This is a genomic window from Streptococcus cuniculi, from assembly GCF_004570575.1.
In the GTDB taxonomy this organism is placed as follows: Bacteria; Bacillota; Bacilli; order Lactobacillales; family Streptococcaceae; genus Streptococcus; species Streptococcus cuniculi_A.
Genome location: NZ_SPPD01000019.1, coordinates 1 through 41,953, shown reverse-complemented (window position 1 = coordinate 41,953; position 41,953 = coordinate 1). Strand labels below are relative to the sequence as shown.

General features: G+C 42.5%; 28 protein-coding genes, 3 pseudogenes and 1 riboswitch. Of the genes and pseudogenes, 28 read left to right on the top strand and 3 right to left on the bottom strand.

Features of this window, described 5'->3' with window-relative positions; genetic code table 11:
- The first annotated feature begins 402 nt into the window (after positions 1-402).
- The 3 genes from gyrB to serB all read left to right on the top strand — a co-directional run bounded on the left by gyrB (position 403) and on the right by serB (position 4,862).
- A complete protein-coding gene (gyrB, locus tag E4T82_RS10215) occupies positions 403-2,355 on the top strand; it encodes a DNA topoisomerase (ATP-hydrolyzing) subunit B (protein ID WP_135182720.1) in 1,953 nt (650 codons plus the stop codon).
- An 88-nt stretch (positions 2,356-2,443) separates the two neighbouring features.
- Positions 2,444-4,168: a septation ring formation regulator EzrA gene (gene ezrA / locus E4T82_RS10210; protein WP_135182719.1), complete on the top strand. Its 1,725-nt coding sequence runs from the start codon at positions 2,444-2,446 to the stop codon at positions 4,166-4,168.
- On the top strand, positions 4,137-4,862 hold the full coding sequence (serB, locus tag E4T82_RS10205) for a phosphoserine phosphatase SerB (protein WP_265588331.1): 726 nt from the start codon (positions 4,137-4,139) through the stop codon (positions 4,860-4,862). Before ezrA ends, serB begins: the two co-directional genes overlap by 32 nt.
- Positions 4,863-4,895: 33 nt before the next feature.
- On the opposite strand, the gene E4T82_RS10200 is transcribed toward serB, so the two are convergent.
- Positions 4,896-5,357: a DUF1694 domain-containing protein gene (locus E4T82_RS10200; RefSeq protein WP_135182717.1), complete on the bottom strand. Its 462-nt coding sequence runs from the start codon at positions 5,355-5,357 to the stop codon at positions 4,896-4,898.
- Between the two features lie 114 nt (positions 5,358-5,471).
- Between E4T82_RS10200 and E4T82_RS10195 the strand changes: the two genes are divergently transcribed.
- The 16 genes and pseudogenes from E4T82_RS10195 to pcrA all read left to right on the top strand — a co-directional run bounded on the left by E4T82_RS10195 (position 5,472) and on the right by pcrA (position 24,153).
- Positions 5,472-6,482 (top strand): YeiH family protein, encoded by a 1,011-nt coding sequence (locus tag E4T82_RS10195; RefSeq protein ID WP_135182716.1) that lies wholly within the window; start codon positions 5,472-5,474, stop codon positions 6,480-6,482.
- Between the two features lie 124 nt (positions 6,483-6,606).
- The gene (gene eno / locus E4T82_RS10190) at positions 6,607-7,914 is read left to right on the top strand and encodes a surface-displayed alpha-enolase (protein ID WP_067085729.1); all 1,308 of its coding nucleotides are present in this window, start codon (positions 6,607-6,609) and stop codon (positions 7,912-7,914) included.
- 213 nt (positions 7,915-8,127) lie between these two features.
- The gene (gene relB, locus E4T82_RS10185; RefSeq protein ID WP_018380798.1) at positions 8,128-8,349 is read left to right on the top strand and encodes a type II toxin-antitoxin system RelB family antitoxin; all 222 of its coding nucleotides are present in this window, start codon (positions 8,128-8,130) and stop codon (positions 8,347-8,349) included.
- A 1-nt stretch (position 8,350) separates the two neighbouring features.
- On the top strand, positions 8,351-8,611 hold the full coding sequence (locus E4T82_RS10180; protein WP_135182715.1) for a type II toxin-antitoxin system RelE family toxin: 261 nt from the start codon (positions 8,351-8,353) through the stop codon (positions 8,609-8,611).
- A 427-nt stretch (positions 8,612-9,038) separates the two neighbouring features.
- Positions 9,039-9,171, top strand: a pseudogene (locus tag E4T82_RS12875) (helix-turn-helix domain-containing protein); the annotation flags it as partial.
- Positions 9,172-9,397: 226 nt separating this feature from the next.
- Positions 9,398-9,505: riboswitch (NiCo riboswitch) on the top strand.
- A 58-nt stretch (positions 9,506-9,563) separates the two neighbouring features.
- Positions 9,564-11,390 carry a heavy metal translocating P-type ATPase gene (locus tag E4T82_RS10175; protein ID WP_135182714.1) on the top strand — a complete coding sequence of 609 codons (1,827 nt, stop codon included), beginning with the start codon at positions 9,564-9,566 and terminating at the stop codon, positions 11,388-11,390.
- A 549-nt stretch (positions 11,391-11,939) separates the two neighbouring features.
- Positions 11,940-13,265, top strand: a complete 1,326-nt coding sequence (gene brnQ / locus E4T82_RS10170; RefSeq protein WP_135182713.1) for a branched-chain amino acid transport system II carrier protein — start codon at positions 11,940-11,942, stop codon at positions 13,263-13,265.
- Between the two features lie 133 nt (positions 13,266-13,398).
- Positions 13,399-14,106, top strand: coding sequence for a thiol-disulfide oxidoreductase-associated membrane protein CcdA2 (gene ccdA2, locus E4T82_RS10165; RefSeq protein WP_135182712.1), 708 nt, complete (start codon positions 13,399-13,401; stop codon positions 14,104-14,106).
- 32 nt (positions 14,107-14,138) lie between these two features.
- Positions 14,139-14,792, top strand: coding sequence for a redoxin family protein (locus tag E4T82_RS10160; RefSeq protein WP_135182711.1), 654 nt, complete (start codon positions 14,139-14,141; stop codon positions 14,790-14,792).
- A 10-nt stretch (positions 14,793-14,802) separates the two neighbouring features.
- Positions 14,803-15,912 carry a peptide-methionine (R)-S-oxide reductase MsrB gene (msrB, locus tag E4T82_RS10155; protein ID WP_135182710.1) on the top strand — a complete coding sequence of 370 codons (1,110 nt, stop codon included), beginning with the start codon at positions 14,803-14,805 and terminating at the stop codon, positions 15,910-15,912.
- Between the two features lie 235 nt (positions 15,913-16,147).
- On the top strand, positions 16,148-16,882 hold the full coding sequence (locus E4T82_RS10150) for a response regulator transcription factor (protein ID WP_135182709.1): 735 nt from the start codon (positions 16,148-16,150) through the stop codon (positions 16,880-16,882).
- Positions 16,879-18,573: a cache domain-containing sensor histidine kinase gene (locus E4T82_RS10145; RefSeq protein ID WP_135182708.1), complete on the top strand. Its 1,695-nt coding sequence runs from the start codon at positions 16,879-16,881 to the stop codon at positions 18,571-18,573. The genes E4T82_RS10150 and E4T82_RS10145 overlap by 4 nt, the downstream gene beginning before the upstream one ends.
- Positions 18,574-18,689: 116 nt before the next feature.
- On the top strand, positions 18,690-18,941 hold the full coding sequence (locus E4T82_RS10140) for a CsbD family protein (protein WP_135182707.1): 252 nt from the start codon (positions 18,690-18,692) through the stop codon (positions 18,939-18,941).
- 405 nt (positions 18,942-19,346) lie between these two features.
- Entirely contained in the window at positions 19,347-20,717 is a 1,371-nt protein-coding gene (gene nox, locus E4T82_RS10135) for a H2O-forming NADH oxidase (RefSeq protein WP_135182706.1), read from the top strand.
- A gap of 63 nt (positions 20,718-20,780) precedes the next feature.
- Positions 20,781-21,734 (top strand): hypothetical protein, encoded by a 954-nt coding sequence (locus E4T82_RS10130; protein ID WP_135182705.1) that lies wholly within the window; start codon positions 20,781-20,783, stop codon positions 21,732-21,734.
- A gap of 148 nt (positions 21,735-21,882) precedes the next feature.
- On the top strand, positions 21,883-24,153 hold the full coding sequence (gene pcrA, locus E4T82_RS10125) for a DNA helicase PcrA (RefSeq protein WP_135182704.1): 2,271 nt from the start codon (positions 21,883-21,885) through the stop codon (positions 24,151-24,153).
- Between the two features lie 398 nt (positions 24,154-24,551).
- Here the strand turns inward: pcrA and E4T82_RS10120 are convergent, their stop codons facing one another.
- Complete coding sequence (locus E4T82_RS10120; RefSeq protein ID WP_135182703.1) at positions 24,552-24,764, bottom strand: hypothetical protein; 213 nt, start codon at positions 24,762-24,764, stop codon at positions 24,552-24,554.
- Between the two features lie 543 nt (positions 24,765-25,307).
- On the opposite strand from E4T82_RS10120, the gene rexB reads away from it, so the two are divergent.
- The 4 genes and pseudogenes from rexB (at position 25,308) to E4T82_RS10100 (ending at position 34,340) form a co-directional block, all read left to right on the top strand.
- Positions 25,308-28,553, top strand: a complete 3,246-nt coding sequence (rexB, locus tag E4T82_RS10115) for an ATP-dependent nuclease subunit B (protein ID WP_135182702.1) — start codon at positions 25,308-25,310, stop codon at positions 28,551-28,553.
- Positions 28,543-32,148, top strand: coding sequence for a helicase-exonuclease AddAB subunit AddA (gene addA, locus E4T82_RS10110; RefSeq protein ID WP_135182701.1), 3,606 nt, complete (start codon positions 28,543-28,545; stop codon positions 32,146-32,148). The genes rexB and addA overlap by 11 nt, the downstream gene beginning before the upstream one ends.
- A gap of 152 nt (positions 32,149-32,300) precedes the next feature.
- Positions 32,301-32,798 (top strand): YkgJ family cysteine cluster protein, encoded by a 498-nt coding sequence (locus E4T82_RS10105; protein WP_135182700.1) that lies wholly within the window; start codon positions 32,301-32,303, stop codon positions 32,796-32,798.
- 326 nt (positions 32,799-33,124) lie between these two features.
- Positions 33,125-34,340, top strand: a pseudogene (locus E4T82_RS10100) (amidohydrolase).
- A gap of 76 nt (positions 34,341-34,416) precedes the next feature.
- Here the strand turns inward: E4T82_RS10100 and E4T82_RS10095 are convergent.
- Positions 34,417-36,339, bottom strand: coding sequence for a BglG family transcription antiterminator (locus tag E4T82_RS10095; RefSeq protein ID WP_135182699.1), 1,923 nt, complete (start codon positions 36,337-36,339; stop codon positions 34,417-34,419).
- Between the two features lie 197 nt (positions 36,340-36,536).
- Here E4T82_RS10095 and E4T82_RS10090 point away from each other — a divergent pair, with 197 nt between their 5' ends.
- From E4T82_RS10090 to E4T82_RS12870, 5 genes and pseudogenes are all read left to right on the top strand, one after another.
- Positions 36,537-36,992 (top strand): PTS sugar transporter subunit IIA, encoded by a 456-nt coding sequence (locus E4T82_RS10090; protein WP_135182698.1) that lies wholly within the window; start codon positions 36,537-36,539, stop codon positions 36,990-36,992.
- A gap of 1 nt (position 36,993) precedes the next feature.
- Positions 36,994-37,311 carry a PTS fructose transporter subunit IIB gene (locus E4T82_RS10085; protein ID WP_135182697.1) on the top strand — a complete coding sequence of 106 codons (318 nt, stop codon included), beginning with the start codon at positions 36,994-36,996 and terminating at the stop codon, positions 37,309-37,311.
- A gap of 23 nt (positions 37,312-37,334) precedes the next feature.
- A complete protein-coding gene (locus tag E4T82_RS10080; protein ID WP_135182696.1) occupies positions 37,335-38,429 on the top strand; it encodes a PTS fructose transporter subunit IIC in 1,095 nt (364 codons plus the stop codon).
- A 90-nt stretch (positions 38,430-38,519) separates the two neighbouring features.
- Positions 38,520-41,189, top strand: coding sequence for a mannosylglycerate hydrolase (gene mngB / locus E4T82_RS10075; RefSeq protein WP_135182695.1), 2,670 nt, complete (start codon positions 38,520-38,522; stop codon positions 41,187-41,189).
- A 73-nt stretch (positions 41,190-41,262) separates the two neighbouring features.
- Positions 41,263-41,615, top strand: a pseudogene (locus E4T82_RS12870) (enolase C-terminal domain-like protein); the annotation flags it as partial.
- Positions 41,616-41,953 lie beyond the last annotated feature (338 nt).

The following is a 41,953-nucleotide window of genomic DNA, read 5'->3' as shown; positions in this document are numbered from 1 at the left end:
TTAAGGATACGCTGTTTGACCTTACCATCTTTACGATAGCCTTCTACAAGGTAAACATGCGTCCTACCTTCTTTGTTTGTTGTTGTTTTAATAAAAGCCATAGTTCATTATACCATACATAACCATACACAACAAGATAAGACGTTGAAATTTATTAAAAAACCTTACTCTACCAAGGGGGGGAGCAAGGTGGGGGGAAAAAACAAGTGATAAAGTCGGGAAACAGGAGTGAAGAAAGTCTATTTCAGACAGTTCTTGCTCCTTTTTTTGTAGGAAATTTGTGAAAAATATGATATAATAAAGGGTAGTCGTTTGGCGAATATGCTTGCTTGTCAAACAGTAGAGATGTCTACGATATATATGTTTGAAAAGGCGACGTTACCAGAAAATAAAGGAAGAAGAATGACAGAAGAAATCAATAACTTACAGGAAAAAGCACAAGAATACGATGCCAGTCAGATTCAGGTCTTAGAAGGTCTTGAAGCGGTGCGGTTGCGTCCGGGGATGTATATCGGATCGACCTCTAAAGAGGGATTGCATCACTTGGTCTGGGAAATCGTTGACAACTCGATTGACGAAGCTTTGGCTGGTTTTGCGACCTGGATAGACCTCTATATCGAAGCAAATAATTCGATTACCGTCGTTGATAATGGCCGTGGAATCCCTGTGGATATTCAGGAAAAAACAGGACGTCCAGCGGTTGAGACCGTCTTTACGGTTTTACATGCCGGCGGAAAATTCGGCGGTGGCGGCTACAAGGTGTCAGGTGGTTTGCACGGGGTGGGTTCATCCGTTGTCAATGCCCTCTCAACGCAACTAGATGTGCGTGTTTACAAAAATGGCAACGTCTACTACCAAGAATACCGTCGTGGGGAAGTGGTGGCAGATCTTGAAATCATCGGTCAGACTGACAAGACAGGGACAACGGTTCATTTCACACCAGACCCAGAAATTTTTACTGAAACAACCGAATTTGACTTTGCCAAACTCAACAAGCGTGTTCAGGAACTGGCTTTCTTGAACCGTGGCTTGCATTTATCCATTACTGATAAGCGTGAGGGACTAGAGCAAAGTAAGGAATATCACTACGAAGGTGGGATTGCTTCCTACGTGGAATACCTCAATGAAAACAAGGATGTCATCTTTGAAACACCAATCTATACAGACGGTGAAATGGATGATATTACCGTTGAAGTGGCCATGCAGTATACGACAAGTTACCATGAGAATGTCGTCAGCTTTGCCAATAACATTCACACCCACGAGGGGGGGACGCATGAGCAAGGTTTCCGTACAGCCTTGACCCGTGTCATCAATGATTATGCCAAGAAAAATAAAATCCTTAAGGAGAACGAAGACAACTTGACAGGTGAAGATGTCCGCGAAGGCTTGACGGCTGTTATTTCTGTGAAACATCCCGGACCGCAATTTGAAGGGCAAACCAAGACCAAACTTGGAAATAGTGAGGTTGTGAAAATCACGAATCGCCTCTTCTCAGAAGCCTTCTCAGAATTCCTATTAGAGAATCCGCAAATTGCTCGCCGTATCGTAGAAAAAGGAATCTTAGCAAGTAAGGCTCGGATTGCGGCCAAGCGAGCACGGGAAGTGACCCGCAAGAAATCTGGACTAGAAATTTCAAACTTGCCTGGGAAACTAGCCGACTGTTCCTCAAACGATCCAGCCCAGACAGAACTTTTTATCGTAGAGGGAGATTCAGCGGGGGGATCAGCAAAATCAGGACGCAACCGTGAGTTTCAAGCGATCCTGCCAATCCGTGGGAAAATCCTCAATGTTGAAAAAGCGACCATGGATAAGATTCTTGCCAATGAAGAGATTCGTAGCCTCTTCACGGCTATGGGAACGGGCTTTGGAGCTGAATTTGATGTGACGAAGGCGCGCTACCAAAAGCTGGTCATCATGACCGATGCCGATGTCGATGGTGCCCATATCAGAACCTTGCTCTTAACGCTCTTTTACCGCTATATGCGCCCGATTGTGGAAGCAGGTTACGTCTATATTGCCCAACCACCGATTTATGGTGTAAAAGTGGGAAGCGATGTGAAAGAGTACATCCAACCGGGTGTTAATCAAGAGCAGGAATTACAGGAAGCGCTTGAGCGCCATAGCCAAGGACGTTCTAAGCCAACCATTCAGCGTTACAAGGGGCTTGGAGAAATGGATGATCACCAGTTATGGGAAACCACAATGAATCCAGAAAACCGCTTGATGGCGCGTGTTTCAGTTGATGATGCAGCAGAGGCAGACAAAATTTTTGATATGCTCATGGGAGATAAGGTGGAACCTCGTCGCGAATTTATCGAAGAAAATGCGGTTTATTCGACCCTCGATGTTTGATTTTCGAAAAAACAAGTGCATATCGCCAAAAAGTATGATATAATAAAGCGATATTTTCCAGTACAAATTATTATCTAAGGAGATTTACATGTCTAGAGGAACAATCATTTTAATCGTTGCGATTGTTGTTATCTTAATTATTGCCTATATTGTTTGCCTTATCGCCCGTAAACGAAATGATAATTTATTAAACGATTTAGAAGATCGAAAAGAAGAGTTATTCAATTTGCCTGTCAACGACGAGGTCGAAGCGGTGAAGAGCCTACATTTGATTGGCCAAAGTCAGGTATCTTTCCGAGAGTGGAATCAGAAATGGGTTGACTTATCTCTCAATTCTTTTGCAGATATTGAAAACCATATCTTTGAAGCCGAAGCCTTCAATAATTCTTTCCGATTTGTCCGTGCCAAGAATGCGATTGACAGCATTGAAAGCCAAATTGATTTGATTGAAGAAGATATTACAGCTATCCGTCAAGGATTAAAAGACTTAAAGGAACAAGAAGAAAGAAATTCGGGTCGTGTCAAACATGCCTTAGATCTCTTTGATAGCTTGCAAGAATCTGTCCGTGAAAAGGCAGAGCAATACGGAGAAACGTTGCCAGAATTGGAAAAACAACTCAAAAATATTGAAGTTGAATTTTCTGAATTTGTGATGCTGAACTCGTCTGGTGACCCGATTGAAGCCGCAGGCATTTTGGATAAGACGGAAGAGCATATGATTGCTCTCAATCAAATCATGGATCGCATTCCTGCTTTGATTGAAAAAGTTAACAAGTCCTTGCCAGATCAATTGGAAGACTTGGAAGCTGGTTACCGCAAATTAGTCGAAGAAGGCTACCTATTTACAGAAGGAAATATTGAGTCTTGTTTCCAAGAAATTCGAGTGGCCATTCGTGAAACAACTGCCCTCATCGTCTCATTTGATTTGGATGCTGCTGAGGCAGAAATTGGAGAAATCCAAGCCAAGATTGATTACCTATACCAAATCTTTACTCGTGAAATCGAAGCTCACAAGGGAGCTGTTAAGATTAGTAAAAATCTACCAAAATTCCTTGAACATGTTGTGCATAACACAGGTATCTTGACAGAAGAAGCAGAACGCCTCAATCATTCCTACATTTTGGTGGAAAGCAAGCTGTCTCGTATTTCAAAACTAGCTGCTAAATTATCATCGATGGAAACGGTTGTTCATGATAGTATTGCAGAATTAGAAACACCACAAGTGGCTTATTCTATTCTTGAGGAGCGCTTAGAACATGCTCTGACAACCCTCAAACAAATGGAAGAAGAGCAGCTTGTACTAGCGGATTATTTGAAATCTCAAGAAGCATCTGAGACCAATGCGCGTAAGAAAGCAACTCTTTATATCAATCAGTTGCATACCTTGAAACGCTATATGGAAAAACGTAGTTTACCAGGTATTCCAGAAGATTTCCTATCTGTCTTTTTCAGAACCAGTGGCCATGTGGAAGCCTTGTTGGCGGAGTTGGATTACAAACGAATCAATATTGAAATCGTCAATCGTTTGTTAGAAAATGCGACATTTGACATGAACGAATTGGAAGAAGTAGCCTATACCATTGTTCAAAATGCAGCTCTAACAGAGCAGTTGCTTCAATACTCTAACCGCTACCGTTCAGCTAATGCTTCAATTCAGCAGGCCTTTACTCGCGCATTGGCGATTTTTGAGAAGGACTACGACTACCAAGCGGCTTTCGAAGAAATTTCATTTGCCCTAGAAGCTGTTGAGCCAGGGGTGACAGAGCGTTTCGTCCGTTCCTATGAAAAGACGAGAGAAACCATTCGTTACTAAATATAAAAGGCCCTCGGGCTTTTTGTTTTATACAAATAAGGAGAAGAAAATGACAGTAAAAGGGTTATTAGTCATGGATGTGGATAGCACCTTGATTTTAGAAGAAGGGATTGACTTGCTTGGAGAAGAAGCAGGTGTCGGAAGTGAAGTTGCAGACATCACTGAGCGTGCCATGCGGGGAGAACTTAATTTTGAAGAGGCATTAGTTGCACGGGTCACCCTCTTGAAAGGTCTGCCCGTGAGCGTTTTTGACCGTATTTTGGACAAAATCCATTTTACACCAGGGGCTGAAAAGTTGGTAGCAGAATTGCATAGACGAGGCTACAAGGTGGCCGTGGTATCTGGTGGTTTTCATGAGACAGTTGATGTACTTGCAGAAAGATTAGGGATTGACTATGTCAAAGCCAACCGTATGGAAGTAGAGGAGGGGATTCTCACAGGTCGTGTGCTGGGCGATATTGTCACCAAAGATACCAAAAAAGCCTACTTGGAAAAGTGGGCGCTTGAAAATGGTGTAGAGTTGGCGCAGACCATTGCCGTAGGAGATGGAGCAAATGATCTTCCCATGATTCAGACAGCAGGTCTTGGAATCGCCTTTTGCGCCAAGCCTATTGTCCAAGAACAAGCTCCGTATCGCATCAATGAAAAAAATCTTGCCAAGGTTCTGGAATTATTGGATAGGAGGTGCGAATAGATATAAAAATAGGTGTGAACGAAGAGTCCATTCCTATTCTTTTCCCCACGAACCAAACCAGTTCTTCCAAAATGAGGACTTTTTCTCTGTTTTAGCAGGAGTGGGGTGGAGGATTTCTGCGAATTGAGTAGTTAGTTCTGGGTTTTCAATCTGGATCGGGCAATCCGTATGGATAACAAGTCCAAAGATAGCGGCGCAGTCTTCTGAGACAATGGTCGCCTCACATCCTAATTCTTGAGCCTTTTTCAGATAGAAAATCTGTTTTTGACTGTTGATAAAGGGCGAAATTTTGATTAAGACGGGCTTGTAGTCCTGAGTGATTCGTTGCAAGATTTCCTTGAAATGGCTTGCCAGATTCTGTGAGTTTGCCTCCTCAATACTGCACAAGCCAATCACTCGTTCTTCAAAGGTGTTTAAAAATTTGCGCTGCTCGTCGGGATTGAGTTTCAATCCGCCAGCAGCTTGTTGCATAATGATGTTGTTGATATCTTTCATGCTTCCAGTATATCATAAAAGAGGGCGTTGGAAAATAAGGGAATGTTCCCCTGACCCAGAAAAAGAGAGAAAACTATGGTACAATAAGGTCAAGTATGACAAAGGAGGTATAAAATGAAGATACGAATGCGAGAGATTTTACCGGGTTTCGTCCTATCCTTTTTGGTAGCTCTTGTGGCAAAAGGATTGGCAGTCTTTGTTCCGAGCATCGGTGCGGCTAGTTTAGCGATTTGTATCGGGATTGTTTTGGGAAATACGGTTTGCAGAAGCAAGCGCTTGGAAAAGGGGACCAAGTTTTCAGAAAGTAAATTGTTAGAGATTTCAGTAGCGCTACTGGGGCTAACGGTCACCTTTCAGACCATTGGGCACCTAGGTGTGTCTGGGCTCATCTACATCATCTGCATGATGACGGGTGTCATTCTCTTTACCTATTTTTTAGGGCGAAAATTAGGCTTTAAAGACGAAATGTCCCTCATGATTGCTGGGGGAAATGCGGTCTGTGGCTCGTCGGCTATCGGAGCCATTGCGCCCGCCATCAAGGCAGACAGTAAGGATAAGGGGCAGGCTATTGTCCTCATTAACCTCTTAGGAACCATTCTGATGTTTGTACTGCCCTTGATTGGGGTGCAGGTCTTAGGCTTTTCGGATTTGGCCAATAGTGCTCTGACAGGTGGGGTATTGCAGTCAGTAGGGCAAGTAGTGGCATCTGCCAGTCTCATCAACGACACCGTCACTCAATACGCAACATTATTTAAAATTACACGTATTCTCTTTTTAGTGGTCGTGGTCTTTGCCTTTGAACGCTTAATGGCGAAAAAGAATCAGGAAATTTCTGCCGAAAATACGTCTGCTAAATCGATTTTTGCCAGCATTCCGTGGTATATTCTCGCTTTTTTGCTTCTGTGTTGTGTAAACAGCAGCCTACCACTACCCAGCTTTTTAGGTGCCGGATCAAAGTGGTTTAGCACTTGGTTTGAAATTACAGCCCTTGCGGCCATTGGCCTACGATTAGACTTTAAGAAATTTTTGCAAGAAGGACCCAAATTCTTGATGTACATGGGGCTGATTGGTCTTGTGCAAATTGTATTAGCACTAATCTTGATTTTTATTTTAAGAATTGGATAGAAGTGGCAAGACGGAAACGTTATCATTGCAATATATGGGAAATTTATGAGTTTTTCCTTGAAAAAAATGCGATTTTAAGGTAACATGGTTTAGTAAATAAAATTAACTCAAAGGAGAGTAAAAAATGTCAATTATTACTGATGTTTACGCTCGCGAAGTCCTAGACTCACGCGGTAACCCAACACTTGAAGTAGAAGTTTACACTGAATCAGGCGCATTCGGTCGTGGTATGGTTCCTTCAGGAGCTTCTACTGGTGAGCACGAAGCAGTTGAGCTTCGTGATGGAGATAAATCTCGTTACCTTGGTCTTGGTACACAAAAAGCTGTTGATAACGTAAACAACGTTATTGCAGATGCTATCATCGGTTACGATGTACGCGACCAACAAGCTATCGACCGTGCAATGATCGCTCTTGACGGTACTCCAAACAAAGGTAAATTGGGTGCGAACGCAATCCTTGGTGTGTCTATCGCTGTAGCACGTGCTGCTGCTGACTACCTTGAAATCCCACTTTACAGCTACCTTGGTGGATTCAACACAAAAGTTCTTCCAACACCAATGATGAACATCGTTAACGGTGGTTCTCACTCAGATGCGCCAATCGCTTTCCAAGAATTCATGATCTTGCCAGTTGGTGCGCCAACTTTCAAAGAAGGTCTTCGTTGGGGTGCTGAAGTATTCCACGCTTTGAAGAAAATCCTTAAAGCTCGTGGTTTGGTAACAGCTGTTGGTGACGAAGGTGGATTCGCTCCTAAATTTGAAGGAACTGAAGACGGTGTTGAAACAATCATCGAAGCAATCGAAGCAGCTGGTTACGAAGCTGGCGAAAACGGAATCATGATCGGTTTCGACTGTGCATCATCTGAGTTCTACGACAAAGAGCGTAAAGTATACGACTACACTAAATTTGAAGGTGAAGGAGCTGCTGTACGTACTTCTGCAGAGCAAATTGACTACCTTGAAGAGTTGGTAAACAAATACCCAATCATCACTATCGAAGACGGTATGGATGAAAATGACTGGGATGGATGGAAAGCTCTTACTGAACGTCTTGGTAAACGTGTTCAATTGGTTGGTGACGACTTCTTCGTTACAAACACTGACTACCTAGCACGCGGTATCAAAGAAGGAGCTGCAAACTCAATCCTTATCAAAGTAAACCAAATCGGTACACTTACTGAAACATTTGAAGCGATTGAAATGGCGAAAGAAGCTGGTTACACTGCGGTTGTATCACACCGTTCAGGTGAAACTGAAGATTCAACAATCGCTGACATCGCGGTTGCAACAAACGCTGGTCAAATCAAGACAGGTTCATTGTCACGTACTGACCGTATTGCGAAATACAACCAATTGCTTCGTATCGAAGACCAACTTGGTGAAGTTGCAGTTTACAAAGGGTTGAACTCTTTCTACAACTTGAAAAAATAATCTCTTTACGAGATGAGGGCTGAAAAGCCTTGATATGAAGCACTTTGGGGTGTCATCCCAAGGTGCTTTTTTAGAATTTACTACCCTTTGTACTACTCCTAGTGAAAATAGGGTATAGTAAGAGGGCAACCCTTATAAACTTTTGTTATTGTTAGAATTGACAGACGCTCTAAAATGTGTTACAATGTAACACAAAGAGATGAGGTGAATTACATGAGTACAGTTACAATCAGATTAAACCAAGAAGAAGAAACATTTTTCAAAAGCTATGCTCAATTAACAGGGCAAAGCCTTTCTAGTCTATTCAAAAAAGCCTTAGAGCGTGATATTGAAGATGAATATGATTTAAAAATCTATCATCGAGCTTATGCAGAATATAAGGCAGACCCAGAGACAATTAGCCATGCTGATTTTAAGAAAGAGCTAGGCTTGTAATATGTACAGTATAGAGTATTCTAAAAAAGCTCAAAAGCAGATTAAGAAATTAGATAAGCAGATACAGCGGTTGTTATTTGTTTGGATTGATAAGCACTTAGAGGGGACAGATAACCCACGCGCCCACGGTAAAGGTTTAACAGGAAACCATGCTGACGAATGGCGTTATCGTATTGGTGATTATAGGCTTATATGCGATATTCAAGATGATAGGATGGTTATTTTAGCGCTTGAATTTGGGCACAGGAGAGATGTTTATTAGACATAAAAAATAGCACCCGTTAAGGTGCTGTTTTCTTGCCTGCTGAACTCATCAATTCAATACCTTTTTTACTACCCCTCTAATATCTTGTATTTGTTTATAATTTACACTATAGAATGAAAAAGGTAAAAAGTAGGTTAGTAATTTAGCGTATATTAGTGAACTGTTTGATATTTAGATAAGTAGTTACATGTAAAATAAGACGCGAGCGAAGCGAGCATTTAAAAGATATTTCCCGATATAGTGGTATCCTAGACAATAATGTTGTTATTGTCTAGGACGGGATTTTTGAGACCTTTGGCTGAAAAATGAGGGATGAAACTCCGTAGGAGGTTGAAATAGTTCGGGGAACTATTTCAATCGGGAAATATCAAAAGATACTAAATGTAAACGAAATGTATGAAAGGGAGATGAGCCGAGGAGAAATGAGATGAGTGGTGTGAACCAGCCAGCTATTGCTAGAATGGAAACAGGTAAGATAAGCCCTCAGTTTGCTATGGGATTAAAGGTTTCTTAGTCTTGGTAAGATGTTAGCAGTTGTACCATTGGAGCATGAATAAATATAAAAATAGCAGTGATGAAAATACTCAGTTCTCTTGCCTACTGAACAGATAAGTGACTATCCTTTTCTTGAAGAGGTGGTATATGGTAGAATGAGATGAAGTAAAAGAGGGGCAGTCCTCTAGTACCGCTGATTCAGCTGTTTCCTTTTCCAAGCATTTGTTGTGATGTTGTTTCTATTTCCTTGACAGGTCGAGGAATATTTGCTATACTGGTAGCATAAGTGAAATAGAATATGAACAAGCAGTAAATTTTTTTACGTAGCCGGGTCTACAAGTGTGTAGACAGCAGATTGGTTGAGCATCTAAAGCCGAGCATATCTGTGAGACAGTACAAACTGTCCACAGGTGTGCTCTTTTTTCTGTTTTTCATATCAAAAGGAGGAACTATTATGAATGCTATTGTGAAAACGACAAGAGGAATTTTCTTTCTCATCGGAACGCTCGGTCTGGGATTGGGGCTGGTATTGGAACATATTTTGAGTAGCTGGGCCATTGGTTGCTTCGTCTTAGCCATTCTATTGCTAGGAGGTCCGATTGGGAAAGACGTTTTCAAAGAGATGTTGGAAACAGGGGATTTTCAAGTAGATTTGTTGATGATCTTATCTGCACTAGGAGCAGTTTCTATCGGTTATGTTAGCGAGGCAGCAATCTTGCTCTTTATCTTTGCGGCCTCTGAAGTGTTGGAAGACTATGTGTATAGGAAGTCCATGAAAACAATGGAAACCTTGATGACACAAGTTCCTCAACAAGCAAGTGTCCTGATGGAGGATGGACAAGCGGAGCTACGATTGATTGATGATATTTGCATTGGGGACATTCTCATAGTAGCAAAGGGAGAACAAATAGCCCTCGATGGGGAAGCCCAAGAGCCGATGCAAGTAGATGAAAGTCTGTTGACAGGTGAGTGTCTTCCAGTCACAAAAGAAAGTGGAGATACAGTCTTTGCAGGAACGCTGAATGTGGGTGATACGGCTAGTTATCGGGTTGTTAAAGATAGTAGTGACAGTCGGTATGCGCAAATTGTCTCGCTGATTCAAGCAGCGAGCAGCAGCCAAAGTAAGCGTGATGAGCGGATTCATCAACTCCAAAAGAAGTACATGATACTGGTCTTAGTGGGGGTTCTTGTCTTTATTTTAGGTTTGATGTATGGGCAAGGGCAACCCTTTGTTGCGGCTTTCTATCGTGGTATGATTTTATTGACGGTTGCGAGTCCCTGTGCCTTGATTGCATCCATTACGCCTGCTATGTTGAGTGCGATGAGCTTTAGCGCTAAGCAGGGAATCTTGATCAAAAATGGCCAGGCCTTGGAAAATATGATGCACTTATCAGTACTCTGTACGGATAAAACAGGGACCGTCACAACAGGAGAATTTCGGGTCAGTGATTACCAGTTAGACAATCCAGAGCTTTTGCCGCTACTGTTATACATGGAAAGTAGGTCCTCTCATCCCTTAGCAACCTCTATCTTGAGTCATTTTAAGGACGTGGCCTATGGAGCACTAGCAGATACCAAGCCTGTTAAGGAATGTGTAGGACATGGGATACAGATGGGAGATGTGTTGATTGGAAATCAGCAGTTTGTCCAATCGTGTATCGATCCACATCATTATTTGGATAAAAAGAGTCATGGGACCTTATTGTTTGTAGCCCAAGCTGAACGAATCGTAGGCTATATTGAACTGGTGGATACTATCCGTGATGAGGCAGAAGGCTTGATCGCTTCTTTGAAAGAGGCAGGGGTAGACGTTGTCATGTTGACAGGAGATAGGGCGGAGACAGCGCAATTTGTCGCAGATGAATTGCAGATTGAGACTGTTCATGCCCAGTGTCTCCCAGAGGATAAGGTGGCTTACTTACAGCAGTATGCAAGGCAAGACAAAGTGGTTGGCATGATTGGCGATGGCTTAAATGATGCGCCAAACTTGGCCTATGCAGCGGTTGGGATTGCTATGGGTGGTGGCACAGATGTGGCGCTTGAGATGAGCGATATCATCATGATTCATAACAGCCTGACCAAGGTAGGCTTACTCTATCAACTGAGTCGCAAATACGGCCGTATCACTCGTTGGAATATCGTCTTTTCCATCTCTGTTATTCTTGTTTTAATCCTGCTGAATGTGATGGGAATTCTAGACCTGACCGAGGGGGTATTTTTTCATGAAATGTCGACCATCCTTGTCATCTTAAATGGTTTGAGGCTTCTTAAGGGAACTTAAGCTAGAACTGACTATTGCTATGCTCTAAAGGCTAAAAAGGGTCAGACTTTGCATTCAGCCTTAGACATAGACAAATCCAAGAACTATTTAAACAGGTTGCAAAGCTTGTCATTGGATTTTTCGATTTTCGCGAGTGAGCTTCGTCAGATACTTTTCGCTGTGGTAAAAGTGGTGTTATTACAAGTAGTGACGCTACTCGGAAATGGTGAGACCTTGGGCTCAGCATTTATAGTGGATTGAGAAAGGAATGGAGCAAGGAGCAGCAGATAGAACTGAAGTTCATCAAATCAAGTCAACAACGTCTAGTTTTGATTTTCAAAGATTATAAGGTACTGTCTGCGTCTCAGCTCTTTATCTGAACGGTCATTCATTTGACCATAAAATCGATGATTTTGATGATGACCTCTCACACTCGTTCTTACACACTTACGCGATGACAAATTCGTATGAAGATTCTGAATTTACAAAACCTTTAAAAATGAAGAGTTTCTGTCATCTTACAAAGAGTTTTTGGTATAATAAAGACTATTGAATTAAAAGGAGATTTTCATGATTAAAAAGGGTTCCTTAACAGGTTTACTCCTGTTTGGTATATTTTTTGGAGCAGGAAATTTAATCTTTCCGCCTACACTTGGTGCCTTATCAGGCGAGCATTTTGGGTCAGCCATTAGTGGCTTTGTGTTATCAGGAGTCGGAATTGCTGTCTTGACCCTTATCATTGGGACCTTAAATCCTAAAGGTTATGTCTATGAAATTTCACGCAAGATTGCACCGTGGTTTGCAACGACCTATCTGGTAGCGCTCTACCTGTCTATCGGTCCTTTCTTTGCGATACCACGGACAGCGACAACAGCTTATGAAGTGGGAATTGCCCCTCTGCTAGCTGGTAACAGCCAGTGGGGGCTGCTCGTCTTTACTATTCTCTACTTTATTGCAGCCTATCTCATTTCACTTAATCCCTCTAAAATCTTAGACCTAGTAGGGAGAATCTTGACTCCTGTCTTTGCCCTATTGATTGTGGTGTTGGTCATCTTAGGGGCTACAAAATACGGTAGTAACAGTCCGATGGTAGCATCAGGAACCTACGTGACCTCGGCATTCGGAACAGGATTTTTAGAGGGTTACAATACACTAGATGCCCTAGCTTCAGTCGCTTTCAGTGTGATTGCGGTTGAGACCATGAAGCAGCTCGGTTTTGCCTCTAAAAAAGAATATGTATCGACCATTTGGGTGGTAGGAATCGTTGTGGCTCTGGGCTTTAGTGCTCTTTATATCGGCCTTGGTTTCCTGGGCAACCATTTCCCAATTCCAGCAGAGATAATGGCTTCTGATACCAACAAGGGGGTCTATGTGCTATCGCAAGCAACACAAGCCATCTTTGGCTCAACTGCCCAGATTTTCCTAGCTATCATGGTGACCATGACCTGCTTTACAACGACAGTCGGTTTGATTGTATCGACATCCGAGTTTTTTGTCAAAACCTTCCCACAGTTGGGGTATAAGGCATATGCAACGATCTTTACCTTGATTGGCTTTGGGATTGCCAATATCGGTCTTTCAGCCATCATTTCCTACTCCGTCCCAGTACTACAAATTCTCTATCCGATTACCATTGCCATTGTTTTAATTGTCATTGTCAATCGCTTGGTTCCCCTATCAAAAATAGGAATGCAGCTGACCATTGCCTTGGTGAGTATCGTAGCCTTTGCGACGATTATCGGTACACAATTCAAATTGGACGGATTAAGTAAGCTTATCAAAGCCCTGACATTTGCAGATGCTTCGCTTCCGTGGCTCGTACCAGCCTTGATTGGCTTACTCATCGCTTTTCTATTACCTGATAAACAGGTCGCAGAAAGTTTTGAAATGGAATAATATTTTACATCTATCACGAAAGTGGTAGATTTTTTCGTATCTCATCAAATTCAAGTTTTTCCACATCAAATTCTCTAGTTTTTAGGTGGGAAGAAGACTATACTAGAGATACAAAAAGATAAGGAGTACTGAAATGACCTCAGTTGTATTTCTATTCTCGGTGTTTTTAGCAGGAATCCTATCCTTCTTTTCACCCTGTATCTTACCCCTCTTACCAGTCTATGTTGGAATCTTATTGGACGCAGATGAACCACGAACCGTGCGAGTGTTAGGTTTTGAGATTGCTTGGTATAGCATTGTTAAAACCCTCTTTTTCATCGCAGGACTATCCATGGTCTTTATCACCTTGGGCTACGGGGCTGGTTTCCTAGGAAATCTTCTCTATACGGATTGGTTCCGCTATGTGTTAGGAGCTATCGTTATCATCCTTGGGATTCACCAGATGGGCATCATCAATCTGGCTCTATTGCAAAAGCAAAAGAGCGTTCCATTCAAGCAGAACAAAAAACGCCATGATTTCTACAATGCTTTCTTGCTCGGCTTGACCTTTAGCTTCGGTTGGACACCGTGTATCGGACCAGTTCTTAGTTCTGTTCTTGCAATTGCAGCGTCTGGAGGAGCTGGCGCTTGGCAGGGCGCAATCTTGATGCTCCTCTACACACTAGGACTTGCCCTCCCATTCTTATTGGTAGCCCTCGCTTCCTCATTTGTCCTACGCTACTTCAGCAAACTCAAACCCTACATGGTAACCTTGAAGAAAATGGGTGGCGCCCTCATTATCTTGATGGGAATCTTACTCATGTTAGGCAAGTTAAATATCTTTACCCAGCTATTTGGATAAACAACATAATTCATTATAAAAGGAAAAATCTCATGAAAACTAAAACATTATTACTCGCTAGCCTCTTGTCTGTAGGATTATTGATAGCCTGCTCTGATCAAAAAGCAGACGATATGAAAAAAACAGATGACAGTTCGGTGATGCAAAAAGAAGACAAGATGTCCGATGAAAAGAAAGATATGAATGACGAAAAGATGCCTAACAAAGAGGATATGAAAAAAGACGACATGAAAGAAGGGGGGAACAAAGCGATGAATGATGGAAAACCAGCACCTGATTTTAATTTGGAAGGTGTGGACGGCAAGACTTACAAACTCTCTGATTTCAAGGGGAAGAAAGTCTATCTAAAATTCTGGGCGTCATGGTGTTCCATTTGCCTTTCCACCTTGCAGGATACTGATGACCTTGCTAGTCAGGTAGAAGATGAAGACTATATTATCTTAACAGTAGTATCTCCTGATCACATGGGCGAAAAGTCTGCAGAAGATTTCAAAAAATGGTATGATGGACTTGACTACAAACACACTCCAGTCCTCCTTGATCCAAGCGGGAAATTGTTGCAAGAATACGGTGTTCGTGCTTATCCGACTTCAGCCTTTATCGGCAGTGACGGGGGCTTGGTAGAAGTCCACCCAGGATTTATGGATAAGGCCGGTATCGAAGACAAGCTCAAAGAGATTCACTAGGAGGTAAGATATGGAAGATAAGTCCAAGTTATTCCTCATTCTAGGAGGTGTACTCGTCGTGATTGTAGCCCTTGTATTTGGAAGTCGTTTGTGGATGGTCTCTTCCTCGACATCTATTAAGGATGTTGCAATGAGCCAGACGAATGAAGTCACAAGAAAGGATAAGAAAGACCATATGAAAGAAGATCTTAGAGAAATTTATCTTGCTGGCGGTTGTTTCTGGGGTGTAGAAGAATATTTCTCCCGCGTTTCAGGGGTAGTAGATGCTGTATCGGGCTATGCCAATGGAAAAGGAGACACCACTAAGTACGAATTGATTGGTCAGACAGGTCATGCTGAAACAGTTAAGGTGACCTATGACAAGAACCAAGTGTCGCTCCGCGAAGTTTTGCTCCACTATTTCCGCATCATTGACCCAATCAGTGTCAATAAACAGGGAAATGACCGTGGCACCCAGTACCGAACAGGTGTTTATTATACTGATACAGATGATTTGGCGGTTATTGAAGAGGTCTTTGCTGAACAAGCCGAGAAATTAGACAAACCGCTCGCTGTTGAAAAAGCAACTTTAGCAAACTTCGTAGAAGCAGAAGAATACCACCAAGACTATCTTCGGAAGAATCCGAATGGGTATTGCCATATCAACGTCAATCAGGCTAGCTATCCGGTCATTGATGAACAGTTGTACCACAAACCAAGTGATGAAGAAATCAAGGAAATGCTGACAGCGGAAGAGTATGCGGTGACCCAACAGAATGATACAGAACGAGCTTTCTCAAACCGCTACTGGAATCAATTTGAGGACGGTATCTATGTGGACATTGTAACTGGTGAGCCCCTCTTTTCTTCCAAAGATAAGTATGATTCAGGTTGCGGTTGGCCAAGTTTCTCATGCCCTATTAGCCCAGATGTATCGACTTATAAAGACGATACGAGCTTTAATATGGTGCGGACTGAGGTCAGAAGCCGAGTGGGTGATTCCCACTTGGGACATGTCTTTACAGATGGTCCCAAGGATAAGGGTGGTCTTCGTTACTGTATCAATAGCCTCTCCATCAAGTTTATTCCAAAAGCAGAAATGGAAAGTAAGGGCTATGGCTACCTCTTGGACTATGTCTGATGTGTCTAGTTCTATTAGTTAGTGTATATCTCAAGATAGGCATATCTGTAATCGGCTACAGCCGAAACACCCGCCTATCTTTTTTCAAGTTCAATTGCGTCCAAAACAGGGGAATGTAAAGGTAGTTGAAGGAAGCTCTAGCAGTGGATAAGAACAGTAACGGTGTTTCTCCAGTTGAGTAGATAAAGTGCTATTTTGATGGTGGAGAAGTAGGAGGAAAGGGCAGGAGAGAGACATGTATAAAATGATGATTGTAGAAGATGAGTACCTTGTCCGACAGGGAATTTCGTCCTTGATTGATTTTGAAAGATTGGGTATGGAAGTCTTGGCAGAAGCTGAAAATGGCTTAGAGGCTTGGGACTTGTTCCAAAAGGAGCAGGTAGATATTCTCTTAACCGACATTAACATGCCGCAGATGAACGGTATTCGCTTAGCGCAGCTGGTCAGGGAACACTATCCATCGACCCATATCGTCTTTTTGACGGGTTATGATGACTTTGATTATGCCCTCTCAGCTGTCAAATTAGGAGCAGATGACTATCTCTTGAAGCCCTTCTCTAAGGCGGATGTGGAGGAGATGTTGGTCAAGGTGAAGGAGAAACTCGATGAGGAAGAAACACGTCAACAGATTCGAGACTTGCTCCAGCAAAGTGAGAAATCAAGTTTGGCTCAAGTGATTCAAAATCGCTTGGCAGAACAGGGGCTATCCCTTAAATCCCTAGCTCGTGATTTAGGCTTTAGCCCCTCGCATCTCAGTGTCATCTTGAAAAAAGAGTTGGGGCTACCCTTTCAAGACTACTTGATTCAAGAGCGGATGAAAAAGGCCAAGTTGCTACTGTTGACAACGGATTTGAAAATTTATGAAATAGCAGAGCAGGTCGGTTTTGAAGATATGAACTATTTTTCACAACGCTTTAAGCAGGTCGTAGGAGTAACACCTAGCCAATTTAAAAAAGGAGTGCAAGGATGAAGCGCTATTCTCTTTTTGTCCAATTAGTTGCTTACATTGCTCTCACCATGCTACTGCTTTTAGGTATTGTGGGGGCTAGTTACTACCATACCAGCTCAACGGTTATCCAAGAAACGACCGAACAAAGTACCCAAGATACGATTTCCCAAAGTGGACAGTTTGTCCAATCCTATTTGGAAAAACTAAAAGAAACAACCAAGAGTCTGGCGACCAATGAGCTGGTCAAGGGGTACGCAGAAGATTCTACAGCTGAACATGAGGAGAGTCTCAGAAAACTCTTAGACACGATTTTATCCACAGACCGAGACTTGCTATCTGCTGTACTTATCACCAAATCAGGTCACTTGGTAGCAACAGACGAAGCAATCAGCATGAAAACCTCTAGTGACATGATGAAGGAGGCTTGGTACAAAGCTGCCATTCAGGAGCATGCGATGCCGGTCTTGACCCCAGCTCGCCAGAATTTATCTGAATCAAGTGACAAGTGGGTCGTTTCTATCACCCAAGAGGTGGTCGATAGCAAGGGGGACAATCTCGGCGTTATCCGTCTGGATATTGCCTACGATAGCTTGTCGCGTTATTTGGATAGCCTGCAATTGGGAAAAGATGGCTTTACCTTTATCATCAATAGCAAGCACGAATTTGTCTATCACCCTCAGAAGAGTGTTTATTCTTCTAGTCAGGAGATGAAAGCCTTAGAACCTTATATCCTTGTCCGAAATGGTTATGTTTCTCAAGGGACCGCCTACGTTTACCAGTATCCGATTCCGCAGAGCGACTGGCTGATTATCGGAGTGGCTTCTATGGAAAATCTCCACCAGTTGCAGAAGCAAATCTTCATGTCTTTCCTAGGAACAGGTCTTGTTGTCTTAGGGATTTGTCTCTTGGGCATTTGGTTTATCTTGCGCCACTGGATCAAACCCCTGCGGAATTTGCAGGAGACGATTTTGGCGATTGGAAATGGGAATGCGAGCCTTCGTGCCAGCGAGCAGGGAGCACCTGAATTGGTCAATTTGGCCCATCAGTTTAACCGCATGTTAGACCAAATTGACAAGTTGATGCTGGCGGTTAAAGAAGAAGAGCAAAATGTCCGCAAATACGAACTGCAAGCCCTCTCCAGTCAAATCAATCCACACTTTCTCTATAATACCCTAGACACCATTGTCTGGATGGCGGAGCTTAACAACAGTGCGAAGGTGGTCGAAGTGACCAAGTCGCTCGCTAAGTATTTCCGCCTAGCACTCAATCAGGGCAATGAGCAGATTGCGCTCAAAGATGAGATTGAGCATGTGCGCCAGTATCTCTTTATCCAAAAGCACCGCTATGGAGATAAATTAGCCTATGAAATTGAGGAAGATGCCCGATTTGATGATTTTCAATTACCTAAGCTGGTCTTACAGCCCTTGGTCGAAAATGCCATTTATCATGGTATTAAGGAAATAAAGGGCCAAGGCTTGGTGCGCGTGTCGGTAGCGGAACGAAAGGAGTTTCTTGTCGTATCCATCTATGATAATGGGTCTGGTTTTACAGCCCACGACACGACGGAAAATCTCTTGGTCAAGCTTGGTGGTGTCGGTCTAAAAAATGTGGATCAGCGCTTGCGTTTGCAGTTTGGGTCTACCTATTACATGGATATTGACTCCAAACAGGGAGCTTATACGATTATTTCGCTTTTCTTTCCTAAAAGATAAGTTTTTGGACACTTTTTACCAGTTTGTTTAAAAACGAGGAATAATGAGCAGAATAGTTGAAGCGTATTCAAACTTATGTTATTATATTAACTATAAAATAAAAGGAGGACATGCAAATGTCAGAAGAAAAATTGTCAGCAAAATTGGACCAAGTAACAGGTGGCTTGAAAGAAGCAGCTGGAAAAGTTGTTGGTGATAAGAAGACAGAAGTGGAAGGTCTTGTTGAAAAAACAGCTGGTAAAGCGAAGGAATTGGCAGATGATGCAGTTGACAAAGCAAAAGAACTCACTGAAGATGCCAAAGGTGCTGTAGAGGGCGCTGTAGAAGGCCTTAAAAACGTTTTTGGTAATAAGTCACTATCAAAATGATACCTCGCAAGAGGTATTTTTTCATACTCAAATAATAAGAGTCAGAGTATCAGTGCTCATCAACATTCAATCCTGTCATCTCAGAAGATATAGAGCGTATAAATAAATTCAAAGTATACTCTGGTGAAGAAACTCTCGCTTGATTTGTCTTACTCGTATCTGTAAAGAATGTAGCTCTTGCAAGAGCTGCAGTAACGTTTCAATCTATAGAAATCAGAAGCAATGATAAAAATGTCTGAGTTTGCTTCCACGTATTAAGAATAATCGATTAGGGCTACCGAAAAAAGAGAGTGTTGGGATTGAAAAAATCTGATGATTTTTTGAGCATAACTTTTGTAATCGGTACCAAAATCTAGTATAATATCAACTGTATAAAAATATTTTTTAGGAAAGCGAGATTTACTTATGTCTAAAATCGTTGTTGTTGGTGCAAACCACGCTGGTACAGCTTGTATCAAAACTATGTTAACAAACTATGGTGCTGATAACGAGATTGTTGTATTTGACCAAAACTCAAATATTTCTTTCCTTGGATGTGGAATGGCACTGTGGATTGGCGAGCAAATCTCTGGACCAGAAGGCTTGTTCTACTCTGATAAAGAGCAATTGGAAAGCCTCGGTGCAAAAGTATACATGAACTCACCAGTTGAGTCTGTAGACTATGATAAAAAAGAAGTACATGTCCTTTTAAAAGACGGCAGCAAACACGTTGAGTCCTATGACAAGTTGATTTTCGCGACTGGTTCACAACCAATCTTGCCACCAATTAAGGGTGCAGAAATCAAAGAAGGTTCACGTGAATTTGAAGCAACTCTTAAAAATCTTCAATTCGTTAAATTGTACCAAAACTCAGCAGATGTGATTGAAAAATTAAAAGATGAGGACATCAAACGCGTAGCAGTTGTTGGTGCTGGTTACATCGGTGTTGAGCTTGCTGAAGCCTTTGAACGCAAAGGCAAAGAAGTTATCCTCATCGACGTTGTAGACACTTGCTTGGCAGGTTACTATGACCGCGATTTGACAGATATGATGAGCAAAAACCTTGAAGACCACGGTATCAAATTGGCATTTGGTCAAACCGTACAAGCGATTGAAGGTGACGGTAAGGTAGAGCGTATCGTAACAGATAAAGAAACATTTGACGTTGATATGGTTATCTTGGCAGTTGGTTTCCGTCCAAATACAGGTCTTGGCGATGGTAAGATTGAGCTCTTCCGCAATGGTGCCTTCCTTGTAAACAAAAAACAAGAAACAAGCATCAAAGATGTCTATGCAATCGGTGACTGTGCGACTGTTTATGACAACTCAATCGGTGACACAAATTACATCGCCCTCGCGACAAACGCTGTTCGTTCAGGTATCGTAGCTGCTCACAACGTATGTGGAACTGAACTTGAGTCAATCGGTGTGCAAGGTTCAAATGGTATTGCAATCTATGATCTTAAAATGGTATCAACTGGTTTGACGCTTGAAAAAGCAAAACGCTTTGGCTACAACGCTGTTGTTACTGAATTTACAGACAACCAAAAACCAGAATTCATCGAACATGACAACTTCCCAGTAACACTGAAAATTGTTTACGATAAAGATACACGTGTTGTTCTTGGAGCACAAATGGCTTCTAAGGAAGATATGTCAATGGGTATCCATATGTTCTCACTTGCTATCCAAGAAAAAGTTACAATCGAACGCTTAGCGCTTCTTGACATCTTCTTCTTGCCACACTTCAACAAGCCATATAACTATATTACTATGGCAGCTTTGGGTGCAGAGTAAGAAACGTATCAATCTGGAAGTAGGTGCTTCCAGATTTTTTCTGTCTATATTTAGGGAAAGAAGATGAAAGAGAATAAAAATAAAGGGATTATTGGATTTATCATAGGAGGTCTGATTTTTCTCCTAGTTGGTGGTTTAGTGGGTGGCCTTTATGCCCTCAATTCGGGCGCGGAAAACTTGTATGAGCGAGGCAAACGCTTTGATCCGTATGGGAACAGTAGCTCGACCTCTATCAAAATTACGGGAATTCTGACCGAGCCGATTGCAGAAGTAGATACAGGAACCTTTATCTACTTGGTGGAGTATGAGGGAAGCGGTTATGTTGGTCTAGAAGCCTCAGCTAGTGATAAGAAACTGCAAGCCCTACTCAAGCAAGCAGAAACCCTGCCAGAACAGCCAATGATTTTAGAGGTGGAAGTCTTTAGTACGAGCTCGCAAGAAGATGGTCAGATTGAAAATTACGAATCCTTGATGAGTGGAATCATTGATCACAGTAGTGATATTGCGCCTGCCTTTGCTTATAGTTCCTATGTTTCACTGTCAGAAGCCAATGCTCTTCGCTGGATTATGTACGGCACAGCTGCTTTTTTGATTGGGATTGGTCTCATACTCTTTGCGCGCGCCTACTCGATTCGTAAAACCAATCATCAGTCTTACGATAACTTGTATCAGGCCTATCCAGAATTAAAGGGGAACTTGGACTTACTTCTGGTAGACGCGGCTTACAGAAATGACCGGTTGCAGATATTGGTCTACAAAGAGCATTTGGTGACCTATTACCGCGGGTTTAATGCAGTCGCCTTACCAGATGTGGAACGCTTGTATAGTCAAACGATTCGACATCGCTATAGTTTCTTTACAATTGCACGGGATGAATACTTAATGGTCCACAGGAGAGGAGTCAAGCGTGCCCTCACCATGCAGTACAAATCAGCTAAGAAAGAAACAGATATGGAGCTGCAAGGACTGTTGGACTACTTGGTTGAACAGTACCCTGAGATGCAGATTGGGTTTTAAGAAATAGAAAAGGAGTGCCAATTCTAAAAGATTGGCGCTTTTTTTCATACTTTTTGATATAATAAAAGAATTGGAAGTCTTGGAAAATCAGAAGGGCAGTCTGTTCTTGCGCCTTGATTTTCTAAAAGACAAGAGATGAGGAGAGAAGATGAATCCTTTATTAAATGGAATGAATGAGAAGCAGGCAGAGGCGGTTCAGACAACAGAAGGTCCCTTGTTGATTATGGCGGGTGCGGGGTCTGGTAAGACCCGAGTCTTAACGCACCGCATTGCCTATCTGATTGATGAAAAAATGGTCAATCCATGGAATATCTTGGCCATTACCTTTACCAATAAAGCTGTTCGTGAGATGAAGGAGCGAGCCTTTGCGCTGAATCCAGCAACGCAGGATTGCTTGATTGCGACTTTCCACTCCATGTGTGTGCGGATTTTGCGTCGTGATGCGGATCATATTGGCTACAATCGTAATTTTACCATTGTGGATCCGGGGGAGCAACGAACCTTGATGAAGCGGATTTTGAAGAATCTGAATCTGGATCCGAAAAAATGGAGTGAACGATCGATTCTCGGCACGATTTCCAATGCTAAAAATGACTTGATTGACGAGGTAGCCTATGAAAGTCAGGCTGGAGATTTCTACACGCAGATTGTTGCCAAATGTTATACTGCCTATCAAAAAGAATTGCGCATGAGTGAGGCAGTAGACTTTGATGATTTGATTATGCTGACCCTACGCTTGTTTGATCAGAATCCAGAGGTGCTGACCTATTACCAGCAGAAATTCCAGTATATCCACGTTGATGAGTATCAAGACACCAACCATGCCCAGTATCAGTTGGTGAAGCTCCTTGCTTCACGTTTTAAAAATATCTGTGTTGTGGGAGATGCAGATCAGTCAATCTACGGTTGGCGTGGTGCGGATATGCAGAATATCCTTGATTTTGAGAAGGATTATCCAGAAAGTAAGGTTGTCCTGCTGGAAGAAAATTACCGCTCGACCAAGACAGTCTTACAGGCAGCAAATGACGTCATCGCTAATAACCGCAATCGCCGTCCGAAAAATCTCTGGACACAAAATGATGAGGGGAATCAGATTATCTACTATCGTGCCCGCGATGAGCAGGATGAAGCGATTTATGTAGCGGGTCAGATTGATGACTTAGTGCGAGCAGGTAGCGCCTATCGTGATGTTGCGGTCTTGTATCGGACCAATGCCCAATCTCGGACCATTGAAGAAGCCCTTTTAAAGGCCAATATTCCCTATACTATGGTCGGTGGAACCAAGTTCTATAGCCGGAAAGAGATTCGTGATGTCATTGCCTATCTCAATGTGATTGCAAATCCAGCAGATAATCTCTCCTTTGAGCGAATTGTCAATGAACCAAAGCGTGGGGTAGGACCTGGTACGGTAGAGAAAATTCGTGATTTTGCCCAAATACAGGCGATGTCCTTGCTAGAAGCGAGCCAGCATATCCTCTTGTCTGGAATTAAGGGCAAGGCAGCTCAGGCCGTGTTTGACTTGTCCAATCTGCTCTACCAGTTACGGGAAGAGTTGGATAGTCTTTCGATTACAGAGTTGGTTGAGGCTGTCTTGAGTAAGACGGGCTATATGGAAATGCTCACCCTCCAAGCAACCTTGGAAGCCAATGCTCGAATCGAAAACTTGCAGGAATTTCTTTCTGTGACCAAACATTTTGATGAGGAAAATGAGGTAGAAGGAGAAACAGGCTTGGAAACCTTGAGCCGTTTCCTCAATGATTTAGCTTTGATTGCCGATACGGATGACGGGGAGCGTGAGAGTTCAGCAGTAACCTTGATGACCTTGCATGCGGCGAAGGGGCTTGAATTTCCAGTTGTCTTTCTCATCGGCATGGAAGAAAATGTCTTTCCGCTTAGTCGCGCGGCTGAAGATGAGGACGAATTGGAAGAAGAACGCCGCTTGGCTTACGTGGGCATTACCCGCGCAGAGAAACAACTCTATCTGACAAATGCCAACTCCCGCCTCTTATTTGGGCGGAGCAGTTATAACCAGCCTAGTCGCTTTATCCGAGAAGTATCGAGTGATTTACTGGATTATCAAGGTCTAGCAAGACCTGCCAATACAGCCTTTAAGGCCTCCTATGTCAATGGTCAGACCAGTCGGTTTGGTCAAGGGATGAGTTTGCAGCAGGCGATTCAGTCTCGTAAGTCTCACATTCAACCTCGTCATCTAGGAGATGACTTGCCCTTTGGAAAGTCTAGTGGTACCTCACAAGCCGATTGGTCGGTTGGAGATAGTGTTATTCACCGAAAATGGGGACGAGGAACGGTCCTTGAAGTTACAGGGAGCGGCAATAGCCAAGAGTTGAAAATCAATTTCCCAGAACTAGGCCTCAAAAAAGTCCTAGCAAGTCTTGCCCCAATTCAAAAAGAGGAGTAAAACAAGATACGAGGGCGTAAAAAAAGCGACTGAAAATTAGGAAACATGACGAAGAAGCGTAGCTTCTAGGCATGTTTATCTATTTTCCGAGCTTTTAGCCCGAGTTCAATTCCACAAGATACGAGAGCGTTAAAAAGCGACTGTACTCTCGTTGAAGAAACTCTCCACTGGAGCGTTTCTTCCGTATCCGTAAGCGAACGAAGTTCGCAACGGCTACAGCAAAATTAGGAAACATGATGAGTGAAAGCTCCAGTGGAGGTTTTTACCCTAATTTCTAAAGGGCTGTCTATCTATTTTCCGAGCTTTTAGCTCGTACACAGTTCGGATTGATACAAGCTAATGACTCCTCTATACAAAAAAACGCCTAGAAATTTTCATTTCTAAGCGTTTTTGACTGTCTAAGAATTAAATCCTAGTAAGAGGATAAAAAAGGTCATATAGAGCAGACCTGCGAGAAGGAGCAGGTAGCCTAGTAAGAAAAAGGCTTTGACAGCTTTCGATAAATCAATTCGATGAAAAGACCTTATAAAACTGATACCAAGCAACAGATAGACGAGAAGAATGACAACGCAAACAAGGCGTAGAGCAGAAAGATAGTCAAACATGAACATAAACAACTCCTTAAAACAAGATACAAAGCCCGTAAAGAACTCAAAGCGAAAATAGGAACTATGACGACGAAGCTCAGGCTTCTAGGAATAGTTGTCTTTTTCGCACAGAGTTTAGGGCGTGTTCAATTACAAGATACGAGAGCGTAAAAAAAGCGACAGTATCACAAGGGCATCCGTATCCGTAAGCGAACAAAGTTCGCAACCGCTACAGCAAAAGGGGATAGGATACTCTGTAGACTTCCATTTCAACTTCTGGTTTAAGAAAGGATTTTGTAACCCCTTTCTTAAACCAGTATATCCTATTTTTTCGAGGATTTCAACTAGATTCATGCTGGGTTGGGAGATTGCGTTTTCCCTCAACTCTCAGAGGTTAGGTTGGTAGAGAGAGCTGCTATTATATAGCAACATCTGCCCCTCTGAGATTAGCTATAGTAAACAGGAAGAAGCTCCTCCGATGAACCTAGCAAAAGAGGCAGGTTTTTCTGACTTTTGGTATAATGGAGATAATCTGATTTACAAAGTAGACGATAGAAAGGAGATTCGATGAAATTATACTATGCAGATATTCGTTATCCCTTGACCCGTTTTTTGGCGGAGCTGGCAAGGAACTATACGAAAGACGGAAAGCGGGTCTTTTACATTGCTCCTAATTCCTTTTCTTTTGAAAAAGAACGAGTGGTCTTGTCTACCCTCAAGGAAAAAGGTTCTTTTGATATGATGGTGACCCGTTTTGAGCAGTTGGCACGCTATTTTACCCTCAAGCAACTGGACGAGAGAAAAAACGTGGATGATACAGGACTAACCATGATCTTTTTTAGGCTCTTGTCACAAATGGACGACAAGGAGTTTCAGGTCTATGGCAAGGTCAAGCAGGACATCGCCTTTATCCAACAATTACTTGACTTATACAAGGAAATGCAGCGCTCTAACGTAACCGCTGCAGACTTGGTACAATTAGATTCTCCCGCAAAAGAGGCAGATTTGGTGAAGATGTTGACTGCCTTTGAACAGGTGATGATGACAGAAGGGTTTCAAATTGCGACCAAAATTGCTCAATTTCGCAAGGCTGTTGAATCTGGTCAACTCAATCAGGAGTTAGCAAATGTTGTTCTCATTGTGGATGGATTTACTCGTTTTTCAGCTGAGGAAGAGGCGCTTATTACGGCTTTGAATGGACGTGTGGCAGAAGTGGTCATTGCAACTTATGCGAGTTCCAAAGCATACCAAGCAACCTATATTGAGGGAAATATCTACCAAGCCGGTGTAGAGTTTCTCCGCCATTTAGCGCAGACTTTTCAGACCAAGCCCAGCTATCTAGCGGGGGCAGATGAGCAGGATGTGCTGGGGATCATTTCGCAAAGTGTGGAAGCCCGCTATGATTTCTCTAATCGGCAGATAGAGGTGACGGCAGAAGCCAAAAAGGCTGTCCAGCTGTGGGAAGTGACCAATCAGAAAGAAGAAGTCCGTCAGGTGGCGCTTAGTATTCGGCAATTGCTTCATCAAGGGGTACGATATAAGGATATTGTGGTTCTCTTGGGCGACGTAGACAGCTATCATTTGCAGCTTGGAAAAGCCTTTGACCAATATGACATTCCCTACTATCTAGGACGAGCAGAGGAGATGAGCCACCATCCCTTGGTGCATTTGATTGAGTCCTTAGAACGCTTGAAACGCTATCGTTTTCGGACGGAGGACATGCTCAACCTCTTGAAATCAGGTCTCTATCAGCAATGGTCTCAGGAGGCAGTAGATAGGTTTGAGCAGTATCTCTTGTTTGCAGATGTCAAGGGGCAGGCGCAGTTTGAACGCGATTTTACAGCGAAGAATGGCACTCGCTACGATTTGCGAGAGCTGAATCATGTCCGTGAAAAAGTGATGGAACCCTTGACAGGCTTTTTTAAGGCTCGTCCTCAATCGGGCAAGAGTTTGTTAGAAAAATTCCGTGATTTTTGTGAGGCGATTGCATTGCCCCTCAATATGGAGGCGCTATCTGCACCATTTGGGGAGGTGGAGCAGGAGAAAGATGAGCAGGTTTGGAATCGCTTCGTTCGTCTCTTGGAGGACATGCACCAGATTTTTGGAGCGGAGAAATTGACGGTTACGGACTTTCTAGCCATTTTACGGGCAGGTATGCTCGCCAGTACCTATCGTACCCTACCTGCAACTGTTGATGTGGTACGGGTTAAGTCCTATGACTTGATTGAACCCCATACAGCTAAGTATGTGTTCGCCATTGGCTTAACCCAGACTCATTTTCCCAAGCTCGCTAAGAATACCAGCCTATTGACAGATGCAGAAAGGGTGCGGCTGAACGAAGCGACCGGTCCCTTGAGCAAGTTTGATGTGGTAAGCCGTGAGAATGTCAAGAAAAATCATTTTGCCATGATTTCGCTACTCAATGCAGCCAGTGAACAGCTGGTTTTGTCGGCTCCCCAACTTGCCAATGAAACAGAAGATACGCTGTCCCCCTATCTGCAACTCTTGCAGGAATTGGGGATTCCGAAAGAGGAAAAAGGGAAAGCTAAGGGCTTTCAGCTGGATGATTTGGCACACTATAAGAGCTTGTTAGCTCGTGTCATTGAAGTAAATCGCCTGCCATTTGAAGCGGAGTGGAGCAAGGAGGAAGAAACATTCTGGCTAGTCGCTATTCGCTACTTACGCAAGAAATTGGAACAAGAACAGATTGTCATTCCAGCTATTACAGGTGAGGTCGAGACCAGTCCGCTAGCGCCTGATACGCTTGAGGTTCTCTATCCGACAGGAGAGCCACTTGTGCTATCTGCTTCTAGTTTGACCGATTTTTATCAGAATGAGTATCTCTACTTTATCAAGCATGTCCTACGTTTGCGGGAGCGAGATAGCATTCATCCCGATGCGCGTAGCCATGGGAATTTTCTTCATCGGATTTTTGAGCGGGTAACGACCAATCATAGTCATCAATCTTTTGATGAAAAATTGCAAGAAGCGATGACCGAGACCCGCAAGGAACCGTCTTTTAAAGCTCTTTACCAATTCGATGCGGAGAGTCAGTTTTCAGAAACCGTCTTGTTGGATATCGCGCGGGCAACCTCTTTGGTTTTACAGGCTGATCCTGTTACCCAAGTTGTGGCAAATGAGGCTGTCTTTCGCTGGGAACAAGCACCGCTGTTGACATTAGGAGAGAAAAGACCCGTTCAAGTAGTAGGGAAAATAGATCGCTTGGATCAACTGACCTCAGAGCAGGCCTTTGGAGTAGTGGACTACAAATCCAGTAGCAAGCAGTTTCATATTGACCAGTTTTACAATGGGTTGAGCCCGCAGCTGATAACCTATCTTGCAGCGGTTCAGCAACTACCAGAATTTAGCCAATCAGAGAAGATTTTTGGTGCCATGTACTTGCACATGCTCGATCCGATTGTCAAATTGACAGATACCAAGTCAGAGGATCAGGTATTGGCACATGCCTATAAATCTCTCGTTTATAAGGGCTTGTTTTTGGAAGAGGAGAGCAATCGCCTGAATCATCTCTATGCCAAGAGCAAGGCTTCGCTTTTTACCCAGCAGGAGTTGGATACGATGCTAGCCTATAATCAGCACTTATATCGACAGGCGGCAGAGAAGATTTTAGCAGGGCAGTTTGCGGTCAATCCGTATACAGAGGACGGTCGCTCGGTTGCGGGTGAGCAACTAAAGGCAATCACGGGATTTGAAGCGGATCACCATTTGTCCTTGGCTCGTCCTCTTCTAAAAGGTGGTAAGAAAGAAGAGTGGCTAGACCGAATGAAGAAAGGAGTAGCAGATGAGCTTTGAAGCATTTTTAAGTCCAGCTGATATCGTAGCATTACAGAGGGAAGAGGCCCAGTCTGATAAGGTGCAGAAACGAACGCCGGAGCAAATCGAAGCAATCTACACCAATGGGCAAAATGTGCTGGTATCGGCTTCTGCTGGCTCTGGCAAGACCTTTGTCATGGTAGAGCGGATTTTGGATAAGTTGAAGCGAGGGATTGGTATTGACCAACTCTTTATCTCGACCTTTACGGTCAAGGCAGCAGGTGAGCTACGAGAGCGGATTGAACGGCAGCTGACCAAGGCGATTTTGGAGAGCCAGAATGACGAGTTACAACGCCATTTATCAGCTCAATTAACCAATCTTCCCAATGCGGCTATTGGGACCATGGATGCCTTTACCCAGCAGTTGGTGATGACCTATGGTTATCTGTTGGGCACTGCACCGACCTTTCGGATTTTACAGGATAAAAATGAGCAAGACCTGCTCAAGCAGGAAGTATTTTCGGACTTGGTGAGCGACTATATGGCGGGGAAGGACAGGGGCATCTTTCAAGAATTGGTACGGAATTTCTCTGGAAATCGCAAGGACATGAAGGGCTTTCGGGAGGTTGTCTATCAAGTTCACACCTTTAGTCAATCAACCAGTCATCCGAAGAAGTGGCTCACAGAAACCCTCCTTAAGGGTCATGAGCAGTTTACAACCCTCGCTAGTCTGCCCCCTTCAACCTTTGAGGGACTCTTAGATAGTATGGAGCGGGCTGCCAATGACTTGGAGGATGTGACAGATTTACCTAACTATAAAAAAGCAACGAAAGCCGGTAAACCAACGGCCACCTATACCAAGCATCAAGCCATCATCAGCCAGTTGAGGGAGTTACTGGTAGCGCATGCCAGTTGCAGGGAAGTAGAGCCACTCCCCCAAGTAGTCGCCCAGTTGGTGGAGCTCTTGCCATCCGGTGCAGAAGTGACGGTAGCTGGTACAAAATACCCAGTCTTTAAAGACTTGCAGGTACGATTGACCAATTTAAAACACTTGGAAACGGTGCTTGCCTACCAGCCTCAGCTGCTCCCCCTCCTTGGTCTTTTGAGAGATTTTGTCCTTGACTTTTCGGAGCAGTATCTACAACGCAAGATGCAGGAAAATAGTTATGAATTTACGGATATTAGCCATTTTGCCATTCAAATCTTGGCAGATTATCCCGAGATTCGTACTCTCTACCAGTCGACCTATCACGAAGTCATGGTCGATGAGTATCAGGACAACAATCATATTCAGGAGCGGATGCTAGATTTGCTATCAAATGGGCATAATCGCTTTATGGTAGGGGATATTAAGCAGTCGATCTATCGTTTTCGTCAGGCAGATCCCCGTATTTTTCAAGAGAAATTTGAATGCTATCAGGCAGATCCGACCGCTGGCAAGTTGATTCTCCTAAAGGAAAATTTCCGAAGCCAATGCGAGGTGTTGGATGCGACGAATGCAATCTTTACCCGTCTCATGGACAAGGCAGTCGGTCAAATCACCTATGATGAGACCCATTGCCTGGTCGCAGGAAGTGACCGCCAGAAGATTCACCAGCCTCATCACCAAATGGAGTATCTGATTTACAACACAGATGTGGCTGAGGAGGAACAGCAGGAAGAGGGAGAGGTCAGCGCAGGTGAAGTGGAGCTTGTTGCTAAGGAAATCATTCGCCTGCACAATGAAGAGCAGGTTGCCTTTTCAGATATAACTCTGCTTGTGTCTTCACGAACCCGCAATGAGCGTATTTTGACCAGTTTTGAGCAACATGGCATTCCCTTGGTATCTGACGGCGGTGAGGCGCACTATCTCAAGTCCTTAGAAGTGATGACGATGCTGGATACCCTACGCGCCATTAACAATCCGCTCAATGACTATCCCTTGATTGCCCTCTTGAAATCACCGATGTTTCGCTTGACAGAAGATGAATTAGCTCGCATTGCCTTACAGGCTGATTCCGCCTATTTCTACCAGAAGCTCCAGCAGGCTATGGCAGGTAAGGGGAGTGCTGCTCACTTGATTTCTCCAGCCTTAAAGAAAAAGTTGGGGCATCTCAATACCTATTTGCTTCAGTGGAGGAACTATGCCAAGACCCACTCTATCTATGACTTGATTTGGAAGATTTTTAATGACAAGTTTTATTACGACTATGTGGGGGCGCTGCCAAATGGAGAAAAGCGTCAAGCTAATCTGTATGCGCTTGGGCTACGGGCGAATCAGTTTGAAAAGACAGGATTTAAGGGGTTGGCGCGCTTCATTACGATGATTGATAAGCTGATTGCGAGCGACAATGATTTGGCAGATGTAGAGCTTGCCCTCCCGCAAAATGCAGTTCAACTCATGACCATTCATAAGAGCAAGGGCTTGGAATTTAAGTATGTCTTTCTCCTCAATATGGACAAGGATTTTAGCCGTCAAGAAAGTAGAAGCCCGATAGTCCTCAGTCGTGAAAACGGGATTGGCGCCCAGTACCTAGCTGATATGAAGGATAAATTTGAGACGCCCTTACCCCATGTATGTGTCCAGATGAATACTCTTCCTTATCAGCTCAATCAAGAAGAATTGAAGCGCTTGAGCCTCTCAGAACAGATGCGTCTGCTCTACGTTGCCATGACGCGGGCAGAGCAAAAATTGTATTTGGTTGGAAAAGGCAGCCGGGAAAAATTGTCTAATCGGTATGACGGGAAATCCCGTTCGGGTGTCTTAGCCCAGTCCACACGGGAATCAATGACGAATTTTCAAGATTGGATTTTGGCGATAGAAGAAGCCTTTCAGGGGCAGGACCTGCATTTCAAAAAGACCTTTGTGGAAGCAGAGGATGTAACACCAGAAAAGATTGGGCAGTTGGCTATTCCAGTGCAGGTGCCAAAAGATGATGTCAAAGACAACCGCCAGACTGAGGATATTGTAGTGGCACTAAATCAATTATCAGCTGTTGAAACACTCAATCAAGAGTACAGGGCTGCGATTGACCTGCCGAGCCTTCGGACACCGAGCCAGATTAAGAAACTCTATGAGCCTGTCCTCGCAGATGAGGACCTTGCCATTATGGAGAGCTACGCTCCTAAGCGGACATTTGCCCTGCCTGATTTTAAGAGCAGGCAGCAGGTGACAGGTGCGCAGATTGGTTCTGCTGTACATGAACTGATGCAACGCCTCCCCCTTGTCTCTCCGATGACAGCAGCTATAGTGACCGATACACTTGCAGATGTCAAGGCTGACGAGGCTGTCAAAGAAAAGATTGATGTCGCTAAGGTTGTCGCTTTCTTTGCAACGCCCCTCGGTCAGGAAATACTGGCGCAGAACGAGCGCGTGCGTAGAGAGCAGCCCTTTGCTGTCTTACAACGCGACCTGCATGCCGAGGAGGACTATGTGTTGCGTGGGATTATTGATGGCTTTATCCACTATCCAGACCATATCGTTCTCTTTGATTACAAGACAGATCAATATCAGCATCCAAGCCAGCTGGTCAAACGCTATCGCGGTCAAATGCAGCTCTATGCCGATGCCCTCAAGCAAGCCTACCAAGTAGAAAGAGTGGAACAATACCTGATTTTACTAGGTGGTGAGAACATTGAGGTCGTTCATTTGTAGTAGCAAGAGCAGATAAGGGATAGTGAATGTTCGATAGGAGAGGGAACGTTGAAGGACGATGAATAAGGGTGGCGGAAAGGCTGGTCTGATATGGACGTGTTGCAGGTCTGTCTCAGCTATAAGAGAGGAGAGAAAAGGAAGGAGGAACGAGTATGAATCAGACAGGGATTGACATTGAGTATTACAAGCAATTAGCGCAGCAGAAGCAGGGAGAGCACCGTAAATTTTTAGCGACCTTGAAGAAGAAAGCCCCCAAGGATTTGGATAAGATAGTCCAGCAGATGCATCGGGAGGTCTTTGAGGAGATTGACTGCACTGCCTGTGCGAATTGTTGCAGGACGCTAGGTCCTCTCTTTACCGAAGCCGATATTACTCGGATTGCCAAACATTTCCGGATGAAGTTGTCCGTTTTTGAGGATCTCTATCTCAAGGTCGATGAGGACGGAGACAAGGTTTTTCAAGCCATGCCCTGTCCCTTTCTAGGAGAGGATAATCTTTGTAGCATTTACGATATCCGTCCCAAGGCTTGTCGCGAGTTTCCCCATACCGACTGCAAGAAGATTTACCAAATTAACCACCTAACCCTAAAAAATACCCTTACCTGCCCTGCTGCCTATCTCTTTGTGGAGAAATTAAGAGAGCGCTTGTGAGGGGAAATGACGAGTGCGTTAACAGTACATCATGTCCCCTGTTTGAAGAAACTCGTTTCGCCCGTATCTGTAAAATGAGCAAGGTCGTAATAACGACCTTGCATTTACATTCGAATAGCCATAGAAGTAACCGATTCAAACTGGATACATGTAGCTCTTTTTGCATGGATTGTGGTTTCTGTCGTTTCATTGTTTAGGAGTATAAAAGAGCTAGTTTTTGTCTCTATTTAGGGTCGGACAAACATTTTTTGCGATTTTGTGCTATCCTAAGTAAAGGAGAACAATGAGAATCAGGATAAAAATGTAGGACAACAGGAGGAAATGAGATGTCTATTCAACAAGTATTACAGTCACTAGATAAGATTTAGGAATGGCAGGAAGAAACCTATCGGTATCTGCATCGTCATCCAGAACTATCCATGCAGGAAACACAGACAGGGCAATTTATTTTTGACCGGTTACAAGACTACGGCTATCAGACGCAACTGATTGGTGGTGGAGTTGTCGGAGTGTTGCAAAATGGAGTTGGTCCGACGGTTTTGTTTCAGGCAGATATGGATGGATTGCCGATTAAAGAAGAGACGGGGCTGGATTATGCTTCGCAAGTTGTGATGAAGGACTTTAAATGGTAATATGGTTCCCGTCATGCATGCCTGTGGGCATGATGTTCATATCGTCGCTGGGCTGGGAGCGGCTTGGGCATTAGCTACGCACCTAGACGAATGGCAGGGAACTTATATTGCCCTTTTTCAACCGGGTGAAGAAATCGCAGCGGGGGCAAAAGCCATGATAGCAGATGATCTATTTGCGAAAATTCCGCACCCGGAAGTGGCCCTAGGTCAGCATGTTCTGACAGAACCTGTAGCAGGGAAGGTTGGCACCCTGTCAGGACCATTTCTATCCAGCGCTGCATCACTAAAGATTACAATCTATGGTCAAGGGGCACACGGTTCCATGCCCCATCTTAGTGTCGATCCAATCGTTATTGGCTCCTCCATTGTAATGAAACTCCAGACCATTGTGTCTCGTGAGGTGAATCCTTTTCAATTCGCAGTAGTATCGGTCGGGAGTTTTCAAGCAGGCTTGAAAGCCAATATTATTCCAGATTCAGCTAGTCTCTTGGTCAACATTCGAACCTATGATGAAAGGGTTGAGCAACAGGTCTTAGAGAGTATCAAACGCATTGTCTATGCGGAATGTGAAGCGGGAGGTTGCACGAGAAAACCTGACGTAGAAGTCTTTGACCGTTATCCTCTGACGGATAATGATGCCAAGATAACAGCTGAGGTCACGGAAGCCTTTGAGACCTATCTAGGCAAAGAACGAGTAGTGGTCTACCAGCTGATGACGGCTTCAGAAGATTTTTCCTATCTTCCGCGTGCCCTTAATATCCCCTATTTCTATTGGGGCTTTGGAGGCTTCACCGAAGACCAAGAAATCTACGCTAACCACAATCCCAAATTCGCCCCAGCGATCCAACCCACCCTCCGAACAGGCACAGAAGCCGCCATTGTAGCAATCTTGCGTTATTTGGGGAAGTGAGAGCTGGAAAGACGATAAAATAAATCAGTTGCATGAGGAAGATGCGACTGGTTTTTTGATAACTCAGAATCGTTCATTACTGGGAGAAGAACTTTTGGAGTACCTCGAAGGAAGGCTCTTTTAGTAATGCTGTCTGTGCTTTTTCTGAACTAATAAAATCAAGGAGTTGTTCGTATATATCTTGAATATTTTCTGAATCTTCGGCTTTAATCGCAAATAGGAAAACGAATTTGATTGTTTTGGAATCCCAACTAATCCCTTTAGGAGCAACAACTGGGAAAATACTACTGGTAATAACACTATTTCCCAAAGGGTGAGGAATCGCAATGGTATCGCCAATAATGGTAGAGGAGATGTTTTCTCTCTCATAAATTTCTGATAGAAAATGCTCATTGACAACCTGCTGCTCCAATAAGATATGATGTAATTTTTCCAGAAGATTCTCTTTCGATATTTTTGTCTTGAGATATAAAAAACGATCTTTAGCAAATAGACTGATAGCTGTTGCGCTTTTGGTAATCGTTGCAATTCGCTTTTCTATTTGGTGCATTGCTGTTTCTAAGTCATTGATATCTATAAATACTACATCAGCAAGAGGTTGTCGCATTGGTACAGTTGAAAGAACGATATCAAAAGTGTGATAATCTTGCTGGCGCTGAAAATCGAGATATGAAAATTTTTGGATTTCTCCAAAAGTATTAGGAAATCTGCGTTTGATTTTGAATTCGATAATCGAGCTCAATGTCTTACCACTTCCGCAAACAATAGCGAGTGAAAGTCGTTTTGCAGTCTCTCCTGCACAACGTTCCATTGCATTGGCGAAATGAAGAGCGATATAGGAAATCTCATCTTCAGAGAAATGGACATTGTACTGTTTAACAATGATTTGGCTGCATGTGACAGCTAGTTCAAATGCATAGGGAAAATTATTTTTAATGGTCTTAAGAATTGGATTTGTTCGTTTTCCCTCAATAGTTTGAATATTGAGAAATAACTTAAGGTGTTCAAGAAGACTATTTTGTAGCTGTTGATCTAAGTGCCAATCTGCATTTGTTGTTTCAGTTAGCGTTTGAAAAATGAGGGCCACAAGTTCCTCAGCCAAAAGCTGGTTCTCATTGGTCGATTGATGATCAATGAGATGAGGAAAATTCTCAGCAATAGAAAACTCGATATATTGTTGTTCCTCAGAAGCAATCTTGATCGAAAAGTGTTGTTCAATAGTTGTGATAAACTTTTGAACCAGCAGTTGCGTCTCTTCATTTAGATGAATATGCTGATGAAACTCTGTAATATGATGTCCGTATTTTATACGACTAATGGACAGGAGTAGTCTAGTAAATAAATTTCGATAAAAATAATCAGAACTGGATCGGATAAAATGACTAAAGAAATTCTGAAAAATAGACGAGAAGGCTGTATAATTGATATTCATGCAGATATCTCGTTCAATAGCTGATGTCCCAATGATATATTCAGAAATATTTTCTTTCAGAATCAGGTTGATAATCGCAGCTCTCTTATCTTGTTCTAGTCCTGTTAGGATATATCCCAGGTTACTTTTATTGACTAATTTTAAATGATAGGGAGCCATGTATTGCTTTAAGGTTCTGAAATCATTATATAAGGTATTTTGACTGACAAATAGAATCGATTGTAGATAGTCTTGGCTAATATAATCATCAGATGTTAAAAAGATGCGGATGAGATAACGTATCCTAGAATCAGACGTAGTAAAGAAAAAAGTGCCACTATCTTGATTGGTCCAGAAAGCATCAAACGTTGCTTTATCAGAGTATTCAATAATATACCCTTCCTTTCGGATTAGCGTGATAGTGGCACCTTGTTCTACTATGTAGTCATTAATTGTATTGATGTCTGAACGAATGGTTCTATCAGAGACACCGCAGTAGGAGCTAAGTTCATCAATAGGAATCGGTTTATTTTTTTCTATTAATACATTCAAGATATTGTCTAATCTTTGAAAGTCAAAAATAGGCATGTGTCTCTCCTTGATTTGATACTATTTCTATTTTAGCATAAAATAGCGATTTTAAATTTTATCATTTTTCCAAAATGAGATTGAAAAATCTAAAATATATTTTTTAGATTTTGCGAATAAAAGTTGGAAAATAGCATTAGTGACAGTAGCTGTGTAGAGTGGTATCATGAGGATGTAAACGAAAGGAAGCGTAAAAGATGGAATTTAGTCAAGAGCATATCTTTTTAAATGTGAAAGCAACAACTAAAATTGAACTATTCAACTCTATTGCAAACTACGCGCAAGAACAGGGAATAGTAGCAGAAGCTTTACAGTTGGTAGACGCATTTGTAGAAAGAGAAAATGAAGTGTCGACAGGTCTACAGGATTCATTTGCTATTCCACATGCTAAGGCGGATTTTATTAAAAAACCGACCATTCTCTTTTTAAAATTACAAGAACCAATTGAGTGGGAGACATTTGATGATCAAGCGGTTTCAAATGTCTTTGCTTTACTAGTGCCTAGTCAGTTTGAAGGTATGATGCATTTAGAAATGATTAGTAGAATTGCGACCTCTCTTCTTGAAGAGGACTTTGTTACACTTGTCAAAAACTCATCTAATGTGGATGAGCTTCAAAAAATTATCTCAACAGTAATGGAAGGAGAACAATGAGATGAAAATTGTAGGAATTACCTCTTGTCCCGCAGGACTAGCACATACTCCCATGGCAGCAAAGGCTCTTGAGAAAGCTGGATCTAAGTTAGGGCACCAAGTTAGAATTGAGCAACAGGGCTCTATGGGGCAGGTTAATCAATTGACAGAGCAAGAAATTGCATCCGCGGATTTTGTCTTACTCGCAACTGATCAAAAAATTACAGGCCAAGAACGATTTGAAGGGAAAAAACAAATTCGTATCAATATAGTCACCTGTATCAAAGCTCCCGAAGCTGTATTAAAAAAATGTGTTGAAGCAGTCTCTAACAAAAGTTAACATCATAGAAAAGGAGTGTTGAGATGAATAAATTTCTAACGAGTGCTAAAGGTCACTTGATGACTGGAATCAGTTTTGCTTTACCGATGATTATTGGAGCATCACTAGTAGTTGCTATTCCCAAAATGATTGCTCTAGCAATGGGGATTACGAGTCTAGATTCATTTGCCGAAACAGCGGGAATCGAACACTATTTATATCAGATTGAGCAGGTCGGATGGACCGGTATTGGTCTCATCAATACAGTTCTTGCTGGTTTTATCGCCTATTCAATTGCAGATAAACCCGCGCTAGGTGCTGGTTTAATTGGAGGCGCCATTGCTTCAAAAACAAATGCTGGTTTCCTCGGAGCCATGATTGCTGGTTTTGTTGCAGGGTATGTTGTGGTTTGGTGTAAAAACAACGTCAAAGTTTCTGAAAAGTACACAGGTATGTTGCCTTTAATCGTATTTCCACTCTTTGCGACCATGTCTGTCGCTCTCGTCATGGGGGTCATATTAGCAGGACCACTTGGAGCAATTAATACAGGACTAGTGGACTGGATTAAAGATATGATTGAAAATGATGTGAATAAAGTCGTACTCGCATTCATTATGGGAGCGATGATTGGATCAGACCTAGGCGGTCCAATCAATAAAGCCTCTTGGTTAGCAGGAAATGTCTTACTAGCAGAAGGAATTTATCTGCCTGCAATTATTGTCAATGTGGCTATCTGTGCGGTACCGATGGGATATGCTCTGGCTTCTCTTTTCCATAAAAATAAAATTAGTTCAGAATTGTTGGATGCCAGTCGCAATAACTATGTTATGGGCTTTATCGGAATTACGGAAGGAGCTATTCCATTTACAATGGTCAATCCTTTGAAACTCGTACCGATTAATATGATTGGAGGAGCGATTGCTTCTGCAATTGGAATTATGCTAGGAATGTATGATAAGATGCCTCCTGTTGGTGGAGTTTATGGCTTCTTTACAGTTGGAAATGGCTGGGCATATCTAATCGGATTATTTGCAGGTGCCGCCTTTATCGGTTTTGTTGCCCCCATTCTAGTAAACTTTAAAGAAACAGCTGATACTGAAGAGATTAGTGTAGATGATATTGAAATTAGCTTTGAATAAAGGATGAAGTCTTTCAGCTTTTAAAACAAAAACACAATAGTGAGGAGCTGAGTAGGATTTCTCAGCTCTTTTTTCAGAAAGGAGAAGTAGATGACAAAAACAGTTCATGTTGTCCCCCATTCTCATTGGGATAGGGAGTGGTATTTTACAACTAGTCGCTCTAAAATTTATCTCATGCATAATTTGAAAAAAATTATTACCTTGCTACAGGAGGAGAATGGTTTTGACGCTTATACGCTTGACGGTCAAGTTTCCTTATTGGATGATTACTTAGCTTGGAGACCAGAAGATCGAGCAGTTATTGAACGCTTAGTCCAAGAAGGAAAGTTGATTATTGGACCTTGGTATACTCAGACGGATCAAATGGTGATATCTGGTGAGAGCATTGTGCGCAATATGCTTTATGGAATGAACATCGCAAAAGAATTTGGGGATTGTATGAATGTTGGCTATGTTCCGGATTCTTTTGGGCAATCTGCTGCGATGCCACAAATTTATCAAGAGTTTGGGATAGAAGATACCTTATTTTGGCGTGGTGTTAGCGATGATGATGTCAAACAGTCAGAGTTTAAATGGCGTGGTGAGGATGGCTCAATTGTCAATGCCTATCAGATTCAAGCGGGTTATTATATCGGTGGTGATATTCCAGAAGATAGGGAGAAGCTAAAATCCTATTTTCACAAAAATCCGTATCAAACGATTTGGTCAAAAAGTAGTACCAATCAAGTGATTTTTCCAAACGGCTTTGACCAAGCACCGGCGCGTGAAAATTTGGTTGAGTTAGTGGAAACGATGCAACAATTGTATAAAGATGAGTATGAATTTAAAATTTCAACCTATGTCCATTACATTCAATCAATCAAAGAGCAACATCCAGAGTTAGAAGAAATTGCTGGAGAGCTATTAAATGGGAAATTGATGCGTATCCATAAGTCTATCTTTTCCTCACGTTCTGATTTGAAAAGGTTAAATACTCAGATCCAAAATTATTTGGTGAATGTCTTAGAGCCTCTGCTTTCTTTATCTCGATCTTTGGGATTTGACTATCCAGTAGAGGTAGTTAAAGAAATTTGGAAACTGATGTTTGAAAATGCAGCCCATGATTCGATTGGCTCATGTGTATCTGATACAACGAATGAAGATGTATATCTTCGCTATAAACAAGCTCGTGATTTAGCAGAGAATTTAGCTGAGCTGAAGATGCGTGAGATTGTCATGCATTTAAATAGTCATCAAGATATTACAGCAACAGTATTTAATCTTTCTGGACGTCCTAAAAATGGTGTAGTAGAAGCGGAATTTTATGTTCCTCAACTTGATTTTGCAGTCAAAGATGAAGAGGGAAATCGTTATGCTTATACAATTACCTCCTCAGAGGATCAGACGGCTTACATTCTCGGCCAAGGAAATGTACTAGACTCTGCAAAAGAAACTTACAAGCCCCAAAAAGTATATAAGGTGGCAATTGCCATTCAATTTGAAAATCTCCCAGCATTCGGCTATAAAAATTTTTATTTAGATTTAGCAGAGAATACGCATAGGATTCAGGCGATTTCGGTAGGACAATCTATTGAAAATGACTACTATAGTATTACAGTCAATGAGCATCATACTTTGGATATTCTTGATAAGGTGACTGGTCGTCTCTATCGCAATCAAGCAGTTATTGAAGAAAATGGTGATGATGGAGATTCATTTAACTATTCTCCACCGAGACAGGATTTAGTGATTCGCTCACCAGAGTTTGTACCAGAGGTTGCTGTAGTCACTTCAGAGATTGTGAGTGAACTATCCCTGTCTTACTTGTTTAAAGTCCCTCAAAATTTAGAAAAAAGGGCAGAAGGAATTTGCGATACTGATTTACCGATAGAATTGAAAGTGTCACTAAAAGCAGGCTCTCCGATGATTGAGTATGCTTTCCATGTTGATAATCGGCTTGTTGATAGTCATCGCGTATGCATTCGTTTTAATAGTGAAATTGCTTCGCAGTTTTCAAAAGCAGATCATCAATTTGGGACCATTAAGCGTCCGGTTGTCCGAGATGAGATGACCTTGTGGCAGGCAGAGCCTGAAAAATGGAATGAAGTCCCTATTGCGATTGAGACCTGTCAGTCATTTGTTACACTAGATAATGACGAACGGGGACTAGCAGTTATTCCCAAAAGTGTTCGAGAGTATGAAATTGTGGGAGACGAATATGATACTATTCGCTTGACTTTATTTAGAACCTATGGATTTATGGGGCGTGAGAATTTATTGTATCGCCCAGGTCGCGCATCTGGTGAAACAGTTATCGCAACACCGGAAGCACAATGTCATAAACACATGGACTTTGCTTTCTCAGTTGTTTACTATCAGGGAGATATGAACTCTTATGGCTTGGCAGCTAAGGTTAGCGACTATTTGAAAGAGGTTCAAGTGTATCAGTATTCGGACTATTTAAATACCCGCTTACGCTTTACCCAGTTTCCAGTTGAAAAAAACTTGGATACAGAATATACCTTATTCCAATTGACAGGTAATGCCAGTCTTAGTATTGTTAAGAAGGCAGAGGAAAGACCTGGTTATATTTTTAGAGTGTACAATGGGGATTATCATCAATCAAGTCAAGCAAGTGTAACGTTTACGGTGGCTCCCTCTTTTGTCGAATTGGTCGACTTAAAGGAGGAAAGGAAAGAAGACTTACCTGTAGTTGATAAAACCGTTACTCTCCTTGAACTTTCGCATAATAAATTTATGACACTATATGTTGAATTTTAAGCATGTAGCAATTTTGTAAAGCAACAGCCATTATTTTCAAGCCAGCGATTTAGCTGGTTTTTATTTTTTTATAGGAGGAGTTTTAGAGACTTGTAAGCTAGTAGCAATAGCTGAAATGAATACCATGGCAGTAGCCTCCACATGCTCCGTATGGACCAATGGCGTGGCTACGACTTTCCAAGTTGATGTTTGTACTCCGAATGTCTTTATTCAAGAACAAAGTCTAGGAATCCACTAGAATAAAGGGATCGATTGTTTGCAACAAAGACGTTTTCCAATACAAAGATGGTTTCATTGATATTCCAAAAGGCCCAGGATTAGGTTCTGAAATGAATCTTGAGTTTATCAAGGATAATGGGTAAGGAAGGACTTGTTTGGACGAATCCAAAATGGAGACATTATGACGGAACTATTGCTGAGTGGTAGTAATCGAAGAGTACTTTATGGATAATGCACTTATTTTTAAAAGATAAGTGTATTTTTGTGGTAATGTTTATCTGCTATGATACATGCTATTTGATGTAGCTAGTCTTTATGCTATAATCCCGACTTTATCACTTGTTTTTTCCCCCCACCTTGCTCCCCCCCTTGGTAGAGTAAGGTTTTTTAATAAATTTCAACGTCTTATCTTGTTGTGTATGGTTATGTATGGTATAATGAACTATGGCTTTTATTAAAACAACAACAAACAAAGAAGGTAGGACGCATGTTTACCTTGTAGAAGGCTATCGTAAAGATGGTAAGGTCAAACAGCGTATCCTTAA

What these genes read in the sequence shown, in the direction of transcription:
- gyrB (WP_135182720.1), top strand. Translation starts at nt 403, where the DNA reads ATGACAGAAGAAATCAATAACTTACAGGAAAAAGCACAAGAATACGAT.
- ezrA (WP_135182719.1), top strand. Translation starts at nt 2,444, where the DNA reads ATGTCTAGAGGAACAATCATTTTAATCGTTGCGATTGTTGTTATCTTA.
- serB (WP_265588331.1), top strand. Translation starts at nt 4,137, where the DNA reads ATGAAAAGACGAGAGAAACCATTCGTTACTAAATATAAAAGGCCCTCG.
- E4T82_RS10200 (WP_135182717.1), bottom strand. Translation starts at nt 5,357, where the DNA reads ATGAAAGATATCAACAACATCATTATGCAACAAGCTGCTGGCGGATTG.
- E4T82_RS10195 (WP_135182716.1), top strand. Translation starts at nt 5,472, where the DNA reads ATGAAGATACGAATGCGAGAGATTTTACCGGGTTTCGTCCTATCCTTT.
- eno (WP_067085729.1), top strand. Translation starts at nt 6,607, where the DNA reads ATGTCAATTATTACTGATGTTTACGCTCGCGAAGTCCTAGACTCACGC.
- relB (WP_018380798.1), top strand. Translation starts at nt 8,128, where the DNA reads ATGAGTACAGTTACAATCAGATTAAACCAAGAAGAAGAAACATTTTTC.
- E4T82_RS10180 (WP_135182715.1), top strand. Translation starts at nt 8,351, where the DNA reads ATGTACAGTATAGAGTATTCTAAAAAAGCTCAAAAGCAGATTAAGAAA.
- E4T82_RS10175 (WP_135182714.1), top strand. Translation starts at nt 9,564, where the DNA reads ATGAATGCTATTGTGAAAACGACAAGAGGAATTTTCTTTCTCATCGGA.
- brnQ (WP_135182713.1), top strand. Translation starts at nt 11,940, where the DNA reads ATGATTAAAAAGGGTTCCTTAACAGGTTTACTCCTGTTTGGTATATTT.
- ccdA2 (WP_135182712.1), top strand. Translation starts at nt 13,399, where the DNA reads ATGACCTCAGTTGTATTTCTATTCTCGGTGTTTTTAGCAGGAATCCTA.
- E4T82_RS10160 (WP_135182711.1), top strand. Translation starts at nt 14,139, where the DNA reads ATGAAAACTAAAACATTATTACTCGCTAGCCTCTTGTCTGTAGGATTA.
- msrB (WP_135182710.1), top strand. Translation starts at nt 14,803, where the DNA reads ATGGAAGATAAGTCCAAGTTATTCCTCATTCTAGGAGGTGTACTCGTC.
- E4T82_RS10150 (WP_135182709.1), top strand. Translation starts at nt 16,148, where the DNA reads ATGTATAAAATGATGATTGTAGAAGATGAGTACCTTGTCCGACAGGGA.
- E4T82_RS10145 (WP_135182708.1), top strand. Translation starts at nt 16,879, where the DNA reads ATGAAGCGCTATTCTCTTTTTGTCCAATTAGTTGCTTACATTGCTCTC.
- E4T82_RS10140 (WP_135182707.1), top strand. Translation starts at nt 18,690, where the DNA reads ATGTCAGAAGAAAAATTGTCAGCAAAATTGGACCAAGTAACAGGTGGC.
- nox (WP_135182706.1), top strand. Translation starts at nt 19,347, where the DNA reads ATGTCTAAAATCGTTGTTGTTGGTGCAAACCACGCTGGTACAGCTTGT.
- E4T82_RS10130 (WP_135182705.1), top strand. Translation starts at nt 20,781, where the DNA reads ATGAAAGAGAATAAAAATAAAGGGATTATTGGATTTATCATAGGAGGT.
- pcrA (WP_135182704.1), top strand. Translation starts at nt 21,883, where the DNA reads ATGAATCCTTTATTAAATGGAATGAATGAGAAGCAGGCAGAGGCGGTT.
- E4T82_RS10120 (WP_135182703.1), bottom strand. Translation starts at nt 24,764, where the DNA reads ATGTTCATGTTTGACTATCTTTCTGCTCTACGCCTTGTTTGCGTTGTC.
- rexB (WP_135182702.1), top strand. Translation starts at nt 25,308, where the DNA reads ATGAAATTATACTATGCAGATATTCGTTATCCCTTGACCCGTTTTTTG.
- addA (WP_135182701.1), top strand. Translation starts at nt 28,543, where the DNA reads ATGAGCTTTGAAGCATTTTTAAGTCCAGCTGATATCGTAGCATTACAG.
- E4T82_RS10105 (WP_135182700.1), top strand. Translation starts at nt 32,301, where the DNA reads ATGAATCAGACAGGGATTGACATTGAGTATTACAAGCAATTAGCGCAG.
- E4T82_RS10095 (WP_135182699.1), bottom strand. Translation starts at nt 36,339, where the DNA reads ATGCCTATTTTTGACTTTCAAAGATTAGACAATATCTTGAATGTATTA.
- E4T82_RS10090 (WP_135182698.1), top strand. Translation starts at nt 36,537, where the DNA reads ATGGAATTTAGTCAAGAGCATATCTTTTTAAATGTGAAAGCAACAACT.
- E4T82_RS10085 (WP_135182697.1), top strand. Translation starts at nt 36,994, where the DNA reads ATGAAAATTGTAGGAATTACCTCTTGTCCCGCAGGACTAGCACATACT.
- E4T82_RS10080 (WP_135182696.1), top strand. Translation starts at nt 37,335, where the DNA reads ATGAATAAATTTCTAACGAGTGCTAAAGGTCACTTGATGACTGGAATC.
- mngB (WP_135182695.1), top strand. Translation starts at nt 38,520, where the DNA reads ATGACAAAAACAGTTCATGTTGTCCCCCATTCTCATTGGGATAGGGAG.